This window comes from Nocardia carnea (assembly GCF_029869215.1).
GTDB lineage: Bacteria > Actinomycetota > Actinomycetes > Mycobacteriales > Mycobacteriaceae > Nocardia > Nocardia carnea_B.
On sequence record NZ_JARWPM010000114.1, the window covers coordinates 1 to 56,699 of the forward strand.

The 56,699-nt window shown below is 67.2% G+C and carries 56 protein-coding genes (1 of these 56 running past the window's edge); 31 read left to right on the forward strand and 25 right to left on the reverse strand.

What is annotated here, in order from left to right; all coding sequences use genetic code 11:
* Positions 1-221: 221 nt before the first annotated feature.
* Entirely contained in the window at positions 222-425 is a 204-nt protein-coding gene (locus QH276_RS06870) for a cold-shock protein (protein WP_033241329.1), read from the reverse strand.
* 328 nt (positions 426-753) lie between these two features.
* On the opposite strand from QH276_RS06870, the gene QH276_RS06875 reads away from it, so the two are divergent.
* Positions 754-1,074: a hypothetical protein gene (locus QH276_RS06875; RefSeq protein WP_280401072.1), complete on the forward strand. Its 321-nt coding sequence runs from the start codon at positions 754-756 to the stop codon at positions 1,072-1,074.
* Positions 1,075-1,299: 225 nt separating this feature from the next.
* The gene (locus QH276_RS06880) at positions 1,300-1,671 is read left to right on the forward strand and encodes a helix-turn-helix domain-containing protein (RefSeq protein ID WP_280401071.1); all 372 of its coding nucleotides are present in this window, start codon (positions 1,300-1,302) and stop codon (positions 1,669-1,671) included.
* A gap of 284 nt (positions 1,672-1,955) precedes the next feature.
* On the opposite strand, the gene QH276_RS06885 is transcribed toward QH276_RS06880, so the two are convergent.
* Together QH276_RS06885 and QH276_RS06890 are read right to left on the reverse strand one after the other, a co-directional pair.
* Positions 1,956-2,546 (reverse strand): ClpP family protease, encoded by a 591-nt coding sequence (locus QH276_RS06885; RefSeq protein WP_280406668.1) that lies wholly within the window; start codon positions 2,544-2,546, stop codon positions 1,956-1,958.
* Between the two features lie 268 nt (positions 2,547-2,814).
* Positions 2,815-3,420: a ClpP family protease gene (locus QH276_RS06890; RefSeq protein ID WP_280401069.1), complete on the reverse strand. Its 606-nt coding sequence runs from the start codon at positions 3,418-3,420 to the stop codon at positions 2,815-2,817.
* Positions 3,421-3,652: 232 nt separating this feature from the next.
* Between QH276_RS06890 and urtA the strand changes: the two genes are divergently transcribed.
* From urtA to atzF, 8 genes are read left to right on the forward strand one after another with little or no spacing between them, the layout of a single operon-like run.
* Positions 3,653-4,957, forward strand: a complete 1,305-nt coding sequence (gene urtA, locus QH276_RS06895; RefSeq protein WP_280401068.1) for an urea ABC transporter substrate-binding protein — start codon at positions 3,653-3,655, stop codon at positions 4,955-4,957.
* Between the two features lie 5 nt (positions 4,958-4,962).
* Positions 4,963-5,850: an urea ABC transporter permease subunit UrtB gene (gene urtB, locus QH276_RS06900; RefSeq protein WP_280401067.1), complete on the forward strand. Its 888-nt coding sequence runs from the start codon at positions 4,963-4,965 to the stop codon at positions 5,848-5,850.
* Positions 5,847-6,965: an urea ABC transporter permease subunit UrtC gene (gene urtC, locus QH276_RS06905; RefSeq protein ID WP_280401066.1), complete on the forward strand. Its 1,119-nt coding sequence runs from the start codon at positions 5,847-5,849 to the stop codon at positions 6,963-6,965. The genes urtB and urtC overlap by 4 nt, the downstream gene beginning before the upstream one ends.
* On the forward strand, positions 6,962-7,780 hold the full coding sequence (gene urtD, locus QH276_RS06910) for an urea ABC transporter ATP-binding protein UrtD (protein WP_280401065.1): 819 nt from the start codon (positions 6,962-6,964) through the stop codon (positions 7,778-7,780). Before urtC ends, urtD begins: the two co-directional genes overlap by 4 nt.
* A gap of 2 nt (positions 7,781-7,782) precedes the next feature.
* The gene (gene urtE, locus QH276_RS06915) at positions 7,783-8,475 is read left to right on the forward strand and encodes an urea ABC transporter ATP-binding subunit UrtE (RefSeq protein ID WP_280401064.1); all 693 of its coding nucleotides are present in this window, start codon (positions 7,783-7,785) and stop codon (positions 8,473-8,475) included.
* Positions 8,476-8,485: 10 nt separating this feature from the next.
* Positions 8,486-9,187, forward strand: a complete 702-nt coding sequence (locus QH276_RS06920) for a GntR family transcriptional regulator (protein WP_280401063.1) — start codon at positions 8,486-8,488, stop codon at positions 9,185-9,187.
* A 50-nt stretch (positions 9,188-9,237) separates the two neighbouring features.
* Positions 9,238-12,897: an urea carboxylase gene (gene uca / locus QH276_RS06925; RefSeq protein ID WP_280401062.1), complete on the forward strand. Its 3,660-nt coding sequence runs from the start codon at positions 9,238-9,240 to the stop codon at positions 12,895-12,897.
* Between the two features lie 2 nt (positions 12,898-12,899).
* Positions 12,900-14,792, forward strand: a complete 1,893-nt coding sequence (atzF, locus tag QH276_RS06930) for an allophanate hydrolase (RefSeq protein WP_280401061.1) — start codon at positions 12,900-12,902, stop codon at positions 14,790-14,792.
* 84 nt (positions 14,793-14,876) lie between these two features.
* Here the strand turns inward: atzF and QH276_RS06935 are convergent, their stop codons facing one another.
* Positions 14,877-15,248 carry a VOC family protein gene (locus QH276_RS06935; protein WP_280401060.1) on the reverse strand — a complete coding sequence of 124 codons (372 nt, stop codon included), beginning with the start codon at positions 15,246-15,248 and terminating at the stop codon, positions 14,877-14,879.
* A gap of 66 nt (positions 15,249-15,314) precedes the next feature.
* Here QH276_RS06935 and QH276_RS06940 point away from each other — a divergent pair, with 66 nt between their 5' ends.
* The 4 genes from QH276_RS06940 (at position 15,315) to QH276_RS06955 (ending at position 17,331) form a co-directional block, all read left to right on the forward strand.
* Positions 15,315-15,806 (forward strand): MarR family winged helix-turn-helix transcriptional regulator, encoded by a 492-nt coding sequence (locus QH276_RS06940; RefSeq protein ID WP_432278703.1) that lies wholly within the window; start codon positions 15,315-15,317, stop codon positions 15,804-15,806.
* 123 nt (positions 15,807-15,929) lie between these two features.
* On the forward strand, positions 15,930-16,292 hold the full coding sequence (locus tag QH276_RS06945; protein WP_280401058.1) for an ArsR/SmtB family transcription factor: 363 nt from the start codon (positions 15,930-15,932) through the stop codon (positions 16,290-16,292).
* Positions 16,289-16,765 (forward strand): SRPBCC family protein, encoded by a 477-nt coding sequence (locus QH276_RS06950; protein WP_280401057.1) that lies wholly within the window; start codon positions 16,289-16,291, stop codon positions 16,763-16,765. Before QH276_RS06945 ends, QH276_RS06950 begins: the two co-directional genes overlap by 4 nt.
* Positions 16,765-17,331 (forward strand): maleylpyruvate isomerase family mycothiol-dependent enzyme, encoded by a 567-nt coding sequence (locus tag QH276_RS06955; RefSeq protein ID WP_280401077.1) that lies wholly within the window; start codon positions 16,765-16,767, stop codon positions 17,329-17,331. The genes QH276_RS06950 and QH276_RS06955 overlap by 1 nt, the downstream gene beginning before the upstream one ends.
* On the opposite strand, the gene QH276_RS06960 is transcribed toward QH276_RS06955, so the two are convergent.
* Positions 17,328-19,460: a putative bifunctional diguanylate cyclase/phosphodiesterase gene (locus tag QH276_RS06960; RefSeq protein WP_280401056.1), complete on the reverse strand. Its 2,133-nt coding sequence runs from the start codon at positions 19,458-19,460 to the stop codon at positions 17,328-17,330. The genes QH276_RS06955 and QH276_RS06960 overlap by 4 nt on opposite strands.
* A 136-nt stretch (positions 19,461-19,596) precedes the next feature.
* Here QH276_RS06960 and QH276_RS06965 point away from each other — a divergent pair, with 136 nt between their 5' ends.
* Positions 19,597-20,403, forward strand: a complete 807-nt coding sequence (locus QH276_RS06965) for an SAM-dependent methyltransferase (protein WP_280401055.1) — start codon at positions 19,597-19,599, stop codon at positions 20,401-20,403.
* A gap of 101 nt (positions 20,404-20,504) precedes the next feature.
* Here the strand turns inward: QH276_RS06965 and QH276_RS06970 are convergent, their stop codons facing one another.
* The 3 genes from QH276_RS06970 to QH276_RS06980 all read right to left on the reverse strand — a co-directional run bounded on the left by QH276_RS06970 (position 20,505) and on the right by QH276_RS06980 (position 25,166).
* Positions 20,505-23,897, reverse strand: coding sequence for a phosphotransferase (locus QH276_RS06970; protein WP_280401054.1), 3,393 nt, complete (start codon positions 23,895-23,897; stop codon positions 20,505-20,507).
* Between the two features lie 290 nt (positions 23,898-24,187).
* Positions 24,188-24,700, reverse strand: coding sequence for an OsmC family protein (locus QH276_RS06975; protein WP_280401053.1), 513 nt, complete (start codon positions 24,698-24,700; stop codon positions 24,188-24,190).
* 10 nt (positions 24,701-24,710) lie between these two features.
* Entirely contained in the window at positions 24,711-25,166 is a 456-nt protein-coding gene (locus QH276_RS06980) for a hypothetical protein (RefSeq protein ID WP_280406669.1), read from the reverse strand.
* A gap of 729 nt (positions 25,167-25,895) precedes the next feature.
* Here QH276_RS06980 and QH276_RS06985 point away from each other — a divergent pair.
* The 5 genes from QH276_RS06985 (at position 25,896) to QH276_RS07005 (ending at position 30,442) form a co-directional block, all read left to right on the forward strand.
* Positions 25,896-26,426, forward strand: coding sequence for a PadR family transcriptional regulator (locus QH276_RS06985; RefSeq protein WP_280402420.1), 531 nt, complete (start codon positions 25,896-25,898; stop codon positions 26,424-26,426).
* On the forward strand, positions 26,423-27,478 hold the full coding sequence (locus QH276_RS06990) for a serine hydrolase domain-containing protein (RefSeq protein WP_280402421.1): 1,056 nt from the start codon (positions 26,423-26,425) through the stop codon (positions 27,476-27,478). Before QH276_RS06985 ends, QH276_RS06990 begins: the two co-directional genes overlap by 4 nt.
* Positions 27,479-27,569: 91 nt before the next feature.
* A complete protein-coding gene (locus tag QH276_RS06995) occupies positions 27,570-28,223 on the forward strand; it encodes a hypothetical protein (protein ID WP_280402422.1) in 654 nt (217 codons plus the stop codon).
* 228 nt (positions 28,224-28,451) lie between these two features.
* Positions 28,452-29,132 (forward strand): hypothetical protein, encoded by a 681-nt coding sequence (locus QH276_RS07000; protein ID WP_280402423.1) that lies wholly within the window; start codon positions 28,452-28,454, stop codon positions 29,130-29,132.
* A gap of 422 nt (positions 29,133-29,554) precedes the next feature.
* Positions 29,555-30,442 (forward strand): HNH endonuclease, encoded by an 888-nt coding sequence (locus QH276_RS07005; RefSeq protein ID WP_280402424.1) that lies wholly within the window; start codon positions 29,555-29,557, stop codon positions 30,440-30,442.
* Between the two features lie 293 nt (positions 30,443-30,735).
* Here QH276_RS07005 and QH276_RS07010 read toward each other — a convergent pair whose 3' ends face one another.
* Positions 30,736-32,139: a DUF1254 domain-containing protein gene (locus QH276_RS07010; protein ID WP_280402425.1), complete on the reverse strand. Its 1,404-nt coding sequence runs from the start codon at positions 32,137-32,139 to the stop codon at positions 30,736-30,738.
* A 149-nt stretch (positions 32,140-32,288) separates the two neighbouring features.
* On the opposite strand from QH276_RS07010, the gene QH276_RS07015 reads away from it, so the two are divergent.
* Entirely contained in the window at positions 32,289-33,290 is a 1,002-nt protein-coding gene (locus QH276_RS07015; protein ID WP_280402456.1) for an ABC transporter substrate-binding protein, read from the forward strand.
* A 24-nt stretch (positions 33,291-33,314) separates the two neighbouring features.
* Here the strand turns inward: QH276_RS07015 and QH276_RS07020 are convergent, their stop codons facing one another.
* On the reverse strand, positions 33,315-33,719 hold the full coding sequence (locus QH276_RS07020; protein WP_280402426.1) for a DUF202 domain-containing protein: 405 nt from the start codon (positions 33,717-33,719) through the stop codon (positions 33,315-33,317).
* Complete coding sequence (locus QH276_RS07025; protein WP_280402427.1) at positions 33,716-34,096, reverse strand: YidH family protein; 381 nt, start codon at positions 34,094-34,096, stop codon at positions 33,716-33,718. The genes QH276_RS07020 and QH276_RS07025 overlap by 4 nt, the downstream gene beginning before the upstream one ends.
* Before the next feature lie 96 nt (positions 34,097-34,192).
* On the opposite strand from QH276_RS07025, the gene QH276_RS07030 reads away from it, so the two are divergent.
* Positions 34,193-35,530, forward strand: coding sequence for a DUF1214 domain-containing protein (locus QH276_RS07030; protein ID WP_280402428.1), 1,338 nt, complete (start codon positions 34,193-34,195; stop codon positions 35,528-35,530).
* Between the two features lie 69 nt (positions 35,531-35,599).
* Here QH276_RS07030 and QH276_RS07035 read toward each other — a convergent pair whose 3' ends face one another.
* The 4 genes from QH276_RS07035 to QH276_RS07050 all read right to left on the reverse strand — a co-directional run bounded on the left by QH276_RS07035 (position 35,600) and on the right by QH276_RS07050 (position 38,861).
* Complete coding sequence (locus QH276_RS07035) at positions 35,600-36,508, reverse strand: DAPG hydrolase family protein (RefSeq protein ID WP_280402429.1); 909 nt, start codon at positions 36,506-36,508, stop codon at positions 35,600-35,602.
* A 98-nt stretch (positions 36,509-36,606) separates the two neighbouring features.
* Entirely contained in the window at positions 36,607-37,077 is a 471-nt protein-coding gene (locus tag QH276_RS07040; RefSeq protein ID WP_280402430.1) for an RDD family protein, read from the reverse strand.
* A gap of 215 nt (positions 37,078-37,292) precedes the next feature.
* The gene (locus tag QH276_RS07045) at positions 37,293-37,757 is read right to left on the reverse strand and encodes a DUF1579 family protein (protein ID WP_280402431.1); all 465 of its coding nucleotides are present in this window, start codon (positions 37,755-37,757) and stop codon (positions 37,293-37,295) included.
* Positions 37,758-38,204: 447 nt separating this feature from the next.
* A complete protein-coding gene (locus tag QH276_RS07050; protein ID WP_280402432.1) occupies positions 38,205-38,861 on the reverse strand; it encodes a hypothetical protein in 657 nt (218 codons plus the stop codon).
* Between the two features lie 290 nt (positions 38,862-39,151).
* Here QH276_RS07050 and QH276_RS07055 point away from each other — a divergent pair, with 290 nt between their 5' ends.
* The 3 genes from QH276_RS07055 to QH276_RS07065 all read left to right on the forward strand — a co-directional run bounded on the left by QH276_RS07055 (position 39,152) and on the right by QH276_RS07065 (position 41,884).
* Positions 39,152-40,045 carry a helix-turn-helix domain-containing protein gene (locus QH276_RS07055; protein WP_280402433.1) on the forward strand — a complete coding sequence of 298 codons (894 nt, stop codon included), beginning with the start codon at positions 39,152-39,154 and terminating at the stop codon, positions 40,043-40,045.
* The gene (locus tag QH276_RS07060) at positions 40,042-40,233 is read left to right on the forward strand and encodes a DUF397 domain-containing protein (RefSeq protein ID WP_280402434.1); all 192 of its coding nucleotides are present in this window, start codon (positions 40,042-40,044) and stop codon (positions 40,231-40,233) included. Before QH276_RS07055 ends, QH276_RS07060 begins: the two co-directional genes overlap by 4 nt.
* A gap of 532 nt (positions 40,234-40,765) precedes the next feature.
* A complete protein-coding gene (locus QH276_RS07065; RefSeq protein ID WP_280402435.1) occupies positions 40,766-41,884 on the forward strand; it encodes a hypothetical protein in 1,119 nt (372 codons plus the stop codon).
* A 50-nt stretch (positions 41,885-41,934) separates the two neighbouring features.
* Here QH276_RS07065 and QH276_RS07070 read toward each other — a convergent pair whose 3' ends face one another.
* Entirely contained in the window at positions 41,935-42,144 is a 210-nt protein-coding gene (locus QH276_RS07070; RefSeq protein WP_280402436.1) for a hypothetical protein, read from the reverse strand.
* A gap of 239 nt (positions 42,145-42,383) precedes the next feature.
* The gene (locus tag QH276_RS07075; protein WP_280402437.1) at positions 42,384-42,890 is read right to left on the reverse strand and encodes a hypothetical protein; all 507 of its coding nucleotides are present in this window, start codon (positions 42,888-42,890) and stop codon (positions 42,384-42,386) included.
* 794 nt (positions 42,891-43,684) lie between these two features.
* Between QH276_RS07075 and QH276_RS07080 the strand changes: the two genes are divergently transcribed.
* Positions 43,685-44,578 carry a class I SAM-dependent methyltransferase gene (locus QH276_RS07080; protein WP_280402438.1) on the forward strand — a complete coding sequence of 298 codons (894 nt, stop codon included), beginning with the start codon at positions 43,685-43,687 and terminating at the stop codon, positions 44,576-44,578.
* Positions 44,579-44,583: 5 nt separating this feature from the next.
* Here QH276_RS07080 and QH276_RS07085 read toward each other — a convergent pair whose 3' ends face one another.
* From QH276_RS07085 to QH276_RS07100, 4 genes are all read right to left on the reverse strand, one after another.
* Entirely contained in the window at positions 44,584-45,459 is an 876-nt protein-coding gene (locus tag QH276_RS07085; protein ID WP_280402439.1) for a phytanoyl-CoA dioxygenase family protein, read from the reverse strand.
* Positions 45,460-45,889: 430 nt separating this feature from the next.
* Positions 45,890-46,459 carry a hypothetical protein gene (locus QH276_RS07090; RefSeq protein ID WP_280402440.1) on the reverse strand — a complete coding sequence of 190 codons (570 nt, stop codon included), beginning with the start codon at positions 46,457-46,459 and terminating at the stop codon, positions 45,890-45,892.
* Positions 46,460-46,612: 153 nt separating this feature from the next.
* On the reverse strand, positions 46,613-47,410 hold the full coding sequence (locus QH276_RS07095) for an alpha/beta fold hydrolase (RefSeq protein WP_280402441.1): 798 nt from the start codon (positions 47,408-47,410) through the stop codon (positions 46,613-46,615).
* Positions 47,411-47,462: 52 nt separating this feature from the next.
* Positions 47,463-48,404, reverse strand: a complete 942-nt coding sequence (locus QH276_RS07100; protein ID WP_280402442.1) for a LysR family transcriptional regulator — start codon at positions 48,402-48,404, stop codon at positions 47,463-47,465.
* A 77-nt stretch (positions 48,405-48,481) separates the two neighbouring features.
* Between QH276_RS07100 and QH276_RS07105 the strand changes: the two genes are divergently transcribed.
* The 3 genes from QH276_RS07105 to QH276_RS07115 are packed head-to-tail and all read left to right on the forward strand — an operon-like array spanning position 48,482 to position 51,569.
* A complete protein-coding gene (locus QH276_RS07105; RefSeq protein ID WP_280402443.1) occupies positions 48,482-49,795 on the forward strand; it encodes a lactonase family protein in 1,314 nt (437 codons plus the stop codon).
* A gap of 49 nt (positions 49,796-49,844) precedes the next feature.
* The gene (locus QH276_RS07110) at positions 49,845-50,330 is read left to right on the forward strand and encodes a hypothetical protein (RefSeq protein ID WP_280402444.1); all 486 of its coding nucleotides are present in this window, start codon (positions 49,845-49,847) and stop codon (positions 50,328-50,330) included.
* A 9-nt stretch (positions 50,331-50,339) separates the two neighbouring features.
* Positions 50,340-51,569, forward strand: a complete 1,230-nt coding sequence (locus QH276_RS07115) for an MFS transporter (protein WP_280402445.1) — start codon at positions 50,340-50,342, stop codon at positions 51,567-51,569.
* 34 nt (positions 51,570-51,603) lie between these two features.
* On the opposite strand, the gene QH276_RS07120 is transcribed toward QH276_RS07115, so the two are convergent.
* Genes QH276_RS07120 through QH276_RS07130 form a run of 3 tightly spaced genes read right to left on the reverse strand, consistent with a single transcriptional unit; the run spans position 51,604 to position 53,926 of the window.
* Positions 51,604-52,848 carry an acyltransferase family protein gene (locus QH276_RS07120; protein ID WP_280402446.1) on the reverse strand — a complete coding sequence of 415 codons (1,245 nt, stop codon included), beginning with the start codon at positions 52,846-52,848 and terminating at the stop codon, positions 51,604-51,606.
* Positions 52,845-53,774 carry an SGNH/GDSL hydrolase family protein gene (locus tag QH276_RS07125; RefSeq protein WP_280402447.1) on the reverse strand — a complete coding sequence of 310 codons (930 nt, stop codon included), beginning with the start codon at positions 53,772-53,774 and terminating at the stop codon, positions 52,845-52,847. The genes QH276_RS07120 and QH276_RS07125 overlap by 4 nt, the downstream gene beginning before the upstream one ends.
* A gap of 17 nt (positions 53,775-53,791) precedes the next feature.
* Positions 53,792-53,926, reverse strand: a complete 135-nt coding sequence (locus tag QH276_RS07130; protein WP_280402448.1) for a hypothetical protein — start codon at positions 53,924-53,926, stop codon at positions 53,792-53,794.
* A 442-nt stretch (positions 53,927-54,368) separates the two neighbouring features.
* On the opposite strand from QH276_RS07130, the gene QH276_RS07135 reads away from it, so the two are divergent.
* Entirely contained in the window at positions 54,369-55,247 is an 879-nt protein-coding gene (locus QH276_RS07135) for an ABC transporter ATP-binding protein (RefSeq protein ID WP_280402449.1), read from the forward strand.
* Positions 55,244-56,452, forward strand: coding sequence for an ABC transporter permease (locus tag QH276_RS07140; protein WP_280402450.1), 1,209 nt, complete (start codon positions 55,244-55,246; stop codon positions 56,450-56,452). Before QH276_RS07135 ends, QH276_RS07140 begins: the two co-directional genes overlap by 4 nt.
* An 85-nt stretch (positions 56,453-56,537) precedes the next feature.
* Here QH276_RS07140 and QH276_RS07145 read toward each other — a convergent pair whose 3' ends face one another.
* On the reverse strand, positions 56,538-56,699 hold the end of the coding sequence (locus tag QH276_RS07145) for a hypothetical protein (RefSeq protein WP_280402451.1). The gene runs 435 nt beyond the window's last position; only the last 162 of its 597 coding nucleotides appear in the window; its start codon lies off the right edge, out of view; it ends in the stop codon at positions 56,538-56,540.

Consider the following 56,699-nt stretch of genomic DNA (forward strand, 5'->3'; position numbering starts at 1 on the left):
CAGACAATCGCGCGGCGCATAGCTGAAGAATCCATTGTTCTGTTGAGCAATGACGGAGTTCTCCCCCTCGATCAGGTCAGGGTCGAAGGACGCACCCCAAGCGGGGGGTACCGGGAACATCGTTGCCTTCCACGCGGTCAGGCCGGTGAGGCTAAACATCCGCAAAACGACGTGGGGCCCCGCACCTTGCGGTGCGGGGCCCTGTCATTTCGTCACATCACTCAGATGGAGCGAACATCCTGAGCCTGCGGACCCTTCTGGCCCTGGCCGATCTCGAACTCCACCCGCTGGCCCTCTTCGAGGGTCCGGAAACCGGAACCGGCGACTGCCGAGTAATGCACGAAGACGTCAGGACCGCCCCCGTCTTGCGCGATGAAGCCGAAGCCCTTCTCGCTGTTGAACCACTTCACGCTGCCTTGAGCCATGATACTTACTTCATACTTTCTGTTGCGAGCCAGCCGACTCTCGTGTGATCCGACTGATCTCTCTGACAACGATGCCACGTCCCGGGAAGTTCCTCCACATCAAAACCGGGTCTTTGTGAGGCAGAACGCGGTGACTTCGCACACGGTATGGCCGGGGCGGCAGAAATTCTCCACCACTGGGAGGAGACCCAGGGTAACCCCGTAGTACCGAGGGATGATTTCCGCGAAAATCGGTGACATACCAGCCCCGCTGCGCGAAGGTGAAGCCCTATCGCCGTTTTCGGCGCGCGCCCCCGTCGCGCCGAGGCGCAGTTCGAGAGGATTACACGTGTTCGGCACGAAACGAACATCCGCGACCGGCCGGGTCGTCGTCGCGGGTGCCATCGCCCTGCTCCCCCTGGCCGCCGTCGCCGCGCCCGCGGCCGCCGATCCCGCCGCACCGGCGCCCGGGTACACGCAGGTGGACCGGGACCGGCACTGGGACCGCGACCGTGACCATCACCGCGATCGCGACCGGCACTGGGACCGCGACCGCGACCGCCATTGGGACGACGACCGGGACCACCATTGGAACCGGGACCATCACGGCTGGGACGATCCGGCGAAATGGTTCCGCCATCTCCTCCGCGGCGGTTTCGGCAGCAGCTGATCGGTCGCCGATCGGGCCCGTACCCCCCCGTATAGGGGCCCGATTTCGTGGGCCGCGCGAGCGGGGGTCCCGCTGCACCCGGCCCGGCGCAGACGCTGGCACACTCCGTGGCCGACGAGATCGCCCGCAGCCGCACCGCCGGTGCGATCGACCCGATGCACGGCGGGTTTACGCCCGTAGCGTAATCGGTGCCGGCAATGGCCGGCGCAATTCTAGGCTCGAACCATGACCGAGCCGCGCAGACTCCACGCGATCCCCGGTGGCCGGGCCGAGCCGACGCGCCCGCAGCCGGTGGCAGAGCCCGAACCTCTGTGGCGCGAGGTACTCGGCAGCCGATTGCGCGCCCTGCGCGGCGAACAGCGCGAAACCCTCGCGGAAACGGCCGAACGCGCCGGAATCTCGCCGCAGTATCTCTCCGAAGTCGAACGCGGACGCAAAGAACCGTCGAGCGAAATGATCGCCGCGCTGGCGGGTGCGCTCGGCACCTCCCTGGGCGAGCTCACCCGGCAGGTCGCCGACGAACTCGGTTCCCGCCGGCGCCCCGCCGCGGCACCACGTCCCGGCACCGCCGGCGTACCGATGCTGCGGGCCGCCTGAACCGACCTGCCCGCCGGACGGGCACTGATCGCCGGCCCGCTCCCCTGCCTGTGCATCCCCGGGGGTCGCGGCCCGGCGTGGGCGGCCCGCCGATACCTGCCCCGCCCGGCCGCTGTGTTCGACGGTGAACCCGTGGGTCCGACCCGGGCCGGTTTGCCGGTCGGTTTCGACACCTGTGCCGGTGCACCGCAGGCGGCTATCGGGCGCGGTGGGACCACAGCGCGGTAGCTACGCGGAACTCGGCGCCGTCTCGGTCTGGGTGCTGTCGGTCGGCGGCGCGGAGGTCAGCTGCGGGGTGCGAGCACGGTATCGGCCAGCCCGTAGTCGACGGCGGCCGATGCGGTGAAAACCCGGTCGCGGTCGGTGTCGCGGCGGAGTTGTTCGGCCGATTGACCGGTGTGCCGGGACAGGATGGATTCGATTTCGGCCCGCATCCGGACCAACTCGTCGGCCTGCAGGATCAAATCAGGAATGGCGCCCTGGCCGCGGGCGGCCGGTTGGTGCAACACCACCCGCGCGTGCGGCAGCAGCGCGCGGTGCCCGGGGGCACCGCCGGCCAGGAGCACCGCGCCCACGGCGATCGCCTGCCCGACACAGGTCGTGTGGACCGGCGCGCCGATGTGCTGGATGGTGTCGTAGACCGCCAGCATGGACTGCAGATCACCGCCCTCGCAGTTGATGTAGAACTCGATCTGCTGGCCCGGACTCTCGGATTCCAGATGCAACAGCTGCGCGATGAGCGCATTGGCGACACCGGAATCGATCGGCGTCCCGAGATAGACGATCCGCTCCGCGAGCAGATGCGAATAGATATCGGTGATGCGCTCCCCCCGCGGATGCTGCGCGATCACATTCGGAATGGTGTACGTACTCATCGAATCTCCACTTCCTGAAGCCGTGGTGCGACTGTCGACCCGCTCATGCTGTGCCCGTCGCGCACGAGCGGGGGCCCTACGTGGTGACGCTGCGCTACCGCCTCCGGGCCTGACCCGCTCATGCTGTGCCCATTACGCACGAGCGGGGGCCCTACGTGGTGACGCTGCGCTACCGCCTCCGGGCCTGACCCGCTCATGCTGTGCCCATTACGCACGAGCGGGGGCCCTGCGTGGTGACGCTGCGCTACCGCCTCCGGGCCTGACCCGCTCATGCGGAGATCCCCACGCGCTGGCGTTGCGGTACGACCTGGGCGAATTCGCCGACGATATGGTCGATGAAGCCGTATTCCTTGGCCTGGGTGGCGCTGAACCAGCGGTCGTGCAGGGAATCCTCGTAGACCTGGTCGTAGGGCTGCCCGGTGTCCTCGGCGATGAGGCCGAGCACGGTTTCCACGGTGTAGCGCAGATCGTCGGCCTGCACTTCGACGTCGACCGCGGTACCGCCGATGCCGGCCGAACCCTGGTGCATGAGGATGCGGGCGTGCGGGAGCGCGTAGCGTTTGCCGCGGGTGCCCGAGGAGAGCAGGAATTGCCCGGCGCTGCACGCCAATCCGAGCGCGAGGGTGGAGACCGGGCACGGCACCAGCCGCATGACGTCGCGGATGGCGAGCATGGCCGGTACCGAGCCGCCGGGGGAATGGATCCACAGGGAGATCCCGGCGTCGGCGTCCTCGGCCGCGAGCGTGAGCAACTGGGTGGCGAGCAGGGTGCCGTTGTCGTCGTCGAGGGGGCCGTCGAGAACGAGGATGCGGCGGGCGAGCAGTTGTTCGCGGGCGCGCCAGCTGAACAGCGGGGATTTATCGTCGTGAGCCATGACTTCACGGTGCCCGGCCGGCGCGGGAACCGGAACCGCACGCTGCTGTGAGCGGATCTGCTCTCAGCAGCGCGGCCGGAGGCGGTGGGCCAACCGATACCCGGGTTTCACGCTGCGATACGTGGTTGAAACACAGCGTCCTTAGCGTAATTCCTCGTATACGCCGCTGTATACAGCATCGAATACGAGCGAGTCAGCGGGCTGACCTTTGCTGAGTGGAGGCCGAACGGTCATGAATGCAGCCAGAACCGAAACACCTACGAGCGCTGCGGCGATCCGCCAGAAGAGAGGCAACCGGACCCGGGCTCTGTTCGCGCTACCGGCCGCCGTCTGCGTGACCGCGCTGGCCCTCACCGCCTGCGGCAGCTCGGCGTCCGACCAGGCCGGTGCGACCGCCGAATCCTGTGTCGACACCGCCGGGCCCAGCATCAAGGTCGGGTCGCTGAACTCGCTGTCGGGGACCATGGCCATCTCGGAGGTCACCGTCCGCGATTCCATCCGGCTCGCGGTCGACGAGATCAACGCCGCCGGCGGGGTACTCGGCAAGCAGATCGAACTGGTGGGTGAGGACGGCGCGTCGGAGCCGACGGTCTTCGCCGAGAAGGCCGAGAAACTGATCAGCAGCGATTGTGTCGCAGCGGTTTTCGGTGGCTGGACCTCGTCGAGCCGTAAAGCGATGCTGCCGGTGTTCGAGGACCGCAACGCCCTGCTGTACTACCCCGTCCAGTACGAGGGCCTGGAGTCGTCGGAGAACATCTTCTACACCGGCGCCACGACCAACCAGCAGATCGTGCCGGCGCTGGACTATCTGAAGGGCCGCGGCGTGAAGTCGCTGTACCTGGTGGGTAGCGACTATGTGTTCCCGCAGACCGCGAACCGCATCATCAAGGCGTACGCGGAGGCCAACGGCATCGAGATCAAGGGCGAGGACTACACGCCGCTGGGGTCCACCGATTTCTCGACCATCGTCAACAAGGTGCGTGCCGCCGACGCGGACGCGGTGTTCAACACCCTCAACGGCGACTCCAATGTCGCGTTCTTCCGGGAGTACAAGAACGTGGGCCTGACGGCGCAGGAAATGCCGGTGGTGTCGGTGTCGATCGCCGAGGAGGAGGTCGGCGGTATCGGCGTGCAGAACATCGCCGGCCAGCTGACCGCCTGGAATTACTACCAGACCGTCGACAACCCGCAGAACAGCGAATTCGTCAAGGCGTACAAGGCGAAGTACGGCGCGAACAAGCCGACCTCCGATCCCATGGAAGCCGCCTACGTCTCGGTCTACCTGTGGAAGAACACCGTCGAGAAAGCCCAGTCGTTCGCGGTGCCGGACGTCCAGAAGGCGGCCGGTGGGGTGACGTTCGAGGGTCCCGAGGGTCTGGTGACCATCAACGGCGAGAACAACCACATCACCAAGACCGCCCGGATCGGTGAGATCCGGCCCGACGGCCTGATCTACAGCGTCTGGGATTCCGGCGAGGCCATCGAACCCGACCCGTACCTGGCCGGCTACTCGTGGGCCGAGGGGCTCGGGGGCTGATCTGAATGGAAGCACTTGTCGGGCAGCTGTTCACCGGCCTGAGCCTGGGTTCCATCCTGCTGCTGGCGGCCCTCGGGTTGTCGCTGACCTTCGGTCAGATGGGCGTGATCAATATGGCCCACGGCGCGTTCATCATGGCCGGCTCCTACACCGCGTACACGGTGCAGGAGTACCTGGTGTCGAATGCCGATGTCTCGTTGATCGTCTCGCTGCTCATCGGATTCCTGGTCGGCGGCCTCATGGGTGTCGCTCTCGAGGTGACGCTGATCAAACGGATGTACGACCGGCCCTTGGACACCCTGCTGGTGACCTTCGGTGTCGGTTTGATCCTGCAGCAGGCGGCGCGGGATATCTTCGGTGCCCCCGCGGTCCGGGTGGTGACTCCGGACTGGCTCGGTGGCGGGGTGGAGATCCTGGGCGCGGTGGTGCCCAAGACCCGGATCTTCATCATGCTGCTCGCGGTGCTGTGCGTGACGGCCATCGCGGTGACCATGAAGTACACCGCGATGGGCCGGCGCATCCGGGCCGTGGTCCAGCATCGCGATCTCGCCGAAACCAGCGGGATCTCCAGCCGCGGTACCGATATCACCACGTTCTTCATCGGTTCCGGCCTCGCCGGTGTGGCCGGTGTGGCGCTCACGTTGATCGGCTCCACCAGTTCCAATACCGGCGCCGCCTATCTGGTGGACGCCTTCCTGGTGGTCGTCATCGGCGGTCTCGGCCAGATCCGCGGCGCGGTGATCGCCGCGATCGCGCTGGGCTTGCTGAACTCGTTCATCGAATACAGCACCACCGCCTCGGTGGCGAAGGTGATCGTATTCGTCATCATCGTGATCTTCCTGCAGGTCCGGCCGCAGGGACTGTTCATGATCCGGTCGAGGAGTCTGGTATGAGGGAATTCCTGACCACCCGCTGGAAGGTCTATTCGGGGTTCGCGCTCGCGGCCGTGCTGCTGTTCGCGGTGGCGCCGGCGGTACTCTCCGATTTCCGGCTCAACCTGCTCGGTAAGTTCCTGTGCTTCGGCATCGTCGCGGTCGGCATCGGCCTGGCCTGGGGCCGGGGCGGGATGCTCACCCTCGGGCAGGGCGTGTTCTTCGGGCTGGGCGCCTACATCATGGCCATGCATCTCAAGATCTCCGACGCGCAGTTGCGCGGCGACGAGGTGCCCGATTTCATGCAGATCGCCGGTATCCGGGAGCTGCCGGCGTACTGGGTACCGTTCTCGTCGCCGATCGTCACGATTCTGGGCATCCTGATCGTCCCGCCGCTGGTGGCGGTGCTGCTCGGGCTGGGCGTGTTCAAACGCAAGGTCAAGGGCGCCTATTTCGCGATCCTGTCGCAGGCGCTGGCCGCGGCGTTCGCGATCCTGCTGGTGGGTCAGCAGTCCACCGGCGGCAGCAACGGGCTCAACCGGTTCCGCAGTTTCTTCGGGCTGGCGCTCAACGATCCGGTGAACCGGCGGCTGCTGTTCTTCATCGCGGCGGGCACCCTGCTGGTGATCGTGGCGCTGACCCGGCAGCTGATGTACAGCCGGTACGGCGAACTGCTGGTCGCGGTGCGCGATCAGGAGGAGCGGGTACGGTTCCTCGGCTACGACCCCGCCAACGTCAAAGTGGTCGCCTATGCGGTGGCCGCGCTGTTCGCCGGGATCGCCGGGGCGCTGTTCGTGCCGATCGTCGGCATCGTCTCCCCCGCCGATATCGGGATCGTGCCGTCCATCGCGTTTCTCACCGGTGTCGCCATCGGTGGCCGCACCACCCTGCTGGGCCCGGTGCTGGGCGCCATCGCGGTGGCGTGGGCGCAGACCAGCCTCTCGGAGAACTTCCCCTCCGGCTGGGTCTACGCCCAGGGCATCCTCTTCATCGTCGTGGTCGGGTTCTTCCCGGCGGGCCTGGCCGGCCTGGTCGCGCTGGTGCGCCGGCGGAAACGGGCCGAGGACCAGGATCCGGCACCACCCGGTCCGGCACCGCAAACCGCACCCGCAACCCCGGTTGGAGTGTCGTCATGACCGAGCAGGTGACCACCACGGCCCCCGTCGCCGGCGGGAACGCCGGTATGCACAGTGATTACCTGGAGGTCCGCGGGCTCAGCGTCGAATTCGACGGCTTCAAAGCCGTATCGAATGTCGATCTGACCCTTTTCCAAGGTGATCTGCGGTTCCTCATCGGACCCAACGGCGCCGGCAAGACCACTATGATCGACGCGATCACCGGGCTGGTGCCGGCCACCGGGTCGGTGCAGAAATCCGGGGTCGAACTGCTGGGCAAGAAGGTGCATCAGATCGCCCGCCTGGGCGTCGGCCGCACCTTCCAGACCGCCAGCGTGTTCGAGGAACTCTCGGTGCTGCAGAATCTGGATATCGCCGCGGGTGCCGGCCGGTCGATCTGGACCATGTTGCGCCGCCGCCCGGCCGAGGTCGCCGAATCGATCGAACAGGCGCTGGAAACGATCGGGCTCACGAAGCTACGCGACAAACCCGCCGGCACGCTGGCCCACGGCCAGAAACAATGGCTCGAGATCGGCATGCTCCTGGTACAGGACGCCTCGGTACTGCTGCTGGACGAACCGGTCGCCGGAATGAGCCAGGAGGAGCGCGAGGAAACCGGAAACCTGTTGCGGCGCATCGGCGGTGAACGCACCGTCGTGGTGGTCGAACACGATATGGACTTCATGCGCAACTTCGCCACATCGGTGACGGTGCTGGCCCGCGGATCGGTACTGGCCGAAGGGTCGGTGGCCGAGGTCCAGGCCGATCCCGCGGTCCAGGAGGCCTACCTCGGCACCGCCGCGCCCACGCAGAAGCTCGACGGACAGGGAGAGTGACGATGCTGGAACTCATCGACGTCCACGCCGGCTATGGGCGCACCGAGGTGGTGCACGGGGTCGGGATCGAGGTCCCGGCCGACGGGGTCGCCGCGATCATGGGACACAACGGCGCCGGGAAGACCACGCTGCTGCGCGCGGCGGTGGGACTGGTGAAAACGGCACGCGGCCGGATCCGTTTCGACGGGGCCGATATCACCTCGCTGCGTCCGAGCGCGCGGGTCAAGCGCGGACTGGCCTACGTCCCGCAGGGCCAGCAGTGCTTCGGTCATCTCACCACCGCCGAGAACCTGCGCGTGGTGGCGGACGGCCGCAAACGCGGGTCCGCGCTGATCGACGAGCAGCTGGATCTCTTTCCGGCACTGAAGGATCTGCTCAACCGCCGGGCCGGGTTGCTCTCCGGCGGCCAGCGCCAGCAGCTGGCGATCGCGCGGGCGCTCATCACCGAACCGCGCATGCTCATCCTCGACGAGCCCACCGAGGGCATCCAGCCGTCGGTGGTCGCCGAGATCGAGAACACCATCACCGAACTGGTGGGTCGCGGCGGGCTCGGGGTGCTGCTGGTGGAACAGCACATCGGGTTCGCGCTGCGCGCGGCGAGCCGGTATTACGTGCTGGAGAGCGGTCGCGTCACCTCGTCCGGGGAGGGTGGGGCCGGTGCCGTCGGCACCGTTCGCGCCGCCATGACTCTGTAGGTTGCGCGTCGTGACCGAACCACGAAGCAAACGCGAATCCCGCAGCGACACTGTGTACAAGGCGTTGCGCGACGAACTGATGACCGGTGCCCTGGCACCGGACGAACGGCTCGGCGAGGAGCGGCTGGCCGAACGCTACAGCGTCTCCCGGACCCCCGTACGCGAGGCACTGGCCCGGTTACAGGCCGACGGCCTCGTCGAACGCCGGGATGCGGGCCTGTTCCCGTACCGGCCGCGGCTGGACACCCTGGGCGACTACTACGAACTGCGGATCACCTTGGAGGTCCAGGGAATTGCCCGGGTGCTCGACGATCCGGAACTGGGTCACGACCGGGCCGTCCTCGGTCCGGAGATCGATCGGTGGCGCGCGTTCCGCACCGCACCGCCGGACCCGGACGCCGGTTTCGTCGACGCCGACGAACAGTTCCACACCGTGCTGCTGGAGTCGTCGGGCAACCACGCCCTCACCGAGGCGCTGCGCACGGTGAACGCCCGGATCCGCCCGGTCCGGATGTTCGACTACCTGACCCCCGATCGCATGCTCGCCACCATCGAGGAGCACATCGCCATCGGCGAGGCCGTACTCGACCGCGACCTCACCGGTGCCCGCGAACAACTCCTCGCCCATATCGACCAATCCCGCCGCGTGGTGGCCGACCGGGCGGGTCAGGTACTCCAGCTGACCCGCCTGGCCCGCGCGACCAAGACCTGACTTCCCCGGCTACCCCGGTAGCCGCACTGTCCACGCCGAGAGGATCGACCGTGACCGAGACCGCCCCGCAGTTGTATACGCCAGTGCATACACCCCTGCCCGAATGTCTGCTGATCGCCAATCGCGGTGAGATCGCCTGCCGCATCCTGCGCACCGCGCGGCGGCTCGGGATCGATACGGTCGCGGTGTATTCCGATGCCGACGAGGGGTCGCGGCATGTGCGGATGGCCGATCGCGCGGTCCGGCTCGGGCCGGCGCCGGCCGCGGAGTCCTATCTGCGTGCCGACGCCGTGATCGAGGCGGCCCTGTCCAGTGGCGCGACCGCAATCCACCCCGGTTACGGGTTCCTCTCCGAGAACGCCGGTTTCGCGGCGGAGGTGGAGGCCGCCGGTATCGCGTTCGTCGGCCCGGCCGCCGAACATCTGCGGCTCTTCGGCGATAAGCACAGTGCGCGCAATGCCGCCGCGGCGGTGGGTGTGCCGCTGGTCGCCGGGAGCGGATTGCTCACCGGGCTGGACGAGGCGCTCGCGGAGGCCGACCGGATCGGTTATCCGGTGATGCTCAAGGCGGCCGGTGGCGGCGGCGGTATCGGTATGGCCGCCTGTTCGACCCCCGGCGAACTCACCGACGCCTACCAGCGCGTGATCCGGCTGGCGCAGAACAACTTCGGTTCCTCGGCGGTCTATCTGGAGCGATTCGTCGCGCGGGCGCGGCATGTGGAGGTGCAGATCTTCGGTGACGGCCGGGGCCGCGCGATTTCCCTGGGCACCCGCGACTGCAGTCTGCAGCGCCGCAACCAGAAGGTGATCGAGGAGGCGCCCGCCCCCGGGCTGCCGTATACCGTGAGCGAGCGGCTGCTCGAATCGAGCCGGAAACTGCTGGGCGAGGTCGGGTATCGCTCGGCGGGCACCGTCGAGTTCATCTACGACGTGGACCGCGGCGAGGCCTCGTTCCTCGAGGTGAACACCCGCCTGCAGGTGGAACATCCGGTGACCGAGGCCGTCACCGGTGTGGACCTGGTGGAATGGATGCTGCGCCTGGCCGGCGGCGATTCCGCGTTCCTCGACGACATCCCCGACGCCGGCCCGCCGATCAGCGGTTTCGCCGTGGAGGCCCGCGTCTACGCCGAGGACCCCGGTAACGACTACCGTCCCGGCGCCGGCACCCTCACCGGAGTCGAGATCCCGGGCGCGAATGCCCGGGTGGAGACCTGGGTCGAAACCGGCACCGAGATCAGCCCCTACTACGACCCGCTGATCGCCAAGATCATCACTTCGGGCGAGAGCCGGCCCGAGGCCCTGCACCGGCTCCGCGCGGCGCTCGACGACACCCGCATGTTCGGTATCACCACGAACCTGCCGCAGTTACGCGCCGCCGCGACGAGCTCCCCCATGCTCGACGCCCGGCACACCACCGCGACCCTGGGCAGTCTTGCCACCACCCGGCCGCGCCTGGAGATCCTGCGCGCCGGTGTCTCCACCACCATCCAGGACTATCCGGGCCGCCTCGGCCTGTGGAATGTCGGCATACCGCCGTCGGGCGCCTTCGACGATCTGTCCTTCCAGCTCGCCAACCACGCCGTCGGCAACTCCCTCGGCGAGAACGGCCTCGAGGCGACGCTGCTCGGCCCCCGCATCCGCTGTACCGACACCACCGTCGTCTGCGTGACCGGCGCCGATGCCCCGGTCACCGTGGACGGCGAACCGGTGCCGATGTGGGAACCGGTCACCGTCCCCGCCGGTTCGGTACTCGATATCGGCGCCCCCTACGACACCGGTCTGCGCACCTATCTCGCTGTCCGCGGCGGTATCCTGGCCCCCGACTTTCACGGCAGCGCAGCCACTTTCACCCTCGGCGGTTTCGGCGGTATCACCGGCCGCGCCGTCGCCACCGGCGATATTCTCGGAATCAAACCCGACGCCGGCGGACTTCTCGACCCCGAGCCCATCCCGGCCGCCGACCGACCCGAATTCGGTCACACCTGGTACGTCGGTGTCGGCGAAGGCCCGCAGCCCGCCCCCGACTACTTCACCCCGGCCGATATCGCCCAGTTCTACGACGCCACCTGGCAGGTGCAGGCGCACGCCAACCGTACCGGCCTGCGCCTGGCCGGGCCGAAACCCACTTGGTCGCGTACCGACGGCGGCGACGCCGGCCTGCATCCGTCGAACCTGCACGACTGCCCGTACAGCGTCGGCGCCCTGAACCTCTCCGGCGACACCCCGATCCTGCTCGGCCCCGACGGCCCCAGCCTCGGCGGTTTCGCCTGCCCGCTCACGGTGGTTTCCGCGCACCGCTGGAAGTTGGGCCAGATGCGCCCCGGCGACCAGGTGCGTTTCGTCCCGGTCGCCGACGACCGCACCGCCGCCTTCCGATCCTCACCCGGCCTGCGCGGCCGCAATGTGTCCACGCCGGAACTGCTCGGTTCCCGCGAGGCGGACAACGGTGTGCTGGGCCGCCGCGACGCCGGCACCGGCACACCGGAGGTCAAATACCTGCGCGGTGGCGACGACAACGTGATGGTCGAATACGGTCCGATGGAACTCGACCTCGGCCTGCGAATGCGTGTGCACGCCCTGGGCGAACGCCTCGAACAGGCCTCCATCCCCGGCCTGATCGATATCACCCCGGGCGTCCGTTCCCTGCATCTGCATTTCGACCCCGATGTCATCGATCAGCGCACCGTGGTCCGCCTGCTCGGCGAACTCGAGGACGATATCCCCGATACCGCCGATCTGCGGGTCCCGAGCCGCCATATCGAACTCCCGCTCTCCTTCGACGACCCCACCATCGTGCAGGCCATCGAGCGCTACGGGCGCGGCGTACGTTCCGAAGCCCCGTGGCTGCCGTCGAATATCGAGTTCATCCGCCGCATCAACGGCCTGGACAGTATCGACGAGGTCCGCGATATCGTCTTCGACGCCCAGTACATGGTGCTCGGTCTCGGCGATGTCTACCTGGGCGCTCCGCTGGCCGTGCCGCTCGACCCGCGGCACCGCCTGGTCACCACCAAATACAACCCCGCGCGCACCTGGACCCCCGCCGACGCCGTCGGTATCGGCGGCAAATACCTGTGCGTCTACGGGATGGAATCGCCCGGCGGCTACCAGCTGGTCGGCCGCACCGTTCCCATCTGGTCCGGTTACCGGCAGCGTGCGCCGTTCGAATCGGGCAAACCGTGGCTGTTCCGGTTCTTCGACCGCATCAGCTGGTATCCGGTCTCGGCCGGGGAACTGCTCGACCTGCGCGCCGATATGTCGGCGGGCCGTTTCGAGATGCGCACCAGCATGGGCGAATTCGCGATGGCCGAGCATCTGGAATTCCTGCGGGACAATGCCGGCGATATCGCCACCACCGAGGAGCACCGGCAGGCCGCGTTCACCGCCGAACGGCAGCGCTGGGAGGCCAGCGGAGAACTCAGCGCGCAGGCCGAACCGGACCCGGCCCCCGAGACCGCCGAGACGCTCGACCTGCCCGAGGGCTGTGATATCGCCACCGCCCCCATGATGGCGAACGTATGGCGGGTGGAGGTCGCCGAAGGCGATCACGTCGAGGCCGGCGCCACCCTGCTGGTACTCGAGGCAATGAAGATGGAGCTGCCCGTGCTGGCGGAGGTCGCGGGGACAGTCCGCACCGTCATCGCCGCCGCAGGCGATCAAGTGACCACCGGCGCACCTCTGGTCGCCATCGAAACCGAAGGAGCGGCATAACCATGGAGAAACTACCGCTAGCCGGCGCGCGCCCCGAGTCCACGGGCACGCCGGACAATGCAGTCGACAGCACGACCGGCACAGTGGGCAGTACGACCGGCGCCGCCGACGCTGCGATCGCGGCGGCCGGCAGGGCACCCGGCACTGCCGATGACGCGACCCCCGCTGCGCGCAACGTGACGGGCGCCGCCGGGAACGCTCTTGCGGCGGTGGACAAGGTCGCGGCCGCGTACCGGGCGATCCGCGAGCACGACCGGCCCGAGATCTGGATTTCGCTGCGCGAGGAGGCCGATGTCCTGGCCGAGGCCGCGGCGATCGACGCCCGGTCCGAGCAGGGCGAAAACCTGCCGCTGGCCGGGGTTCTGCTGGCCGTCAAGGACAATATCGATATCGCCGGGATTCCCACCACCTGCGCCTGCCCCGGTTTCGCCCGCGCCCCCGAGCAGACCGCCCCCGCGGTGGCGCGGTTGGTCGAACAGGGCGCGATCGTGCTCGGTAAGACCAATCTCGACCAGTTCGCCACCGGACTGGTCGGCACCCGCAGCCCCTACGGCGCCGTCCGCAACAGCCGGTTCCCCGATCGTGTCTCCGGCGGCAGCAGTTCCGGTTCGGCCGTCGCCGTCGCCCTGGGCATGGTCGACGCCGCCCTGGGCACCGATACCGCCGGTTCCGGCCGCGTCCCCGCCGCGTTGAACGGCCTCGTCGGCATCAAACCGACCCTGGGCCTGGTCCCCACCACCGGCGTGGTCCCCGCCTGCCCCGACTACGACGCCGTGAGCGTTTTCGCCCGCGACCTCACCCTCGCCACGCAGGTCGCGAACGCCATGATCGGCCCCGACCCGGCCGACCCCCGTTCCCGTCCCTGGCCCGCCGACACCCCGCTCGGCGCCCCCGCCCGCCCGATCCTCGCCGTGCCCACCGACGACAACCTGAAAGCCCTGACGCCCGCCTATCGCGCCGCGTTCGACGCGACCGTCGCTCGCTGGCGGGCGGGCGGCGGCGAAATCGGCACGGTCGATATCACCGAACTCCTCGACGCCGCCAGACTCCTCTACGACGGCGCCGTCGTCGCCCAGCGCTACGCCGCGGTCGGGGAGTTTCTCAGTGGGAAGCCCGAAGGCGCCGACCCGGTGGTCTCCGCGATCGTCGAAGGTAGTGCCCGCCCGGCCGCGCACGCCTACGTCACCGACCTCGACCAGATCGCCCGCGCCGCCGCCACCGCGCGCCGCCTCTTCGCCGACTACCCGGCCCTGCTCCTGCCCACCACCACCGAACATCCGACGATCGCGGCCGTGGCGGCCGATCCGATCACCATCAACAGCCGGATGGGCACCTTCACCAATTTCTGTAATCTCCTGGACCTGGCCGCGGTCGCGGTCCCCGGCGAGGACACCGCCGAAGGCGACCCGTTCGGCGTCATGCTGGTGACCCCCGCCTTCGCCGATCAGGTCGGTATCGATCTCGCCGCCCGGCTGCTGGGCGAACCGTCGCCGCTGCTCACCGCGACCGGCACCGACCTCCTCGTCGTCGGCGCCCACCTGCGCGGCCTCCCCCTGCACCACCAGCTCGACGCGGCGCGGGCCCGGTTCGTCGGCGAAGTCGCGACCGCGGCGGCGTACCGCATGGTCGCGCTGCCCGCCACCCCGCCGAAACCCGGCCTGCTCCGGGTGGGTCCGGGCGACGGCCGCTCACTACCCGGCGAACTGTATCGCCTCTCCCCCGCCGCCCTCGGCAGCTTCCTGAGCAACCTGCCGTCACCCATGACACTGGGCAAGGTCGAACTCGAGACGGGCGAATGGGTCACGGGATTCGCCTGTGATTACGAATCAGCCCGCGACGCAACGGATATCACCGAGTACGGAGGGTGGAAGAACTACCTGAACGCCGCTCGATAACAGCGGGCCGCCGCGGGGAACCCCGGCCCACCGCACCGATGAGGGGTGAGGTGGGCCGGTTCCCGTCACGTAGTCGAGCACCGCTCAGGGGACGGCGGTGAACAGTTCGTAGCTGTGGCCGTCCGGGTCCCGGACATAGACCCCGCGACCCCCGGCAAGCTTGTTGATCCGGCAGTCCCAGCCGTTCTCCGGCCCCGAGCCGTAGTCGACCGCGGGCCACTGCGCGAGCCGCCCGAGAACCGCATCGAATGTGGCGTCGTCCACCAGGAACGCGTAATGCCCCGGCTCGACGCGCCCGCAGTCGTCGAAATCGAAGGTCAGCTCGTCGTTCACCCGTACCGGAACGAACGGTCCCGCCGGCGGCGCGACCGGCAGGCCCATCAGTTCGGCGAAAAACGCTGCCGAAGCGAGCTTGTCGGTCGCGGGGACGATCGTGTGATTCAGCACGAGGGACATGCGGTGCCTTCCAAGGAGCCGAACTGTATGCGTTACGCATACAAATATAGGTGCGCAACGCATACAATGTCCAGCGTGCGTGCTACACCAGACCCCATTCCCGCCACACCGGCCGACGGCGGACCGGCGCTTTTCCGCCTGGTACGTTTCTGGTCCCGTCGCTGGAGCGGCCGCGTCTTCGACGGATATTCCACGGAGCCGGCGGCGGATACCGGCCGAATCCAGCACATCCAGGTCCTCGAGGCCGTCGCCGCGGCCCGGCGCACCCGCGACGAGGCCACCGTCAGCGATGTCGCGACCCAGCTCGGTATCGATCACTCCGGCGCCAGCCGCATGGTCCGCGACGCCGTCACCGCGGAGTACCTCATCCGCCTCACCTCCCCGCACGACCGCCGCCGGGTGGTCCTGGAACCCACCGAGACCGGCGAGCAACTGCTGGACGCCGCCCATGCCTGGCAGCGCGAATGCTTCGACCGGCTCACCGCCGGCTGGCCGGCCCGGGACCGCGGGCAGTTCGCGATCTACCTCCAGCGCCTCGCCGACGAAACCGCCACCTGACCACATCCGGCGGGCCCGCACCAGCAGCCCGGCGCGAACTGGGCACCCTTATTCAACCAAGGGGTTGAATAAGCCGCCGCAGGGCGCTATGGTCTTATTCAACCGAGAAGTTGAGGAAGAACAGTGGAGGAAGACACCGAACAACTCAACCGCGTATTCGCGGCATTGGCCGACCCGACCCGGCGCAATCTGGTCGCCCGGCTCGCCGCCGCGGACGCCACCGTGGGCGAGCTGGCGGAACCCTACGACATGAGCCTGCAGGCGATCTCCAAGCACGTGAAAGTCCTGGAGGACGCCGGACTGGTGACCCGCAGCCGGGACGCCCAGCGCCGGCCGGTGCACCTGGACGCGGAGGTATTGAGCCTGATGACGAAATGGATCGAACGCTACCGCCGGCAGGCGGAGGAGCGCTATCAGCGCCTCGACGCCCTGCTGCGCCGGATGACCGAAACCGGCGAAACCGACAGAAAGAAGGACGCATCATGACCACCACCGAGATCATCGCGGACGACAAGGTCCCCACCATCGAGATCATCCGCGAATTCGACGCCACCCCCGAGCAGGTGTTCCGCACCCACGTCGACCCGGAGCTGTATGCGCAATGGGTCGGCCCGCGCAGCATCACCACCCGGATCACCACCTGGGACGCGCGCACCGGCGGCGCGTGGGCCTTCGCCAACGACCGGGACGGCGCCGAAATCGCCACCTTCTTCGGCAGCTTCCACGAGGTCCGGCCCAACGAGCGGATCGTCTGGACCTTCACCTACGAGGGTGAACCCGACGGCGTCGCCCTGGAAACACTGACCTTCGAAGCCCTTCCGGACGGCCGCACGCGGCTGCGGGTCCTGAGTGTGGTCGAAAGTTTCGAAATACGCGACGGCATGCTGGCCAGCGGTATGAACGTCGGCGTGGAAGAGGGCTACGCCAAGCTCGACGAACTGCTCGCGGAGCAGGCGTGATGGCGGCGCCGGCCGGCCCGGCCGCACAGCATGCGCAGGATGCGGCCGCCTTCACCGAACTCGTCGAATCCGCCGCACCCGGCGACTGGTCGCGCCCCAGCCCGGTCGCGGAGTGGACGGCACTGGATATCGTCACACATCTGATCGAATGGTCCAGGGGCCTGCTCGGCGGCGCCGGCATCGACCTCCCGGCCCTGGATGTCGCCGCGGATCCGGTCGCCGCGTGGAAGCGGCACGTCACCGAGATCCAAGCCGTTCTCGACGACCCCGCGGGCCGTGTCCTGAGCAACCCGCACTTCGGGGAGCGCCCGGTCGACGAGGCCATCGACGAGTTCTACACCCCGGATATCTGGATGCACACCTGGGATCTGGCCAAAGCCCTCGGCCGCGAACCCGATCTGGGCGAAAACCGATGCGCGGCAGCCTTGGCGGGGATGCGGGCGGTGGAGCCGATGCTGCGGGAAAGCGGCCAGTTCGGTTCCGCCGTCCCCGTCGCCGCGGATGCCTCCGCACAGGACAAACTGGTGGCCTTCATCGGCCGCGACCCGGCCTGGACTCCGCGCTAGCCGCCGCGCCGCTGCTGTGCGAGCAGATCGGTCACCCGGGCCTCGGACAGCGGCCGGTGGAAATACCAGCCTTGCGCGGTATCACAGCGCAGGCCGCGCAACTGGTCGGCCTGGAAACGGGTTTCGACGCATTCCGCGGTGACCGTGAAGCCGAGGGCGTGGGTCAGGCCGACGATCGTCTCCAGCACCACCAGATCGGTGGCACCGGCGCTCTCGCAATCACGGATCCGCTGGATGAAGGGACCCGCCAGTTTCACCACCTGCAGCGGCAGCTGGCCCAGATACGCCAGATTGGAGTAGCCGGTGCCGAAATCGTCCAGCGCGATCCGCACCCCGGCACTCGCCAGGGTGCGCAGGGCCGCCAGCGGTCCACCGTCGTCGGCCATGAATGCCCGCTCGGTCAGCTCCAGTTGCAGCCGATCCGGCGGGATACCGGTCTCGGCGAGCGTTTTCTCCACCCGCGCCAGCCAGGCCGGGTCGGCCACCTCCACCGCGGAGACGTTCACACTGATCACAGGGGCGCCGTCGGGGTCGAGGTCGTACCACCGGCGGGCAGCGCGGCACGCCTGTTCGAGCACATGGGCGCCCAGGGCCGGGATATGACCGTGGTCCTCGGCCAGATCGATGAATTCGACGGGTGAGAGCACCCCCAGATCGGGATGGCGCCACCGCACCAGCGCCTCCACGGCATCGATGCGGTCTCCGGACAGCGGCACGATCGGCTGGTATTCGAGGAAGAACTGCCCGCCGGCCAGTGCCTCGGGGATCGCCGCGGACAATTCGGCTCGCGCGTGCTCGCGGCGGCCGCGGTCGGGATCGAAGACCGCGTAGCAGCCGCGGCCGGCCGATTTCGCCCAGTACATCGAGGTATCCGCGGCCTGCAGGAATTCGTCCACATCGGCGCGGTCGGAGCGTTCCTCCACCACCCCCACGCTCGCACCCAGCCGCAGCCGCTGACCGTTGATCTCGAAGGGTTCGGCGAGTGCCGCCAGCACGGTCTCGGCCAGCGCCGCCACCTCGCCGGGATGCTCCGGGTCCGGTACCAGGATCACGAACTCGTCGCCGCCCATCCGCGCGACCAACTGCCCGGGCCGGGTGAGGCACTCCCGCAGCCGGGCCGCGGCGGCCACCAGCAGCTCGTCGCCGACCGCGTGACCGTGGGTGTCGTTGACGGTCTTGAAATGGTCCAGGTCCACATAGCACAGGCCGACTCCGGCGGCCGGGGCGGCGAAGGCGTCGGCGAGGGCGTCGAAGAAGCGGGATCTGTTCGCCAGACCCGTCAGCTGATCGTGGTGGGCCCGGTAGCGCAGGCTCGCCTGCAGCGCCCGCTGCTCGGAGATGTCCTCCACCAGCACCAGGGTGTACTGCGGGGCGCCCCGCTCGTCCCGGATCAGCGAGACGTTGAGGTTGGTCCACACCGCGTGCCCGTCGCGATGCGGATAGGCCTTCTCCAGCCGGACACTGTCGCATTCCCCGGACATCAGCGCCCCGTACAGCTCCCACATCCCCGATTCGTCCTCGGGGTGGGCGAGGTCGGTCACCATCATCCCGCACATCTCCGCGGGCTCGTACCCGAGCATGTCCGCGAACGCCGTGTTGACCTCGATGATCCGGCCGGTCATATCCGACAGCCCCGTACCGACACCGGCCTGCGCGAACACTCCGCGCATGCGGGCCTCACTGGCCCGTAGCTGTTCCTCGACGGCGCGCCGGGCCTCGATCTCGGCGGCCCGGACACTCTCCTGCTCGGCGAGCAGCCAGGTGCGGAAAGCACGCAGGTAGCCGTTGGCGAAGGCGCCCAGCGTCGCGACCACCCCCGGCGCCGGGACACCGGTGGCGGCGAGGTGGGCACCGAGCACGTCGATACTGCGCCCGAGCACCTCATCGCCCACGAAGTGCGACCGTGCCAGCTGGGCCCCGACGGCGGCCGCGCGCTCCGGCTGCGGGTTCGCCACGTCGGCGGATCGGTCGAGTTCGGCCGCCAGCCGCGCCAGCAGCTCGGCGGTTTCCCGCGCACTCATCGGCACGACATGATCGCGTGCCCCCTCCCGCAGTGCCGTCATCCAGCGGCCGGCCAGGTCGGCGTACGAGCCCTGGGGTAACGCACCGGGCCCGGCATCCCAACCCATGGGGTGATGCTAGCCGGAACCGGCCGCCGATGTGGAACGCACCCGCTTACCACCGGTGTCGGTTACGATGACCGCAACCCGGTACGGCGCTCCCGCCGGTACCGAAACGGTTGGTGCGAAAGGAAATACCCGGCCGATGAGCAGACCGAGTTGGGCCCCCGACGGCATCGACCTCGACCGCCCCAGCGCATCCCGCGTCTACGACTATTTCGTAGGCGGTATGCACAATTTCGAGATCGACCGGCAGCTCGCCCAGCAGATCGAGACCTTCACACCGAACGTCGCCGAAACCATGCGCGCCAATCGCGACCTGCTGCGCCGCTGCGTCCGGTTCCTCACCGATCAGGGCATCGACCAGTTCCTCGATATCGGCTCCGGTATACCGACGGTCGGCAATGTGCACGAGGTCGCGCAGGCGGCCAACCCGTCGGCCCGGGTCGTCTACGCCGATATCGACCCGGTCGCGGTCGCGCACAGCGAGGCCATCCTGGCCGGCAACCCGAACGCCGCCGTGGTGCAGGCCGACGCGGCCCAGCCGGAAACAATCCTGGCGGACGAGTCGGTCAAAAGCCTCATCGACTTCGACAAACCGGTCGCCGTGCTGCTGCTCGGTGTCCTGCATTTCGTCCCCGACGAGGCCGGTCCCGCAGCCTGCGTGACCCGGCTCCGCGACGCCGTCGCCCCGGGCAGCTACCTGGCGATCACCCACGCCACCGCCGACGGGCAGCCGGCCGAGGTGCTGGAGGCCCAGAAACTGTCCGGCCGCACCTCCACCGAAATCGTGCTCCGCACCCGCGCCGAAATCGAAACCTACTTCGCCGGCTGGACAATGCTCGAACCGGGCCTGGTCCACCTCCCGCTGTGGCGCCCCGAGCACCCCGGCGATATCGGCGAACATCCAGAACGTTCCGGAGCCTTCGGCGGGGTCGCCCGCAAGGACTGACCCACGTCCGCGCGGCCGGGCCCGAGTGCCTCGTGCCGAGATCGATTCATCTGCGCCGGCCATACCGGGGCGAGGAAATCGGGTCCACCCCACCGGCATGTCTATGGCCGCCAGGAGCGCAGCGCGGCCTGCACTCGTTCCGGATCGATCGGTTCGGTCAGTTCCCAGATCTCCCTCGCCCATTCGAGTTTGCCGACGAGGTTGGCGATCAGCGCCTGCTCACCTGCCGGACCTCGGTCTCCGGCCGCCAGCACTTTCGCGTAACGGACAGCGTCCACGACGACGGATTTGACACGTTCGTGGTTCAGGTAGGTGCGGAGATCCGTGGCCCATTCATCGCGGGCCGCGGCCGGCTCCGCGGTGACCCATGCCGTGAGGAATGCCTCCTGCTCGTCCGGGAAGTACCCCATCTTGTGGATATGCGTCGCGACGTCGTAGACCGGGTCGCCGAAGAGCGCCAGCTCCCAGTCGATGAACACGACCCGGCCGCCCCGAACGATCATGTTCTTCCGGTGCACGTCCGAGTGCAGCAGCCGGAAGGGCCTGTATCGCAGCGTGGTCCAGGCGTCGAGGATGCCTGCGAACGGGTCCGCGGGCACTTCCAGGTCGCGATAGAGCCGGCCGAATGCCTCCCGCGACTCCCGGTACACGCGTTGCGAAACATCCGACAGCCGCCGCGCGAACGCTACCGGATCGCCCCGGTTCTCCCCGGTTGTGGCCGGGAGCCGGTCCGCGGGGACCTGCCCCAGCGAGCCGAAGAACGCGGCCACATCCGTGGGCACGTGTGCGGGGACCGCCACCCCGCGGGGAGCGATCCGGTCCAGTAGCTCACCCTCGATGTAGTCGTGGATCTGGTACACCGGCGACCGCGACTCCCAGCGCAGCCGAGGTGCGGGGATACCGGCCCCTTCGATCGCCCGCAGCACCAGCGCTTCGGGCCACTGCCGCAGATCCATCACGTCGGCACCGGGGACAGGTATGCGCACATTCACGGTGCCCATCGCGCCGTCGACGCGCACATTGTGGTTGTAGTACCCGGCCGCCCTATCGGTTCGGGCCACGGCCTCCCGGTAGATCAGGTCGGGGTCGATACCCAGGACCCGGGCGATCAGCCGCTGGGCTCCCCGGTCCAGGTCGTCGTCCGGTGCCGGAGGCTGAATCCGGCCCAGGGCCCGCACCGCCGCGTCGGAGACATCCGGTTCGATCCAGCCGTAGAGCGTCAGCACCGCGCGCGCGACCAGGATCAACCCCGGATATACCGCGGCGGCTTCGAGTTCGGAGATCGCCCACCGCACGCAGCGGATCGTCTCCGCGCGCGCCCCACGACGGGCGTGCACTCCCGCGCGGAACAGTTCGGCACGGGCCCGCCCCGAGCGATACCCGGCCTGTTCGAGGACATCGCAGCCGTCGGCCAGGGCGCGCTCCGCGGCGTCGAGTTCGCCGAGCGCCAGCCGCGCCAATCCCAGTGCCGTGTAGGCCTTCCCGAGTTCGTGCAGGGCGCCGAGTTCGCGGTGGCGAGCGATGGCAACGCCGGCGGCGGCGATCGCGGCCTGCGGGTCCGTCAGCGCCAGCAGTTCGGCGCGGTTCGTCACGATATTCGCCTGGCCGACAACGCTGCCCGCGGCAACGTAGTGGTCCTGTGCTTCCGCCAGATAGCGTGCGGCGGCCTCGGTGTCGAAGGCCAGCCGATAGGACAGGTAGCGAAGGCGGGCGATATCCCCCAGGAGCTCCCGATCGTCGCCCGCGGCGCCGGCCAGCTCGTCACACAGGCCGAGCGCCTGTCCGAATCGGCCTTGGCACATGTGCAGATCCGCCGCCCACAGTCCCGCTTCGAGCCGCGCCCGCCCGGCGCCGCCGGCCCAGACCGCCGAGTAAATGGTCAACGCCGTATCCGTCTCCCCGAGGATGCGGCGCGCATGGCCCGCGGCGACGGCGAGCCGGTCCGCGATCGGCCCGGTGCGAGTGAGATCGATATCCCGCGTCAACCGGTCGGCGGCTTTGGCGTCGCCGAGCAGCAACGCGGCCTCCGCCTCGAGACAGGCCGCCAGGTCCGAGATCTCCGCCATGGTTGTTACGTTCCCACGTCCCTCCCGTAGGTAACGGTGCAGGTCGCTGATCACGCCGTCGATACCCTGATACCCGCCACCGGCCACGATGCGGTCCACGTAGCCCAGGAGATCCACCGCGGAGAGGGCACCGGAACGCAACCCGTGATAGCCGGCTTCGCGCCATGCCGACACCTGGTTACCCGCCTCCTGGGCCCGTTCCCACCACAGCTGGTGCAGCACCGCGTGTAGTTCGGCGCAGACGTCCGCGGGCAGGCGGCGGCGCAGCGCGGCCACCATGAGCTGGTGCAGCTGGTAGCGGTTGCCTTCGCCGTCGGCGGAGTCGACGAACGAATAGGCGATCAGCGAATTCCAGAGCAGCGGATTACCCGGCAGATCGAAGCGGGCGGTGATCGTGCGGAAGATATCGTGGTCGAAGGTGCGCGGCAGGCCGAGCAGTTCGAGTATGCGTATCTCCTCGTGCGGGACATGTTGCAGAAAACGGTCGAGTATCGCTTCCGGCGACACCAGCTCGTCCGCACCGGCCACCCCGAGATGTCCCCGGGCGTCGATCGCGAGATGCAGATAGAAGGGCACGCCGGCACTGGACACGGCGATCACCCCGCGTTCGGCGAGGTCGGCGACCCCGCACGCGTCCAGTAGCGCGTACCGGGCGTCCATCGGCAGATCGTCGACCCGCACCTCCCGGATCCGTTCACCCCATTCCGGATCGTGCCGCTCCCACCCGAGCGGTTCGCGGCTGGCGATCACCACGAGACCGGTATCCAGCTGGGCCACCACATCGCGCAACCACAGATCCACCGCCGCCGCCCGCCCTTCCCGCTGCGGCCCGCCCGTCATCGCCTCGTACGCATCGAAGAAGATCGCATAGGAGCGCCCGGCGGTGCCCGCGGCCAGATCCTGCGCGAACAGATACGACACCGCCTCCTCGAGCTGTCCCAAGCTCATCCGGTCCAACTCCCGCAGCACCGGGTCGTGCCGGATCCGATGGCTCCGGACCACCCGGCGCGCCCCGGTCTCGACCAGCTTGGCAGCCGTGCCGAAAACCGGAATGCCGGTCGCGTCGTTGAGCACCTCGGTCAGGATCTCGCTGTGTTCGGCCAGCGCGAGCGAATCCCCCGTGAACCGCAGATGCGGATGCAGCCGCTGCCAGAGCACCGCGCAGGCGATATCGAACCGGTGGAATTTCACCTTCTTCTCACCGAGCTGGATCCGCAACGCGACCAGCGCCTCCGCGGGCTGCCGCTGACTGGGCACCTGAAAGTCGAGTACAGCCGTCGGAACGTCGCCACCGACCCGCCCCCGCAACTCGGTGAGCAACCGGGATTTCCCGATCCCCCCGACACCGCTCAACAACAGCACCCGAGGACGGTCCGGGAGTTCGGCGAAGGCCCCGTCGAACACCGCGAGCACAGTCTCGCGGTCCACGAACGGCCGCCGTGTCGATCCCGGCTGAAACCGCGCGGTGAGCGCCATACCGTCCCCCTCGCCGTGGTGTCCCACAGAAATCTTCGTATCTGTAGAACCCGAATCCTATTGCAGCGTAACCATGAACGCCCGGGCGGAGGTGGACGCCCGCGAACCCTTCGGGATGCGCATCAAGTCGGTTGAGAGGCGCCGGTTCGTGGACGAAGGCACAACCCATGTGTCGCCCGAGCACGCCCGCTGCCGAGACGGGCTGTTTACGCTCGGCAGCGCCGCGGCCGGACCGCACCCGGTCAAGCTGTTTCGAGCGTGGTCTCGACCGGCGTCGCACCGGTGGTGAGATCCAGGACCGGGCAGTGCGCATCCACTGCGGCCTGCAGTTCCGCATAACGCTCGGCGGTCTCGGGTCCGGTGACTCGGACCCGGACCCGCACCGCCTGAAACCCGGGGCGCACAGCGTCGTCGAGGCCGAAGAACCCGCGCACATCCAGATCACCTTCGGCTTCGATCGACAGATCGTCGACCACGATTCGCAACCGCTGCGCCCAGAACCGATAGGTGACGATTTGACAGGAGATCAACGCACCGAGATACGCCTCCACCGGATTCAGCGCGGTGTCCTCGCCACCGAGCGACGGCGGTTCGTCCACCCGCAGCCCATGCGCACCCGCGGTGATGGCGCTACCCACCGTCCCCTGCGGAATTCCCGACGCACGGAAAATCACAGCAGCTTTCGCCGGATCCTGTGCGACCGCGTCGGCAGTGGCGGCGGTGATGTCGTTGAGCGGTGCGGTACCCGTCGTCATGGCCGTGACATTAGGTTCCGGCCCGGACCTGAGCCAGCATTGCGCTCGCGCTGAAGCGAAACCTCGCGGTCCCGCTGCGAGGTAGCCGTCGGGGCCAGTAGTAGGCGGCGAACCCACGGCTGACAACAATGCCGACCGCGGCGGTGCGCCGAGTCGACCGGCGCCGCCGCGGGGCCAGGCATAGAACAAAATAACGCATGAGTAGATAGTGCAGCCGAAGCGCCACGGCCCGACCGACCGCCAGCGTGTGATCGGTGCGCAGCAGATTCGCGCCATCTGCGAACACGTGGAACTCCTCATGGATCGGGACCCGCGCCGCCCAGCAACGATCCCCCTCCACCACCGTCACATAGGTACCGTCGGCCCCGAACGCCCCCGGCGGCGACACCAACCGCAACGCCCCACCCTCGGCGACCTCCGGCCGCAGAAAGACCTGCACATTCCCCAACGGCAGCGGAAACGACACATGCACACTCGGCTGATCCGACCCCGGCAGCCGCGAAACCCGATAGAACCCGCTATAGATGTACTCGCCCGTGGCCCGCGACGTCCGCAACCACGCCGCTCCGCGAATCCCACCGTCCCCGCCGACCACCCGCTCGACCCGGCTGTCGATCCCCGCGCGGTATCCAGCGACCGAACCGGCAGCGCCAACTGCCCCACCCGCCGCCCGAAGAACCTGGTCACGAACCACCCGCCGACCGAAAAAACGGGCGTCCACTGCACCCACGCCTCCATCCGCCACAACGCGGTGCGCTCATAGAAATCCCGGACATCCGGATGCAACTGCGCCGGATCGAACCCGGAACCCCCGAGCGCCCCGATATCGGCCAGCAGCCCGGCCGCCGGATCGTCATCGACCCACCCACCGACCCGATCGGCCTCGGCCCGCAACCACTTGTCCTCCACGGCCCCACCGGCATCGGTGAGCACGGGCGCCCGCAGCCAGGAATGCCTACCATCGAGGTCGACCGCCCGGCCGAACGTCTTCCAGTACCGCCGGGTCCCGCGATCCACCGTCGCCCACAAGTCCACGGGGCCATCATCCTTTGCCGGGGTCCGGCAGTCGACCGGGGCAGCGTCGGTGTGCGCGGCCGCGGTCAGCCGGCAACGCTTACCGCGCGGACGCTCTCGACCAAGACACCGAGTGCCAATCCATATTGGACAATACATATATGTGCGCTAGCCTTCTTCCATGTCACTGCGGCACGCGATCCTCGGACTCCTCTCGATCAAACCCATGAGCGGCTACGAACTGAAAAAGGTGATCGACGAAAGCGTTGCGCATTTCTGGACATCGGATCAGTCGCAGGTGTATCGCGCCCTCGCCGATCTGGTCGACAACGGGCTGGCCTCCCGTCGCACCGTCGTGCAGGAAGAACGTCCGAATATGCACGTCCACACCGTCACCGACCGCGGCCTTGCCGAACTCGACTCCTGGCTCGCCACCCCGCTACGCACACCCCCGACACGGGACCCGTTCCTGCTGCGGCTGTTCTTCGCGGACAGATTGCCGCCCGACCGGATTCGCGAACTACTACAGGCACGGCGCCAGGAACTGAGCGAGTATCTGGCGACGCTGAAAGCGATCCCCATTCCGGCCGAACCGGCCGATATCGGCCAGGCCCTCCGGCTCACCACGCTCGAGTACGGAATATCGATCACCGAAGCCGAAATCGCCTGGCTCGACAGAACGCAACAGCGGGTGGAACGGATCGCCACATGAGCACACCCCTGACCACCCAACTGGATCGGATCGCGGCGCGCTGCGCCGCCAAACCGGCAGTGTCGGCATTCAGCGCCGCCATCGAACAGCCGTCCACCGGATTCACCTGGGGATACGGCAATCTCGATCAGCCCTATTTCATCGCCAGCATCACCAAGCTCTACACCGTCGCAATCCTCATGCAACTCCGCGACGAAGGAACCTTGACCCTCGACACCCGCGCCGCAGACGTTCTCGGCGCCGACACCATGCGTGGACTCGTCGTGCACGACGGACACGATTACGGTTCAGCGATCACGGTCCGCGAACTGCTGACCCAAACCTCCGGAATACCGGACTATTACGAGCAGAAGCGCCCCGACGGCACCACGTTGGCCCACGAAATGCTCCACACCGACGTCGTCCGGACCTTCGAGGACTACCTCGAGACGGCCAGGAGCATGCCGAGCCGATTCGCCCCCTCGACACCGGGCCGCGCCCAATATTGCGACACCAACTATCAACTACTCGGGCGGATCATCGAGATCGCCACTGCCGGAAGCTTCGACGACGCACTGCGCCGCCGCATCCTCGAACCTCTCCACCTCCAGCACACCTGGCTGTTCACCCCGCAAACCCTGGACCGCTACGCCGAGGTCGCCCAGCTCCGGCACGGTCGCATTCCGCTGCATATCCCGAACACAATTGCCTCGTTCCCACCCGACGGCGCGGTGGTATCCACAGCCGCCGACCAAGTACGTTTCCTGCGCGCATTCCTCGCCGGCGAACTGTTCCCCTCCCGATACATCGCCGAGATGACAGCCCGGTGGCATTCGGTATTCTCACCGCTGATTCCCATCCACTACGGCATCGGCATAATGCGCTACCGGCAACCTCGATGGCAGAATCCGTTCACCCCGGCCCCACCCATGATCGGCCATTCCGGCGCCTTCGGCACGGTCCTCTACCATGTCCCCGACCACGACCTCTATCTCGCCGCCACAGTCAACCAGATGCGCTCGGTCAGCCTCCCCCATATCCTCCTGCTGCGCCTCGTCTCCCGATTCCGTTGAGGGTCGGTCGCTCGAGGGTCCGCCCGTCCCCTGGATGAACAACTTGCGGAAATCGATTGAGCATCGCAACGGCGCAGCCCTAGCGTGCCCCATGGAACTCGACTACGACCGTGTCAGCGATCTCGACCACACCAACCCGACACAGCGTCACGGTGCCCTGGTGACTCATCCGGCACAGCCGTGGACCTCCACCGTGCACGCGTTCCTGCGGCACCTGGAGGCGGAGGGCTTCGATGCGGCGCCGCGCGTAGCCGGCTCGGGATTCGACGCAGCCGGCGATGAGACACTGACCTGGCTCGAAGGGACGATCTGCCCGGTCGACCCGATCGACGAAGTCGCGGCCACCGCCTTCTACTGCGCACAATTGTTCGACGACGATGTCGCCGAACAGATCGGACTTCCCGACGCCGCTATCCGTGCGCAGTGGTTCGCGGCCTTTCTCGACGGTTATGGGCTGCCGCGCCGGCAGCGCGCCGATCTGGTCGACCGGATCCTGCGCTTCGTGATCAAAGACAACGGCTGGTATGCGCGCGTCCAAGGCTTCACCCAGCAACACACCCACACCGAGGCATTGTGGACTCCGGCCTGGCAGTCTCGCGCGGCCCTGTGGACCCTGGAACACCGAGATATCCTCACCACACAGCTACCCGTTGAGCCATGCGATGCCCCGGAACAGCATCGGGCTAATTCCTCGCTGGCGGAAACGACACTTGCACACCCGGCTGATCGAACCCGGCAGCCGTGAGCGGTCGACGATGACCGCGTACGACCGGGCGGCTCGGCCCGGGGCTCCGGCCATGATGACTCGGCCCGTTCCTTGCAGGAGGCGGCGCCGCGGACAAAGGTCTCCGAGCAGTGACCCTCGCCACGGCCGAAATCCATTTTTCCCAAGCATATTCGCGACCGCCAGCGCATCGATCAACGCTCTAAAGTGTTCGGCAGCCGGACGTCAGGCAGGAAGAGACGGAGCCCTATGACCACGCAGCAGTTCCCGCCCGAGGTTCCTGCAAGGCCGCCACGCGGGCCGGAAAGGCCGTGGTACTCGAAACCTGAATTCTGGGTCGGTGTGGTCGTGGTGCCGCTGATCATCGCGTTGATCAGCCTCGGGGCACCGTTCCTGCTGGGAAAACTCGTCGGTGACGATGCACCCTCCACAGTTGCACCCCCAACTCCCGGCCCATCGGTTCCGGTAAGTTCTCCGGCTGTCAGCACAACGATGACCGCTCCAGACGACCCACGTTGGCAGCGTGTGTACTCGCAGCGATCGATCGACATCGAGGAATCGCTCGACGCCTGCCGCGGCTACACCATCCGCACCATCGTCATCTGGGACAAGGCCGAACCCACCGTCCATACGGGGAGTCATCAAACCCCGGACTTTTCGTTTGGGCGCCGCTGCGATGGAGATCGCTATCCTTTCGTGAGCGGAACTATCGGCGTCGGCAGCGTCCTCGAACCGACGCCGCAACTGTGTTTCGAGCAGGCCGGCGGCGAGAACCCGGGGACCGGACACCCATACGTCCTCCGCGAGGGCGCTACCTTCTGCGGTATCACACTTCATAACAATGTCTTGTGGTTCGAGGTTGTCGAGGTGGACATCGAGGGCGGACCAATGGCACGGATCGAAGCGACCCTGTGGACTCGCCGGGCCTGAACTACATCGCCAAGGCTTGTAGCAGCAAGTCGTGCACCGGGTCCACCAGACGTCCGCTTCGTGGATGCCGCGGCGGGACGCATCAGCACTCCGAGCGCGAATGATGATCCGGGCGGCCGGGACCGCCGCCGAGAGGAGCATCAAGTCGGCAGGATACGACGTGATCACCCAGGCCACCGGCCGACTGACCAGCCTACGAGATCTATCGGCGCTCTCTTCCGAACTCGGCAGCGATGCCGATGTGGACGGCGACGCGAACGCAGGACGTCGAGCAATGCGGCGATGGATGAGACCATTCGCCCGGACTGCATGGCCAGCCGTTCGGTGCGAGGCCACACCAGCGTTCCTGTTCCTGCCCCAGGTGCACCGCTTCCCGAGCCCGAAGGACTACACGAGTCCATCAGGCCTGACAGAATCCACTAGTGGATACCAGTGTTGAAAGAGTCTTGCGGCAGGCGATTTTCGATCATCTCGAGGAGATGGTGCGTGACACCGGGGTCGTCACCCGGGAGCAACTTTCGAAATTCACCGTCGATGGTGAGGTATACCGACTGATCGACCACAGTCGCGGCATCCGTAATCCGGCTAGCATGCTCGGCACACTGTCGATCCTCTCGGACCCGAAAGGTAAGTATGCGGACGTGGAAGTAGGCGATTCGTTGTTCGCCTACGCCTATCGCGAGGGCAGTACCGCGGGCGACAACAATAAACTCCGTCGAGCCTACGACCTGCGCCTACCGTTCATCCTGCTCCGAAAGATCGAGCCAGGACTGTTCGTGCCCATCTTTCCTGTATACGCGGTGGCTGACGACCGAGCAAACAGGCGGTTTCTCATCGCATTGGATGAGACGCTACTGTCCGTCGACGACCCGCTCCACCTTCACCCATTGGAGAAGAAATACGCCGCGCGAATCACCAAGCAACGTCTACACCAACCGGAATTCCGCGGGCGCGTTTTACATGCCTACCGCGGGCAGTGCACCGTCTGCAACTTGAAGCATGGCCCACTTCTGGATGCAGCACACATCATCTCCGATACGAAACCACACGGGAATGCCGAGGTGAGCAATGGACTCAGCCTCTGCAAGATTCACCACGCAGCCTACGATCGCAATTACTTAGGGATATCTGCGGACTACCGCGTCGTCATCAATCGAGATCTCCTCGAGGAGGAAGACGGACCCATGTTGCGGCACGGCCTACAGGAGATGCACGGACGGGGAATCTCTGTACCACAGCGCCTCGCTGACAGGCCGTCGCGCGAGGGTCTGGCCGAAAGGTTCGCGGAATTCACCGCATCGTCTCGTTGAGGCCGTGGCCTGGCCAGCCGCGATCATGCCCACGTCTCACTGGCATAGATGAGCCATACCTTACGACTCTCGTCGACGATCACGAAGCGGATCCGCCGCCACTGGTTACTTCGAATTCCCATTGTTCGAGGTCCAGTCCGTTGCGCCGATGAGTCCGCAGGTCACCGCGCATCAGAATTCGATCTGATATTGCCTACAAAGAAGACGCAGCCGCCGGACTGCGGGAATCTTGCGACTACTCGTCGATGACCTGCATACCTCCTGGCGGCCAGAAGAATGTAACGACGGCCTGCTCACTTCGAATCCGTCCGCAGAACCGGCGGCGGCCTCCACCCTCCGGTCGTGGCGGCTGCCGTGGGCTGGTACATCCGTAGAACCAGGAAGAATCGGTAGGGCGGGCACGGCAACCAGGTGCTCGAGTCCGTAGGCGGTGTGGTGCTCACTGTGATCACTGTCGGGCCGCCGAAACGGGCCGGGTGTTCGGGGCCGGCGCCGCTCCCGACCGAATACCGGGCGCCCGGTGCGTCGTAGAGCCGGCCGGTTTCGGCTTCGTAGAGAGTGATACTCCAGAACGCCTCGGCGGGCGGCGGGTCGGCGAGGTCGATGCGGTAGGCGCGGTCGCCGGCTCCCGTGAGTGGCTCGCCGGTGGCGTCGACGTAGGTGTTGTAGGAACAATTCTCCTCGACGACGTTCGCGGCGAGCCCGACGAAATTCATTACAGCGCGTGCCAGGAAGTTGTCGCCGTGGGCGCCTTTGTCGAGGACTTGTGTCCAGCCGGTGCCGATGGGTTCGCCGAGAAGTGGCCGCGATTGTGCCAGCAGTGCCAGCGCGTCGTGAAAGCCCGTTTGCATACCCCGGCGGCTCGGTTCGTCCAGTTCGCCGGGGTTTCGGTCGGCGGCGCGGAGGCCGAGCGCGCGGAACTGTCTGACGTACGCCGCGTCGCGGAGGGGAGTGCCGTTGATCTGCAGTGAGGTGTCCAGGGCGCTGAAGAAGGCTTCGGGCGAGGTTTCCACTTGAGCCTGATCCAACACGGGCCATGGTCTGTGGCGGTCGTCTTCGTGGTGGATGCGGACAGCGTCCTGGAGCCGGTGGACATCGGTGAGGTCTTGGGGCCCGAACACTTGGATACGCATCAGGATCCACATGAGCGGAGTGGCGACGCGAAAGAGCGTGCAGCCCGGTGGTACCGAGCCCGACCAGTCGGTTGTGGCGATCAGGAAGCGGTGGTGTCCCGGGTGGGTGCGGGCGCTGATATTGCTTGCGTTGCTGTAGGCATCGAGGAAGTTCAGGGTGTAGTAGCGGTTGCCGAATTCGGGGAGTTCGAGCAGCGCGGGCCCGTGGGTGAGATCGAGCCAGGCGTTGGAGTACAAAGTGTCGACGTTGGGCACGCGGAACGCCCGATAGTCCGGGCCGGCCGGCTCTCGGCTGTGGGCGAACTCGTTCAATCTCCAGAGGTCGTCGGCGCCACTGGGTGCGCACTGGGCACACATGCTCGCGTACTGGTACACGCTGGGCAATCCGTAGACCACCGCCTGCAGGGACAGCATGCGCGTCAGCAGTTCCCGGGCACCGGGGTCGTTCGGGAGGATATCGGGCCGCGGTGAGGCGGTCAGTTGTTCTGCCGAACCGAGCTCATACGTCCGCAGACCGATTGCCGCAGAAGATGACGGCTCGTTGTCGTACCGGCCGCTGTGCATCGGCGCCACCCTTCTCGCTGTCGATCGTCACCGTGCGTCGCATGGACTACGGAACGTGATTGACACCACTCTGCCATATCTGCTGAACTGATGTCAGTTCGACTTCAGAGAGTGAGACAGTGGTGGCGAGATTCAGACGACGGCTGGCAATGATCATCGGCGCCGCGCTCCTCGCGGCGGGATGCGGTGGTGGTGGCACGACCTCTTCGGTCGAGGGCAGCTGGGAGGATGTGGTTGCCGCGGCGCGCGAGGAGGGGTCGGTGTTGCTGTATTCGAGCCAGAACCCGGCGATCCTGGAAAGCCTGAAAAAGGCGTGGAACGAGAAGTATCCGGAAATCACCCTGGAATTCGTGCGCGGAACGGATGCCGATTTGATCCCGCGTGTGGAAACCGAGAACCGGACCGGCCGCGGCACCGCGGACGTCCACATCGTCACCGATGCCTCGTGGATCGCGACCGCCGCCGAGTCCGGCAGCTATTCGCAGGCGTTGCGCGGCCCCAATCGTGAACGGCCGGAATATCAACCCGACCGCAGCGTGAAGAATGACCGCTTCTTCCTGGATGTGGCCGCCACATTCAGCTTGGGATGGAATACCGATGCGGTGCCCGGCGGGTTCGCCGATCCCCGCGAAATGCTGGATCCAAAATACGCCGGCAAGATCGGCGTGGTGAACCCGGCCGGGATCGCCTCCTACATCGATCTCTACGACTACTACCGGGAGAACTTCGGCGACGATTTCGTCGACCGCCTCGCGGCAATGCAACCACGTATCTATCCCAGCGCCTTGGGGGTTGCGCAGGCTCTGACCTCCGGCGAGGTGGTTGCCTCGCCCACGGTGCAGCCGCTGGTTCAGGAAAAAGCCAAGGGAGCGCCGGTGGACTGGGTCCTGCCAGAGCCGTCGTGGGGTGTGCCTTTCTACGGACATATCACCGCGACCGCCCCGCATCCGAACGCGGCTCAGGTCCTCGCGGATTTCATGGTCGGCCCGGAAGCGCAGGCCGCGCAGGCGATCGGCGTAGCCACCGCGCTGCCCGGTATTCCCGGCGCCACCGCCGACGCACACGACGTTCGCATACCCGACCCCTCGAAGCTGACCGCGGAATACGTGGACCGCTCCTCGACAGAATGGCAGCAGCTCTTCCAGGGTTGATGAATGCGGGGCCGCCGGCCGCGGTCAGCCGGCTTCGCCGGTCGGCCACCGTGCGGCCGCGCCACTGCACAACACCAGCAGACAGAGAATTCCGAACAGCGTGACGAGCAGCGCCGGCACGAGCCCGCGCAGACCGGTCGGCGAACTCGAATACACCACTTCGTGCTCGTTCTCGGCCAACGAGTGACCGGCCGCCCCGCCCGACACACCGCTCAGCATCGCCAGCAGCGTGGGCGCGGTGGCCGCGAGGAACAGGACGGCGATGAATCCCTGGTCTCCTTCGGCCGCCACCCGGGCAGCCGCCAATTCGAACACCAACAGCGAACATCCGGTGCGCCGCCACGCCAGGGCGGTCCGTTCCAGTTGCAGCCCTCCGTCGGTGAGCGTGACAGCACCCTGCGACCCGCGCGGACGGCGCCACCTGATCACAGCAGGATCGCCCCCAGCACCAGGCCACTCGCGAGGGCGAGGACCACAGCCAACGGTCCGGCCATACTCGGCGCCGGCAACGGTGCACCCTCACGCAAACTCCGTTCGGCCCGAGCCCAACTCACCCAGGCGGCAACCGGTAGCACGATCGAACAGACGATCAGCAGAGTCGAAGCCAGCACGCTGGGACCGGAACCTCCACCGACTTCGAAAACCTGCAGTGCCACCCCGGCCGCCAGTAACGCCACCGAGGTGCGTATCCAGGCCAGGTAGGTGCGCTCGTTCGCCAGACTGAACCGGGCGTCCGGCTCGGTGCCGCGACCGTAGACCCGCAGGGGAAATCGCCGCCGGACCTTGTACCGCGCATCGGCCACCACGGGCATCTCCTCTCACCGACCCAGCACGACCGAAGTTTCGGCCCGTTGCTCACCGTCGAGTCTAATTGAAGTCAGTTCACTAGAATGGGATGGCCTATGAACAGCCGGAAACTGCACCTTGAACCGGACGTCGTGGCACGACGATCCGCGGACCTGCACATCTGGGGCTATCCCTACGTTTTCGCACAGCGCCTGCGATTTCGCTTCACGCTGCCACTCACCCCGGATGCTCCGCGGCCGGATACCTCGGCGGGTGCGGCGGTGAACTGTCTCGGCCATCAGCGGAGGCTCTCGGATCCGACGCTGACGAGCGGCGTCGCCCCAAATGTGGACACGCTCTACTCGCTGGCGTTCCTGGATCTCGCCTGCGGCACCTTCCGGCTCCGGCTCCCCGATTTCGCGGACCGGTACTACAGCATCCAGATCGGTGAGGCCGATTCCTCCACTGCCGCGGTTGTCGGACAACGTACGCACGGCCCACAACCGCCGGAGATCATGGTGCACCACCGCAGTCGTCCGGTGTCCGAGGCGGATTGCGTCGCTAAGATCGGGTGCCGGTCACGATTTGTGATGGTGGCGATCCGAATACTCGTCGACCCCTGCCGCAGCAACGATCTACGCGTAGTCCACGAGTTGCAGAATCGCATCGAACTCAGCGGACCGAGCACGCCTGCGGCCGCACCACCTCCTCACCTCGTGGAACGCCAACGGCAGGACGAAACCCAGGACACCGCCGCGTTCCTGGATTCGCTGAGCGCGGTACTCGCCGATACGGAGCCGGCCGAGGTGCCGGATTGGGTCACGGACGCAGTCGGCACCGTGCGTATCGCCCTGAATGATCCGGCACTACGACGTTCGGCCGATCTGGGTCTACAGGAAGGACTCCGGGCAATCGAACGACACGTCGCCCAACTCGGCCGCACAGTGAACGGATGGTCGATCAACGACCGCGGCACCGACTTCGATGGCGACCACCTGCTGCGCGCCGCGGTAGCCCACTCGCAGATCTACATCAACCCCGCCGAAGAAGCGCTCTACCCGGTATGTGAACGAGACGACCGCGGCAGACCATTGACCGGAACCCACGGCTACACCGTCCGGTTCGGACGCGGGAACCACCCACCCGTCGACCAGTTCTGGTCACTGACGGTCTACCACGCGGAAGGCCTGCTCTACGACAACGCGATCGACCGCTACGCGATCACCGATCGCACCCCTGGACTGCACCTGGGGGTCGACGGCTCCCTCACCATCCACCTGCAAACACAGCGGCCCACGCAGCCGGATGCCAATTGGCTACCGTGCCCACCGGGTCGTTTCCGGCTGATGCTGCGCCTCTACGGCCCGAGGAATCCGACGTGGGATCCCCCTCCGGTGAGGCAGTTAGGCCGGGCCGAATCCACCTGTGGTCATAGAAACATCCCGCAGCAGTAGATTGTCCGAGCGCATCGAAGGCAACTGTGCTCTGTCTGCGTCGGTCGAGTGCGACGGCTTGTTCCGCGATTACTGCCCGAATTCGGCGTAGAGTTCGGGAAGGAATTGGGCCAAATGGTTCATTTCCTGACCGCAGTGCAGCATCAGATCGCGTGCGGTATCGAGATTCGGAAGTAGATCGCCGGGGTCGGCGGCGGGCCCGCGCTCGAAGGCGCGGACGGCGTGCTCCGAGTCGAAGACGTGAGTACCGTACTCGCGCAGGTAGAATCTGCTGCGCATTTCGGAACCGCCGGGCGCGGGCCGTACCTGGTGGGCGAGCCATCCCAGATCGATCGGGGCGATGGCGCTGCCGACCCGCCCCACGATCACAGTGTGCCCGTCGGGCACGGTGAATCCGAGAGTGCGTGGATCGTGGAAAGCGATGGCGAGCTGCTGCAATTTCGGGCCGATGTATTCATCGACGTAGGAGACGTTCCCCATATAGCGTTGCCGATCCGGTAGCTGCCGGCCGCTGTGGTCGGTGGCGACCTCGGCGTACAGGTGGGCGTCCGGATGCCACAGTTTATAGCGCGCCGATTCCGCCAGGTGCCAGCCGAACCACCAATCCCACATTGCTGCGGTCACCCGCGGCATCGGTGTGTGTATCGCGACCCACACAACTCCGGAATCAGTGCAGCCGTATCCGGTTTCGACTGCCGAGTAGCCGGGAGATCCGAGTTCACCGGCCAGGGACGTGAATGGCGGGATCCGGGCGGCGGGAGTCGGTGGCCCGGCGTAGGCACGGGTGACGGCAGCCTGTGGGGGCGCCGTACGCTCGGCCATGAACCTGGCGTAGGGCTCGGCACGGTCGGCGGGGGAATAGCCTGCGTAGCGGCTGTTGTCCTGGGCATACGCGGACACCGGAACCGTCATCGCGGCAGCGAGCCCGGCAGCGAGAGTCAGGGCGCCGCGCCGGGTCACCGGCGATGGTATCGACACCTGGTGAGGCTATCGGGCGGAGCGACGCGTCGGCGCCGGTGCCCGCCCCCGATTTTGCACAATCTTTTCGCCCGTACACCGTCCCCTGTCACAGGCAATCATTCGTCGACAACCTGGGTGCCGCCCGCGGCGCGGTCGTGCCAGCCCTGTTTGGTCGGGCTGGAGCTCACGGTGAAGGCGATTGCGAGGGCGGCGATGAACCAGAGGAGGCCGCCGATCCAGGGGATCAGGTTGAGGAGCATGTAGGCGTTGCGGACGGCCGAGTCCTTGAGGCTGGGTTTGGGGGCGCCGTCGGAGCCGTTGACGTGGAGGCCGAGGAGTTTCTTGCCGGGGGTCGATCCGGAGGAGACCTCGAAGGCGATGAAGTAGAGCCAGCCGAAGGCGGCGCCGGGGAGGATGGAGACCCAGTCGGGGAGATCGGCTACCACGCCCAGAAGCCAGAAGAAGATGGCGCCGATGATGCCGGCGATGATCCAGTCGACGAATCTGGCTACAGCGCGTTTGCCCAGGCCGGCGGGCCTGAAGCCGGTTGTGGGGCTGTAGGCCGGGTCGAATCCACCTGTGGTCATCATGCCTCCTGGCGAATGCTGTGCGGCTCGTTTGCCGAGCAGGTACTGATCGCGGCATCTCGATCTTCGAGCATGGCATGGGGGTAGATGGGCATGGGAGCATCGACACCGATTCGTGTCCATGCTGAGCTGCATATTCAATATGGAATCGGTGCTGGATGTGCCCGCCGCAACGCCGAGTAGGTCGGATCGCCATCGGACAGCGGGCGACTCCATCAAAGACCGAATCCCGCGTCAGGCCGCGGGGCGAAGCTCATTCGCATCCATGGGATCCATCGGCCGGTGTCGAGCTCGCGTTCCCAGAGCGCCGACATCGACGAGTGGTCGGCGGCGGGCCACAGGGTGCTGCGCATTGCCGGGCCGGCGAACAACCACGATCCGTCGGCGTGGGGGTGGGCGGTCATGGCGCTGAAGTCGCCCGACGCGTCGAAGGCTCGCATGGCGTACGTATCGGTCCGGGGGTCGTGGTCGCCGATGAGTTCCAAGGCCTGGGTGCGCTGCTCCCCCATCATCACGTCGACGTGGTGTACGAGCCAGTGGCCGCCGGCCATCCACTCGTATTCATCGGAGCCGTGGACTTCGATGGTGGGGCGGCCTTGTTCATCGAGGACCACGCCGGTGGTTCGCCAACGGCCGACGACCGGGTTCCACCGCTGCATGGCATCCGAGGTTCCGGGCATTTACGCTTCTCCGTTCGATCATGACGCTCGAGCCGCCCGCTATTTGTGCGGTAGGCCGGAAATGCAGACGAATCCAGGTGCGCCGATTCATCGGCACATCACCGCACAGGGCTCCGGTGTCGCAGATACCGACGGAATGAATCAAAAGGTCACTCCGCCCCCCGAATGATCGCACCGAAGTCTATGCCCCGGCCGGACAAAGAAACGTGCGCCGGCGACCAGCGTGCGTCAGCAGGCCAGGTATAGCCGTTCGCACGGAAGGCGGGGGTAGACCGGAAGGGGATCCGGGAAGGATGGCGGCGCTATGGGTGCCGTGGTGGGTGGTCCACTCCTGAAGGAAGAGGTGGGCGGCGGCTGGGTCTACCCGGTAGTCGAGCCGGAGGCCGTGCAGGAAGACGGAGAGGTGGAGGTCCGGGCTGGGTTCCGGATCTCGGCTTGTCGGCATGGTTATGCCTGGGTGAGGCCGGTGAGCAGGCGATGGAGGAGTGCGATCGGCGGGCCTGCGCTCGTGGTGGCCGGTTCGGCCGGCGGGTAATGAAGTCCACGGGCGGCGGCTCGTTCGCGGGGGCTGCGGGTGGCGGGTACGAGTCGGCCGGTTTCGGTGAGGACGGTGAAGGCGGCGGCTTTGTGCGGGCAGTCCAAGGGGTTACAAGCACGGTGGGACTGCATGATTCGATGCGCATCGGTGATGCGCAGCCGGGTGTCGGGTTCGCTGTGCCAGAGCTCGGGCAACCAGACCGGTTCCTGTATCGGCTCACCGGTGTTCGTGCCGGCCTTCATCCAGAGCTGTTCCGGACAAACAGCGAGCAGATCGCAGGTGTCGCAGACACGGCCGGGATGGTTTTCGAGATGGGCGAGGTCGGGGACGATCAGAGTCGTCGCTCCGGTCGCGCGGACGAGATCGAGCACGTGACCGATGAGGTCGGGTACGGAGTCGGGGCCGAGTCGCACCGTGTAGATCAGCGTGAGGCCCTGGCGACGCGCCAGACGGCGCATGGCGTCGGTGTGGCGGGGCTGGTGATCGAGGGAAACATCGGTTCGGAGGTAGCCGATCGCGCGAGAACGATGCGCGTGCCATTTCTCGCAATTCGGACCTATCGTCATTTATTCGAACCCTTTCGGAATAGCGGGCTGGGCCCGTTAACCGGGCACGAGTGTTACTGCCGGTGGCACGGTGGGCCGAAATCCGGCAGTGTTCTCACGGTTTGCGATGAAAGCAATTGCGCTCGGCAGTAATCCGAGCTTCCGGTCAGCGGGTGGCTATAGTAGACATCGAAAGTTGCTCGCTGAGAAGCCCATTCGAACCGATTCACGGATATCGTCGGCGGTCCAGTATGGGTAGGTCCAGAAAACATAGGTCCGTTCTGGACCGCGACGAGATAGCGAGGGTGGGCATGGCTATTGGATCGACACTTCCGCGGCGCGCATTGGGGCGGCGATTGCGGGAGCTGCGGTTCGAATCGAAGAAGAGTCAGTTGGCCGCGGGGCTGGCCATCGAGGTGTCCAAGCAGGGCATCGGGCGCCTGGAGGAGGGGCAGCCGGTTCGGATCAGTACCGCGCAGTTCCGGGATCTGCTGGACTTCTACGGGGCCGATGACGAGGTACGCGACGAGGTTCTGGGCCTGCTCCAAGAAGTAAAGGCAGCGAAGGGAGATCCGTCACGAGGATGGTGGCGTGCGTACTCCGATGTGGTGAATCCCCACTTCGATCACTTCATGAGCCTCGAACAGGCGTGTTCCCGAATGACTGCCTTCCAGCTGACTTTATTGCCCGGACTGTTGCAGACCGCGGAATATCGCCGGTGGCTGGTCCTGACAGAAAACCCAGGGATATCGCAGGTGGACATCGATCGACGGCTGGAGCTGATGGCGAGGAGGCAGCGCAGAATCACCGACAGCCGCGGGTTTGCGGTAGATGTCCTGCTGTCGGAAGCAGTGTTGCGGCATCAGGTGGGCGGACGACAGGTAATGGAGGGTCAGATCCGGCGCCTGGTCGACCTGGGAAGGCTTCCGAACGTATCAATCCGGATGATCCCATTCGGCGTCGGCGGACACCCCGGGTTGATCGTTCAGTCGTTTACCTTGTTCGAGTTCCCTGCCCTGCGCGAGGGTCGTGCACCCGAACCGCCAGTAGTCTTCGTAGAAGGTTTCACAGGCGCACTGTTCATGGAGGATCCGAGCTCAATCGAACGCCACAAGCAGGCTTCCGTCGATCTTCACGGGGTAGCGTTGAGCGCAGACGACAGTGAGCGTCTCATGCAGGAGATCGCAGAGGAGTATGCCGCGTGACCAGGGACCTGACCGGCGCAAGTTGGTTCAAGAGCAGCTACAGCCAGCCCAGCGGAGATTGCGTGGAAGTCGCGCACCACGACGACGTAGTCGGTGTTCGTGACTCGAAGAACGTGTCCGGTCCCGCACTCGTTTTCGCGGCGCGTGAATGGGATGCGTTCATTCGCCGGGTTGCCGCAGACAACTGAGGCCGCCGGAGCTCCGGCCCACCGACACCTGTCCTACGATCGGGCATCACACCGCCACCGCGGCCGTGTGCCGCGCACCAGCGACCTTCGGCAACCCGACCGCACCGACCGCGGTCGGAATCGCCGAGGGACGTCCCGTTCGCGTGGATGGCCGCGACGCGGCGCGGGGGAATCCGGCCCGGTTCCGGGTCGGTGGTTCCGGCGGATCTCGTTGCGCGACATATCGCCCGGCTGGGGCCGCCGGATGAAACCGCTGGTTCTTGCCCGCCAGAAGTTGCCTGACACCGGCATTCCCGATACGGATCGCGCGACCTCCGGCGCTGTTCGACCTCACTGCGTGGAACGAGGGCGGGCCGAGGGAGGGCGTGGCAGGTATTCTGGTGCCGTGCGTTGGCAGCAGCGATTTCGTCGCCCCCGGCCGGGATACGGCCGCGGGGTCTTCGACGTGCGCCGATAGCACCGGGTCTCCGCAGGCACGGCCGGGGGAATTCCCTTCCTTCGCCGAACCTGCAACCCTTTCGGAGACCTTCTCATGTCGTATGCCGGCTATCTGACTTCCGACCAGCTTTCCCGCGCGCTGAATATCCGGGATCTGACCGACCCTGCGCAAGGCGGGCATGCAATGCAAATGCTTCTCGACGCGACAGTGACCGCGTTACGAACCGAGTGGGGCAGCACCGTTCGTTATGTGCGCAATTCGCCGATAGTGCCGGTGCGGGAGAATTACGACCGCCTCGGCTACGACCGGGGCGATATCACCCGGGCCCGTCGCTACACCCGCTACCTCAGTCCAACGGTGATGCTGCGCAGTCATACGAGCGCGGAGGTTCCGGGCGCGCTCGAGGACTACGCGGGCCGGGCGGATGTCGACGAATTGATCGTGGTGCCCGGTCTTGTATACCGGCGCGATGCGGTGGACCGCAGCCACGTCGGCGAACCGCACCAGGTGGATCTCTGGCGCATTCGCAGCACCGCGACGACCGACGACACCGATATGCTCACGATGATCGGACTTCTGGTCGACGCGGTACTCCCGGGTGCCGAGTGGAAAGCGACCGAAGTCGTGCACCCGTACACGGTGGGCGGACGTCAGATCGACGTGCTCCACCACGGCGAATGGCTGGAACTCGCGGAGTGCGGGCGCATTCATCCCGATGTGCTGCGTGGATCGGGCCTGGACCCGCGGCGGTGGTCGGGCCTGGCCTTGGGTATGGGCTTGGAGCGCGCGTTGATGCTCCGGAAGTCCATCCCCGACATCCGGTACCTGCGAGCCGAAGACCCCCGCATCGCGTCGCAAATGCTCACCCTGGCGCCGTGGCAGCATGTCTCACCGCTTCCGGCGACGCGACGCGATATCTCCGTGGTTCTGGCGGAAGAGGAGGACGAGGAGACGCTCGGCGATCGCATTCGCACCGCCCTCGGGGACGATGCGGACGTGGTCGAATCGGTCGAGGTACTCGGCCGGACCCCGCACGACGACCTGCCGCAGGCCGCACGTTCGCGCCTCGGAATCCGTGCGGGTCAGGTGAATCTGCTGTTGCGAATCGTTCTGCGCCCCATCGACCGCACGCTCACCTCGGAACAGGCCAACGCGATCCGCAACACCATCTACCGGGCCGTACACGAAGGACCGGTCGCGGAGCTGATCTGATCACCACCGGCCGGGTGGAGACCCTCGTTGCCTGTGCAACGAACAGCTGGTCAGCCCAGGACGACCGCGAGCACGGCCAGTAGCAGGCCCGCGGCGATCAATGACCAGTACCCGATCGTCCATGCTCGCGCGACCGACAGCCCGGGACGCTGCTGGGGCTCGTATCCGGCGGCGCCTCGGTGATAGATGGTGTGCGGCGAGGCGTAGTGGAACAAGACGGGTCCGCGCGTGGTGTCCACGTCCAGACTCGCCTTACCCACTCGCCAGAACGTGTACTGCGACCACAATTGGGCCTGGCACCGGCCGGGCGGGAGAAGGATCCGGTTATGGCCTTTCGAGAGGGGGAGGCCGAAGCCCGGGCCGGCCAGTGGGGAAACCAGTGGCGATCGGACAACCGGCGGCCGGCAGACACCGAATCGCTCTGAGGAGCGCCGCCTCGGTCCGCGGCGCGTGGGTGCGGAGGGTCCCCGCACGACCGCACCCGCGCGCGGAACCCGGCTCAGGCCGCGAGTACGATTCCCGCTCCGGGGATCACCGCGGTGGATTGCGGCGGAGCCTGGTATTGCTCGCGGTGGTGCGTCGCCGTGACCAGTACGGGGCCCGCGCCGGTCACCACCGATGCGCTGGTGGGCAGCGCGGCGGCGTACATCTGGTCACCGGAGGCACCGGTTCTGTTCCAGTGCCGCAGATCGACGCTGCCCGCGGCGCCGGTGCTCAGATTGCGCCAGTGCACCGTGATCCAGCGGTAGTTGTATTGATAGTGGTACGGCGCCGGAGCCGGCACCGAGAAGGTGACCGTCCCCGGATGTTCACCTGTCGTCCCCACCACCGAGATCGTTTGTAGAACTCCGCCGGGAACGGCTCCGGGGCCGATTTCCGGGCCGGTCACCACCGGGATCGGCAAAGGGGTCACGGCCGGGGCCGCGGTGGCCTCCCCCACCGCGGAACCCAGTGTCAACGGAACGATGAGTGCGGCGATCAGCACGGTCCTGCGCATACGAGACATACGATCCCTTCCTTCGATCAACAGTTCCCCTTGTGCAGCGGATCCACGCGACAGGACCTGGAGGTCCGCGCGCGGCGGCGCGACACCAACCGCTCCCGCATGCGTGCTGAACATTATCCGAGCAGGCTCGCGCCGACCCCGAAAACGCCTGACCGGACAACGTTTCAGATCAGAACCGGCGGCACACGAGGATACGGTGTCCGACTCCGCTCCCACTGCGAACATTCGCGGGTCCGCCCCTTCGATGCTGTCGTAACAGAAGCCGTAGCCGCCGATATCGATGGCAGGAATTTCGCATGGCCCGACGGCCGGCCACCGAGTGGGCCTGGTCGACCCGGTCCATGTTCGACAACACGATGTGACAGCGAAGATCTGACGATACCCGCTCTCCTGCAAGGTGTTTGGGACACAAGCATCTGGACGGGCCACACGGCACGCACGTAGAATCGAACACGGCGCCGACCCGATCCGTTCCCTCCCCCAGTCGAGAGATCTTCTGCCGTACCGGCAAGTCCCACCCCACTGTTCCCTCGGAACTCCGGTGATCAGCACACGTTCCGGAATTACGCACCTCGGTACGCACGGACATCGCACGAACGGGTCCGCGCACCGGCCCCGGGGTCACCGGACCGCGGAAAGTAACCCGTACGGACCGCTTCTCGCGTCCTGTACCCATCGATCCCCCGCGGCCCGGACCTCGGCCGGCGATTCCCGAGCTCATCGATCGACCGGCCCTCCCGGTCGGCAGGCCCTGCCGGAGGCCACCGGCACACAAAGAGACTTCGGAGGTCTTGATGACATCGAATACCGGCGCACACCAGGGCGCCTCGGCAGACGCGGTCGAACATCACTACGACATCGGGACCGACTTCTACCGGCTGTGGCTCGACTCGGACCTGACCTACTCGTGCGCCCTGTGGGCCGACGGCGACGACCTCGATCGCGCGCAGCAGCGCAAACTCGACTACCTGATCGAACAGGCCGGACTCACCGGCCCGGAGCGGATCCTCGATATCGGCTGCGGCTGGGGCAGCCTGATGCGGGCGATCACCGCCCGGCATCCACAGACACGGGTCACCGGGCTGACGCTCAGTCGCGACCAGTACCGCCATATCCACGCCCAGGCCTGGGACCGCATCGATGTGCGGCTGGAACATTGGCAGGATCATCGGCCCGACGCCCCCTACGACGCCCTCTTCTGCATCGGAGCGCTCGAGCATTTCGTGCGGTTCGGCCTGTCGCGCCGCGAACGCACCGCCACCTACCGGTCTTTCTTCACCTACTGCCACTCTGTATTACGTCCCGGCGGCGGCTTGGTGGTCCAGACGATCGGCAAAGGCAACCGTCCGCTCGACCAGAACTCGATCACCGATGTGCAGTTCCTGGCCGACGAGATCTTCCCGGAATCGGATCCACCGCGGCTCGCCGAACTCGCCCACGCATCGGAGAAGCTGTTCGAAATCCGCTCGGTGGTCAACGACCGCCACGACTACGCGACCACCTGCGCGGAATGGCTACAGCGGCTCCGGGCCCGGCGCACCGAGGCGGAGAAGCTGGCCGGAACACGGGTCGTCGAGGCCTACGAACGGTATCTGGAGGCGTCCATCCGGCAGTTCGAACGGCAGCACCTGGTGCTGTATCGCATCGCGCTGCGCACAGTGGACGGTACCGAGGCGGGGTCCGAATAGACCGGTTACGCCGGTGGGTCGAGCAGCCGTTTGGGGTGCATCCCGTCGACCGCACCCATGAACGGCGGGTGGATGCTGTACCCCAGCATCCGCCGGATGTTCTCCGATACCGCCCGCGCGGTATCCCGGCTGGTGGCCAGAGTGTAGGCCTCTTGCGGCCGCAACCAGGGTTCGCAGTACTGCACGGTCACCCCCAGGCGGGCGCCGGTACTGCGATTCGCACCGCCGCCGTGCCAGAGCGTTCCGAGGTAGAACGCACAGGATCCGGCCGGCATCCGCACCACCGTCCGGACGTCGGCGGCGGCGGGACCGCGCTCGGCACCCCAGCGATGACTGCCCGGCAACACCACCGTGCCGCCGTTGATCTCGGTGAACTCATCGATCGCCCACATCGTGGCGGCGCTCAACGGTGGCCGGGGGCGCGGGATCGGATAGAAACCGTCGTCGTGGTGCAGTAACTGCGCGTTCTCACCGGGAAGGATATCGATGGCCTGCAATTGCGAAAGAAGATAATTCGGCAGGAACAACCGATCGAGCAGCGCCAGCACCCGGGGATGTTCGACGAGCGCGTCGCAAGCGCGAGTTTTTTCGAGCAGGTTGTAGGCCCGCCGGGTCCGCTGCCCCTCGAAGGTATTACGGCCGGAACGGTCGAGGAACGGGGTGAGCGCGCCCCGGAGCTGTTCGCATTCGTCGAGGGTGAGCAGGTTCTCCCAGACGACATAGCCGTCGCGTTCGAGAGCTGCCAGATCGGCGGCGACCATTGCCGGATCGACCGCGTCCGAGCCGGCCGTGGTCGCCGGATGACGGCGCGCCAGATCGCCGCGCAGATCGTCCAGAGAGGTGATGACATCGACCGGTGGCGGAGATTGTGCAGGATCCACGAGTGCTCCTCCAACGATTCGGTACTATCGACCGGCCACACCCAATTATGTTGTCGCTCTTGTATTTCTGCAACACTTCGCGACCCGTCCACCGCCGTCTCGTACCACCGGAACCTATGCCGGACAGCGCATCTCGCCGCGTGTCGTGTTTTCGCAGCGCACATACCCAACGGCGTCGGCTCCACCACCTGCGTTGTTTCCGGGTCTCGAACCTCGAAACGGACTGAACCTTGCGTTGCCTGGCGAGCGGCCCCATATTCATGAGCTCCATCAACCTGGTCAGAACGCCGGGGCGTCCGGTGTGAAACGACGGTGCTCAGCCGGCCGGTGGTAGCGGCACGATCTGCAGTCCGTCGACGAAGGTGTCGAAATCGGCCGGAGACCATCATCCCCGACGTCGAACGCCCCTGAACCGGAGAACGTCGCCCGGTCATGCGGTCCGGTCTCCCGGTGCATCGACAGGGGTTGTCTGCGCGGCCGGCACCCTGCGCGGCGTCTCGTCCGCGGCGACTATCCGCCGGCGGCCGCCCGGCGCCTGCCGCATGGCCCCACGGAGCCCGTCCAGCGCGGTCAGGAACGGATTGTGGACTGCTTGCCACTCCGGTGAGCCCGCACCGGCGCGCTCGACTACGACAGGCCGGGCGATCAGCATCTCGCGGATATCGCGCAGCCGCCGGTAGACCTCCCATGCGCTGTCGCTGACCGGCTCCGGTGCGATGAGCTCGAGTTCGTAGATGGTGGCGACGAGATCGTGCGAACGGAAGGCGGCGGTGGCCTCGGCCCGGCCCAGCGGGGTCGGGCCTTCGATCGCGAGGGCCTGCAGGGCGGTATCGGTCTGGGTCAGCGCGGTCAACGTTTTCACGTACACCTGCCGCCGGGTCTCCTCGAGACGGCCCACTCGCTCCCGCCGCGCGCGCAAGGTCTCGACCATCATTGTGGAGCCCGCCCCGAGAAGCGCCCCACCCAACGTTCCGGCCACCGCCAGCCACTCCAGTGCCACACCGTTTACTGTAGTCAGGGCAACGGCTTTCGTGTCCAACGCGACGGTCACGCCCAAGCCCGGGGCCGCGCCGGCCTTCTGCCGGGGACCCCGGACAACCGGGAATTTCCGCCTTTGTGCCCGGAATTCGGGCCACTGGCCTACGCGGTAGCTCTAGCGTCCGACCGTGTCGCGGATGGCGGCGGCGACGGCGGGCGAATCCTTACGCAGGATCTTGGAATGGTTGCTGGCCACCTTCGCGCTGATCGTGACATTCGGGTTGTGCGCGAGGATCGGGTCGAGCACGGCCCGGCCCGATTCCATCTCGCCCTTCTCACTGCCGAGGCTGTCTCCGGTGGCCAGGACGAAACGCACGGGACGGGTCGCTCGTTCGAGCACCGGTGCGCTGGCGGCGGCGATCTCGTTGAGTTCGATATTGCACTCGGCATGCTCGGCGGCACTCATCCGCGCGGCCATTCCGAACGGGCGGGCCAGCGGCAACAGGAACCGCATCTTGTGGAACAGCTTGCGGATTCGCTCGGCGCCTTCTTCCCCGGTCAGGCCGATGGGAAAGGCGTCCACCGTCACCACGCCGAGGACGCGGTCCGGGAAGCGGTCGGCCCAGTGCCAGCTCAGCACCCCGCCGTAGGACCAGCCCACCAGGACGACCGGCCCGTTCACGCCTCTGGCCGCGAGCACGGCATCGATATCGCGCAGGCACGCCTCGAAGGAGTAGTCGGCGGATTGCTTCGATTTGCCGCGGGCTCGTTCGTCGAAGGTGATGTGACGGTAGCCGGGACCCAGGTCGGCGATCACGCGCTTCCAGTGCGACCGGTCGGCGTAGGCGCCGTTGAGGTAGACAATCGTCTGGCCTGCGCCACCGGTGTCGGTGACTGCCAGTGCGGTGTCGTCGACCGGCACCATGCCGGTCCAGGTGGTGATGTTCGATTCGGTGCTCGTTGCGTTGCTCATGGGAATACAGTCGCCGCAGCGGCTGATATCGGCCTGACACCGACCTGATACGTCACCTGACAGTTTCGGCGGCTTGGGCTCGGCCGCCGCGCCGCCGGTCCGGCCGCCCTTCGTACGGTCGCAGGTATTCGTGCAGGATCTCGAGAAACCTCCGGCCGGTCGGCGGCGGGTCGGCGGGTAACCAGGCGGCTGCCATCGGGACGGCCGGGGCGCCGGGCACCTCGCGGAACACCACGCCGGGCCGCGTCGCGCGGGCTACCCCGCGGGTGACGAAGCCGATACCGGCGCCCGCCGCCACCAATCCGGCCAAGGTCGTCACCGGTGTGGCCTCCTGGACAACGCGCGGTTCGGCACCGGCGGCGTGGAAGCATGCGATGAGCTTGTCGAACAGCACCGGTCCCACCGCGCGGGGTGCGGTGAGCAGCGGTTCGCCGGCCAGCTCGGAGAAGGTGATCCTCGGCTGCCCGGCGAGCCGGTGACCGGCCGGTACCGCGAGCACGAGTTGTTCCGGCGGCAGCGGCGCGGTGCGCAGGTGCGGACGTTCCAGCGGCGGGTGCAGGACGCCGAGATCGATATCGTCGCGAACCAGCGCTTCTTCCACGGCGGGAGAGTTCATTTCGGCCAGATCGACCGCTACCTCGGGGTATTCGCTGCGGAATGCCTGCACTGCCTGCGGTAGCGCGGTGTAGGAGGCCACGACGGTGAAGCCGAGGCGAAGACCGCCGTGTAATCCGCGTTCGGCGCGCTGGGCCACATCGACGGCGCGTTTCCCGTGGGCGAGGGTTGCCCGCGCCGGGGCGAGGAACGCTGCGCCGGCGGCGGTGAGGCGGACGCCGCGGCGGTTGCGGTCGAGGAGGGTGGCGCCGACCTCGCGTTCGAGGGTCCGGATGCGCTGGCTCAACGCGGGCTGACTCAGATGCAGTTCGGCGGCCGCCCGGGCGAAGTGCAGGGTTTGTGCTACGTGCAGAAAGCATTCGACCGATCGCAGATCCACGCTGTGATCGTATTCCGTTATCACAGGCGCCGATATACCGATTGATCGGCGATCACCCGTGGCCCGAAACTGGACCCATGACCGGAACAAGAATGATCTCGGCCTGCCTGGCGGTCGCGTTTCTCACCGCTTGCGGGGCGCAGGACCGGGACAGCGAGCCGGCGATCGAACGTATCGTCACGATTTCCGACGGCGACTATCTGGCGAGCACCTACGCCGACGGAATCCTCGCACCGGCCGCGGCGGGCCACCGCGACCTGCTCAGCACGATTCGCGTGCACGGCGACGAGGTGGAAACCGAGCAGCTGGAAGTCTCCAATTCGGTGACCGCGGCACCCGAAGTGCTCGCCCTCTCCCCCGACGGCGGCACCGCCTTCGTCACCGAACGGCTGCGGCCGCGCCGGCCCGGGGATACCCGGGCCCAGCAACTCGCCCCGGGAGATCGTCTCTTCGCCGTGACGATCCCGGCGTCCGGCGCCCCCACCACCACCGATACCGTCACCATCGCGCCCTCGCCGGAGGCTCTGGCGATACATCCGCGGGGCACACATATCGCGGTGGTCTCCAACACCCCGGAAGCCGCACTGCTGCAAGTGATTCCGTGGACGGCCGCGGGGTTCGGGGAACCGGTGCGTTACGACCTGGCGGCTCTGGGCATCACCGGCACCGCGGCCGGGCCACGCGGCGGAGTCCTCGCCACCAATGTGCAGTGGCATCCGAGCGGCCGGGCGCTGGCGGTGAACATCACCACGCAGAACAGGGTGGCGTTCTTCGCCGTCGACACGGCGGCCGCGGCCGTGCGCCCGTGGGGTGCGCCGGTCGAGACGGGGGCCGACCCCTTCGTCGGGCGGTTCACACCGGACGGCAGGTACTACGTGACCTCGGACTGGGGCCGCAACCTGAACAGCACCGACCTCGCCGAACGGATACCGCTCACCCGATCGAAGGTCGGGGTGATCCGGCTCGGTGAACTCGATACCGCCGCGCGACACCAGGTCACCGCGGCGGTCGAATCGGACAAATCCGCGGAGGGATTGGCGATCAGCCCCGACGGCCGGTACATCGCCACCGTGAACATGCGCGGTACCGCGCTGCCCGCCGACAGCGCGGGCTACGACGACACCGCGTCGGTGAGCCTGCTGCGCTTGGACGCCGGCACCGGTTCGCTGACGAAGATCGGCGACTATCCGCTCGACGGTGTTCTCCCCGAAGGCGGAACCTTCGATCCCACCGGGGCGTACTTCCTGGCCACCGTTTTCCAGGGTCGCGGCGGCGGCGCACCGGGGCCGGGTGTGCAGATCTTCCGGGTCGGCCCGGCCGAATCGCCCGGACTCACCCCGGTACAACGCATTCCCCTGCCACACGGTGTGCACCACGTCGCCGTCGGATAGCGGCCACCGAACCGGGACCCATTCCGCCGCGCGCCCTTACGCTCGACTGGTGCCAGGATCCAGGGAAGTTCCGGGCCCGCCGCGGGAGGTCGAGTTGACCACCCCTTGGGCGGCGCGCACGGAGAGGTTGTTCGCCGCGCTGCTGATCGTCACCGGTCCGGCGATGGTCGGTATCGCGGCCGGGAGCGGGGAAGCCCGGTGGGCGGTTCCGCTCACCGCGCTCGCCGCGCTGTTGCTGCTGTTCATCGGCCTCGCGGCGTGGTTCAGCCCGGCGCAGCGTCTCGACGACACCGCGGCCCTGCACGCCTCGGGCATCGCGGCGCGCGCCGAACTGATCGCCGCCGCGGAAGTCGGTGACGAGGATACGGTCTACCTGCTCACCTTGCGTCTTCGCGCGCCGGGCACCGAGCCGGTCGAGGTCACCCACCGGTGCCGGAAGGAGATCTGCCGGCGGCTGGGTGAACACGGACCACCCGGCGAACTCGCCGCCCTCCTCGATCCGGAAGCCCGCACCTGGGCGATCACGCACCGCTGAGGAGACGAGATGTTCGCACCGTACCGCTGGTATACGGCCGCTTCGGGTCTGTTCCTGCTGAACGGGCTCGGTTACGCGGCACTGGCATCGAGACTGCCCGAACTGCAGTCGGCCTACGGATTGAGCGACGCACAGCTGGGATTCGCCCGGACGGGATTCGTCGTCGGACTCACGGCAACCATGTTCGTCGCCCCCGGACTGGTCCGGCGGGCGGCGGCCCGGCGCGCCGCCCCGATCGCCGCCGGAATCTATCTGCTCGGGATCGGGGTGGCCGGTGCGGGCACCGGATTGTGGTCGATGGTGGGCTTGATCGCGGGCGCGGCGAATGCCCTGCTCGATATCGGGCAGAACGTGATCGCGGTGCAGCTGGAGAAGGTTCGTATGGATGCCGCGCCGCATACCCGCCCCAACGGCCTGTTGTCGCCGATGGAGGGTTTTCAGGCGATCGGCGGTGTCCTCGGGGCCGCGTTCGGGACCGCGACCGCCGGGCGGGTCGAATTGGCACCTGCTTTCGCGGTGGTGGCGTCCGTGGGAGCGATCGCGACGGTGATCGTCTTCGTCCTGCTGCGGACGTTCGATCCCGGAGCCGGCCCGGCGGGTATCACTGCAGCCACGAAGACCGCTTCGTCCGGCAGCCCGCTGAGCCGGCTGCGCGCGGCCTATCCACCGCGATTGCGCAGGCTGACCGTGCTGAGCTTCTCGGCTCTGCTGCTCGAAGGAACGCTCATGAACTGGATCGCCGTCGTGGTGGTGGGCTCCGGTGGCTCCCTGACCGCGGCGAGTCTTTCCCTGACGGTTTTCGCGGGCGCGATCTGCGTGGGCCGGCTCGGCTACGGTCCGGTGAGCCGATGGGCGGATCGTGTGGTGGCGGTCCGGATATCCGGGGTTCTGGTGCTGACCGGAATCGCCACCCTGGTCCTCTTCCCCGGTGCCACTTCCACCGCGCTCACCCTGCTCGCCGCCGCCACGGCGGGGCTCGGCTTGGCGAACCTGCACCCGTTCTGTACGGCCACCGTGGGCCACGCCGCGCCCGCCGGAACCGAGGAAATCGCCTTGGGCCGGCTCAACCGGATCGCGTACGCGGGTATCGCCTTGGAAGGGGTACTGGTGGCGGCACTGACCAGTTCGGTCGGCCTCGACGCGGCCATCGGGATCCTGGGGCTCCTGGCCCTGTTGTTCGTTTTCGGGGCGCGCCAATTCGCCACCGAGCCGGACCGGGTCGCCGCACCGCACGGGTGACCATGCCCGCCCCCGGCTCCCGTCCGGCGCCGGCTCACCCGGCCGGCTTCTCCCGGGCCGCGGTGCGGCGACCGGCGAATCGGCGCATCAGCGGGGCATCGACCCAGTGGTAGATGGCCGCGGCCGCCACGGTGGACACCACCAGGCTCAGCCCGGCGAACCCCAGCCAGCCCCACGGCCCGTACTGCTTTCCGCCGATGAGGAAGCGGGTGATCAGCACCATGACCGGGAATTGGATGAGGTAAAAGGCGAAGGAGATATTGCCCAGCCAGACCATTCGCGGAGCGGCGGTGAAGCCGCGGATACCCGCCAGGTCGCGGGCGGCCAGGGTGGCCACCACGGCCGTCATCGGCGCGAGCAGCAGCACCGACATTTTGTAGTTCGGTGGCACCGCCCACGTCGCGGCGTAGGCGATCGCCAGCGCGATCATCGGCGGCGCCAGCCGGAGATTGCGCCAGCGGCCCTCCAGTACCAGGCGGGCCGCGAGTACGCCGAGGAAGAATTCGGGCAGCCGGGAGAGCGGGAAGTTGTAGCTGAGCCAATAAGAAAGGGCCACCGGGATATCCGACTGCTCGAACCAGATCGGCGCGGCATGGATTTCGAAGTACGGCGAAACGTCGCCTGGCAGCAGCCGCGGCGCGAAGGTATTGGCGATCCCCTTCGGCCCGGGCAGCCACAGGTAGTACGCGGTGTGCAGCAATAGAATCGCCACCAGCAATCCCGTCAGCACCCACCACACCCGATCGCCCCGGATCCGGCGCACCAGTGGCAGCAGCAGCGGAAAGCTCAGGTAGAACAGTATTTCCGCGGCCAGCGACCAGGACGGCACATTGAGCCCGCCGACCGTGGTCCACTTCGGCACCCAGGTGTGGATCAGCGCCAGGTTCGGCGCCCAGACCACCGGGCGCGTCAGCGGGACACTCGCCACCAGAATGAACGCGACGGCGGCGACCAGGTGGGTCGGATAGATCTTCAGCACCCGGCGCCAATAGAACCGCGGTACCGAACTCCCCGGCCGGAACGACCAGTAGATGATGAACCCGGACAGGACGAAGAAGAAGGTCACTCCCGCGGCACCCAGCTGCATCGGCATCAGCTGATGAATCTGTCGGAACAACTCCGACTTCTGGAACGGATACACCGGCAGGAACACCAGGGCGTGCAACAGGAATACCGCGAACGCCGCCCACCAGCGGGCGCCCGTCAGCGACGGCAACGCGGGCCGGACCGCCGCCGTATCGAGGAACTCCGGCGCGGGCCGGGCCGGCGCCAGGCTCACCGCCGGATCCGCTCGTACACCACTTCGGCGGCCACCGCGTCACCGTGTGCGGAGGGATGGAACGGAATCCCGGCGATATCGGCCGCGGGATCGAAGACACCGTTGAGCCACGGATCGCCCGAGCACAGCCCGTGGCCCGCGGTCGCCGCACGGAGACCGACGAACTCGAGGCCGAGCAGCTGCGCGGCATCCCGTTGCGCGGCGTCGAGGCGGTCCAGGTATTCGGTCACCGCCCGGCCTCTCGGCTGCACGACCGGCCCGGCGCCGAGTACGTTCACGCAGACGTGCTCCTGCCCCGCGGGGAACAACTCCGGATATCCGACCAGCAGGATCCGCGCGTTCGGCGCGTAATAGCGCATATAGGTGACCACCTCGCGGATGCTGTCGGCGTAGACCTCACCCGTGAGATTCCGGTAGTCGACGAACCGGCCCTGGTCCACCGCCTCCGGCCCGCAGCCGTCGGCGAAATTGAATACGCAGCGCCGCAGCGACGAAATCATCGTCACCTTGCCGGTCGGGGACCAGACATCGTTCATCCCGCTCTGAATGGCGATGACCTCGGTCTGCGGCCCGAACGCCTGCTGCTCGACCGCCGCGGCCACCTCGTGTACCAGCCACCAACCGTCCCCCGTGGCGATCGTGGACCCACTACAGGACACATCCACGAAATCCGGGCTGCCCGCCAGACCCATCCGCTCGCTCAGCCGGGTCGGCCAGGACGTAGGGGCATGTAGGCACTCTTTGGTTGCCGAGAAGAACTTCGGATAGTTGGCGGTGAACGAATCGCCCAGTACTACAACCGATTTGCCTTCGGGCTGGTTTCCGGCCGGGGCCGCCGCGGCCGGAGCGGTCAGGGCGGTCACGGTGAGCACGGCCGCGACAACGGCTCCGACGACCCCACCCCACTGTTGAGAAATTGTGCGCATTACGACTTTCCCGTCGTTCAGTAGCCGGCCCGCGGATCGAATTCGGGGAGAGTGAGTGTCGGCTCCGGCTGAGCGGGTGCGGTCTGCACGGGCGCCGGCGGCGGCTGCGGCGCGGGTTCGTCCGCCGGTGGCGCCGCGGGCGGCGGTTCCATGACAGGCGGCTCCGCCGGTGGCGGGGGTTCGACGGCAGCGGGGGGCGGTGGGGGACTCTGCGGTGCCGGGGTGGTCGATACAACGCTCGACGGCGCCACCGTACTCGCCGGAACCGAACTGGAGGTCGTCCCATGATTGGTGTGCGTTTCGGTGTCTTCACCACATCCACTGGCCGCGAAAAGCACTGCGGCACAAGCGAAAACAGTTGCGATAGAACGTTTCATGAGATTCCCAATCCTGCCGTTCGGCGTCCTGACCTCTACCCATTCGGGGTCGCGGAGTCGTCAGCAATGAATTCGCGGGATCCGCAGGCCCTGTTACGACCCCAATTCCATGGGCGGCGCGGCCGGCTCGGCAACGCACTGCCGCGCCGGGAAACCGGGCTGTCCCGACGGCGGAGAACCAGTAGAGTCGGCCCGGTCCACCGACTGGGAGGGTTCGATGCTCGAGGTTACGCATCTGGTGCGCCGGTTCGGCGACAAGACGGCGGTCGATGATGTGTCGTTCAGTGTGCAGCCGGGCGCACTCACCGGATTCGTCGGCGGCAACGGCGCGGGCAAGACCACGACCATGCGGATGATCATGGGGGTGCTGGCCATCCACGGCGGCGAGGTGCGCTGGGACGGGCGGCCGGTGACGGTCGCCGATCGGCGTTCGTTCGGATACATGCCGGAGGAGCGGGGGTTGTATCCGAAACAGCCGGTCCGCGATCAGCTGGTGTATCTGGCGCGGTTGCGGGGCCTTTCGGCGGCCGAGGGCCGGCGGCGGACCGCGGAACTACTCGAGCGATTCGGGCTCGGGGATCGCGGCAAGGACAAACTGGAGTCGTTGTCGCTGGGTAATCAGCAGCGGGTGCAGATCGCGGCGGCGGTGGTCACGCAGCCGACGGTGCTCGTGCTGGATGAACCGTTTTCCGGGCTGGACCCGGTCGCGGTCGATTCGATGGCGGACCTGCTGGCCGAATACGCCGGACAGGGGGTGCCGGTGCTGTTTTCCTCACATCAGCTGGATTTGGTCGAACGACTGTGTGATCGGCTGGTGATCCTCGCGAACGGAAAGGTCGTCGCGCAGGGCTCGGCGGCGCAGCTGCGGGAGGCCGGCGCGTTACGGTACCGGCTGCGAACAGCGTCGGATACCGGCTGGCTGGACGAGTTCGCGGGGGTCGGCGTGGTGGAACGAGACGGCGCCGGAGTGCTGCTCGAACTGACCGGTGCGACCACCGGCCAGGTACTCACCGAGGCGCTGGCGCGCGGCTCGGTGCAGGAATTCGCCGAGGTGCGGCCGTCGGTCGCCGAGATCTTCCGGGAGGTGACGGCATGAGCGCGCCGGGACGGGACGAGACCGCGGCCGGCAGCGCGCCGCGCGGAGTGTGGCGAATCGTCACCGAGCGTGAGGTGATGGTCAAGCTGCGCGACCGCAACTTCCTGATCTCGACGGCGATCACGATCGTCGCGATCGTCGCGTCGCTGGCCGTCAGCGGGTTCCTGGGCGGGCGCACCGAGACGATCGATATCGCGGTCACCGGCGCGGATGCGGGCGCGGTGGTGCAGGCGGCCGGCGCGCTCGCCGAACTCGCCGACAGCAACGTCACTTTCGTGACCCACCCGGTCGCCGATCTGCCCGCCGTCGAACAACAGGTGCGCGACGGGGAGGCCGACGCGGGTCTCGTGGCCGCTCCCGGCGGGTGGCGGCTCCTCGGCAAGGAATCGGTGAACGACGACGTCAACACCTACGTGAGCACCGCCGCCCGGCAACTCGCCGTACAACGCAATGCCGAGGCCGCAGGGGTCTCACTCGACGAGCTCGGCCGCGGCGGCCAGGTGACCTATGACGTGCTGGACGAATCCGCGATCGACCCCGGTTTCGCGAAGATCATGACGGTGGTGTTCGCGTTCCTGTTCTACGTTGCCTCCCTGCTGTTCGGGATGTCCATCGCGCAGAGCGTGGTCGAGGAGAAGCAGAACCGGATCGTCGAGATCCTGGCCAGCGCGATCCCGCTGCGGCAGCTGCTGATCGGCAAGGTCGTCGGCAACACCCTGATGGCGTTCGGGCAGCTGGTCCTGTTCGCCGCCGCGGGTCTGGCCGGGCTGGCGGTGATGGGCAGCACGGAGCTGGTCACCCAGATCGCCGGTGCGGCCGGCTGGTTCATCGTCTTCTTCATCGTCGGGTTCCTGGCCCTGGCCAGCCTGTGGGCCGTCGCCGGCTCGCTGGCGACCCGCAACGAAGACCTGCAGTCCACGTCCACTCCGCTGAGCATGCTGATCATGATCGTGCTGTTCCTCGGCATCTTCGCCTCCGGAACGGCACAGACCGTCACGTCGTATGTCCCGATCGTCTCCATCGTGAGCATGCCTGCCCGCCTCGCCGAAGGCACGGCCGCCTGGTGGGAGCCGGTGCTGTCCCTCGCCGTCATGGCCGCCGCCGCCTACGGAATCGTGGTCGTCGCGGAACGGATCTACCGCCGCTCGCTGATGCAGACCCAAGGACGCCTGACCTACCGCCAGGCCCTCAGCGTCGAGGACTGACCACCAGCCCCGGCCGAAAACCGCGACGCGCACGTAGCGGTCGGTCCAGCTGAGCCGGCGAGCAGGCCGGTCGCGTCCATCGACGTCATCGGGAACGGCCGAGAGTGGCCAAGAGGTCTTCGTGCAGTTCGAACCAGACCCGGTGGGCGGACTCGCGGTCGGTCGCGGTCAGCCAAGCGGGATCCGTTCGGGCGCGGTCCACTGCCGTATCGAAACGCTCATGGTAGCCGCTGTACCGCGGCAAACG

Bases quoted from the DNA above. Each gene is read 5' to 3' on its own strand.
- QH276_RS06995 (WP_280402422.1), top strand. From the start codon at position 27,570: ATGGAACTCGACTACGACCGTGTCAGCGATCTCGACCACACCAACCCG.
- QH276_RS07075 (WP_280402437.1), bottom strand. From the start codon at position 42,890: ATGTCTCGTATGCGCAGGACCGTGCTGATCGCCGCACTCATCGTTCCG.
- QH276_RS07130 (WP_280402448.1), bottom strand. From the start codon at position 53,926: ATGGAACCGCCGCCCGCGGCGCCACCGGCGGACGAACCCGCGCCGCAG.
- QH276_RS06940 (WP_432278703.1), top strand. From the start codon at position 15,315: ATGTCCAGCGTGCGTGCTACACCAGACCCCATTCCCGCCACACCGGCC.
- QH276_RS06990 (WP_280402421.1), top strand. From the start codon at position 26,423: ATGAGCACACCCCTGACCACCCAACTGGATCGGATCGCGGCGCGCTGC.
- urtC (WP_280401066.1), top strand. From the start codon at position 5,847: ATGAGGGAATTCCTGACCACCCGCTGGAAGGTCTATTCGGGGTTCGCG.
- QH276_RS07050 (WP_280402432.1), bottom strand. From the start codon at position 38,861: ATGACGATAGGTCCGAATTGCGAGAAATGGCACGCGCATCGTTCTCGC.
- QH276_RS07115 (WP_280402445.1), top strand. From the start codon at position 50,340: ATGTTCGCACCGTACCGCTGGTATACGGCCGCTTCGGGTCTGTTCCTG.
- QH276_RS07105 (WP_280402443.1), top strand. From the start codon at position 48,482: ATGACCGGAACAAGAATGATCTCGGCCTGCCTGGCGGTCGCGTTTCTC.
- QH276_RS07095 (WP_280402441.1), bottom strand. From the start codon at position 47,410: ATGAGCAACGCAACGAGCACCGAATCGAACATCACCACCTGGACCGGC.
- QH276_RS07015 (WP_280402456.1), top strand. From the start codon at position 32,289: ATGATCATCGGCGCCGCGCTCCTCGCGGCGGGATGCGGTGGTGGTGGC.
- QH276_RS07040 (WP_280402430.1), bottom strand. From the start codon at position 37,077: ATGACCACAGGTGGATTCGACCCGGCCTACAGCCCCACAACCGGCTTC.
- QH276_RS06870 (WP_033241329.1), bottom strand. From the start codon at position 425: ATGGCTCAAGGCAGCGTGAAGTGGTTCAACAGCGAGAAGGGCTTCGGC.
- QH276_RS06975 (WP_280401053.1), bottom strand. From the start codon at position 24,700: ATGACGACGGGTACCGCACCGCTCAACGACATCACCGCCGCCACTGCC.
- QH276_RS06880 (WP_280401071.1), top strand. From the start codon at position 1,300: ATGACCGAGCCGCGCAGACTCCACGCGATCCCCGGTGGCCGGGCCGAG.
- QH276_RS07135 (WP_280402449.1), top strand. From the start codon at position 54,369: ATGCTCGAGGTTACGCATCTGGTGCGCCGGTTCGGCGACAAGACGGCG.
- QH276_RS07125 (WP_280402447.1), bottom strand. From the start codon at position 53,774: ATGCGCACAATTTCTCAACAGTGGGGTGGGGTCGTCGGAGCCGTTGTC.
- QH276_RS06890 (WP_280401069.1), bottom strand. From the start codon at position 3,420: ATGGCTCACGACGATAAATCCCCGCTGTTCAGCTGGCGCGCCCGCGAA.
- QH276_RS07080 (WP_280402438.1), top strand. From the start codon at position 43,685: ATGACATCGAATACCGGCGCACACCAGGGCGCCTCGGCAGACGCGGTC.
- QH276_RS07000 (WP_280402423.1), top strand. From the start codon at position 28,452: ATGACCACGCAGCAGTTCCCGCCCGAGGTTCCTGCAAGGCCGCCACGC.
- QH276_RS06960 (WP_280401056.1), bottom strand. From the start codon at position 19,460: ATGGGTTGGGATGCCGGGCCCGGTGCGTTACCCCAGGGCTCGTACGCC.
- QH276_RS07140 (WP_280402450.1), top strand. From the start codon at position 55,244: ATGAGCGCGCCGGGACGGGACGAGACCGCGGCCGGCAGCGCGCCGCGC.
- QH276_RS07055 (WP_280402433.1), top strand. From the start codon at position 39,152: ATGGCTATTGGATCGACACTTCCGCGGCGCGCATTGGGGCGGCGATTG.
- QH276_RS06955 (WP_280401077.1), top strand. From the start codon at position 16,765: ATGGCGGCGCCGGCCGGCCCGGCCGCACAGCATGCGCAGGATGCGGCC.
- QH276_RS07045 (WP_280402431.1), bottom strand. From the start codon at position 37,757: ATGCCCGGAACCTCGGATGCCATGCAGCGGTGGAACCCGGTCGTCGGC.
- urtB (WP_280401067.1), top strand. From the start codon at position 4,963: ATGGAAGCACTTGTCGGGCAGCTGTTCACCGGCCTGAGCCTGGGTTCC.
- QH276_RS06935 (WP_280401060.1), bottom strand. From the start codon at position 15,248: ATGTCCCTCGTGCTGAATCACACGATCGTCCCCGCGACCGACAAGCTC.
- urtD (WP_280401065.1), top strand. From the start codon at position 6,962: ATGACCGAGCAGGTGACCACCACGGCCCCCGTCGCCGGCGGGAACGCC.
- QH276_RS06885 (WP_280406668.1), bottom strand. From the start codon at position 2,546: ATGAGTACGTACACCATTCCGAATGTGATCGCGCAGCATCCGCGGGGG.
- atzF (WP_280401061.1), top strand. From the start codon at position 12,900: ATGGAGAAACTACCGCTAGCCGGCGCGCGCCCCGAGTCCACGGGCACG.
- urtA (WP_280401068.1), top strand. From the start codon at position 3,653: ATGAATGCAGCCAGAACCGAAACACCTACGAGCGCTGCGGCGATCCGC.
- QH276_RS06965 (WP_280401055.1), top strand. From the start codon at position 19,597: ATGAGCAGACCGAGTTGGGCCCCCGACGGCATCGACCTCGACCGCCCC.
- QH276_RS06950 (WP_280401057.1), top strand. From the start codon at position 16,289: ATGACCACCACCGAGATCATCGCGGACGACAAGGTCCCCACCATCGAG.
- QH276_RS07030 (WP_280402428.1), top strand. From the start codon at position 34,193: ATGAACAGCCGGAAACTGCACCTTGAACCGGACGTCGTGGCACGACGA.
- QH276_RS07010 (WP_280402425.1), bottom strand. From the start codon at position 32,139: ATGCACAGCGGCCGGTACGACAACGAGCCGTCATCTTCTGCGGCAATC.
- urtE (WP_280401064.1), top strand. From the start codon at position 7,783: ATGCTGGAACTCATCGACGTCCACGCCGGCTATGGGCGCACCGAGGTG.
- QH276_RS07065 (WP_280402435.1), top strand. From the start codon at position 40,766: ATGTCGTATGCCGGCTATCTGACTTCCGACCAGCTTTCCCGCGCGCTG.
- QH276_RS06985 (WP_280402420.1), top strand. From the start codon at position 25,896: ATGTCACTGCGGCACGCGATCCTCGGACTCCTCTCGATCAAACCCATG.